The sequence below is a fragment of the Candidatus Bathyarchaeota archaeon genome (assembly GCA_026014805.1).
Classification (GTDB): Archaea; Thermoproteota; Bathyarchaeia; order Bathyarchaeales; family SOJC01; genus JAGLZW01.
The window spans coordinates 1-57,671 of the sequence record JAOZHR010000026.1; the positions used below are offsets into that span (position 1 = coordinate 1).

54 protein-coding genes and 2 tRNA genes are annotated in these 57,671 nt (G+C 43.1%); 34 read left to right on the forward strand and 22 right to left on the reverse strand.

Translation table 11 applies throughout. The features are described from left to right. Positions 1-307: 307 nt before the first annotated feature. The gene (locus NWE91_06815; protein MCW3986101.1) at positions 308-1,225 is read right to left on the reverse strand and encodes a helix-turn-helix domain-containing protein; all 918 of its coding nucleotides are present in this window, start codon (positions 1,223-1,225) and stop codon (positions 308-310) included. 244 nt (positions 1,226-1,469) lie between these two features. Between NWE91_06815 and NWE91_06820 the strand changes: the two genes are divergently transcribed. The 4 genes from NWE91_06820 to NWE91_06835 all read left to right on the forward strand — a co-directional run bounded on the left by NWE91_06820 (position 1,470) and on the right by NWE91_06835 (position 5,975). Then, positions 1,470-3,686: an AAA family ATPase gene (locus tag NWE91_06820; GenBank protein ID MCW3986102.1), complete on the forward strand. Its 2,217-nt coding sequence runs from the start codon at positions 1,470-1,472 to the stop codon at positions 3,684-3,686. 253 nt (positions 3,687-3,939) lie between these two features. Next, complete coding sequence (locus tag NWE91_06825; GenBank protein MCW3986103.1) at positions 3,940-4,593, forward strand: hypothetical protein; 654 nt, start codon at positions 3,940-3,942, stop codon at positions 4,591-4,593. A gap of 30 nt (positions 4,594-4,623) precedes the next feature. Then, entirely contained in the window at positions 4,624-5,172 is a 549-nt protein-coding gene (locus NWE91_06830; protein ID MCW3986104.1) for a hypothetical protein, read from the forward strand. Positions 5,173-5,291: 119 nt separating this feature from the next. Beyond that, on the forward strand, positions 5,292-5,975 hold the full coding sequence (locus NWE91_06835; GenBank protein MCW3986105.1) for a hypothetical protein: 684 nt from the start codon (positions 5,292-5,294) through the stop codon (positions 5,973-5,975). Positions 5,976-5,982: 7 nt separating this feature from the next. Here NWE91_06835 and NWE91_06840 read toward each other — a convergent pair whose 3' ends face one another. Further along, positions 5,983-7,701, reverse strand: coding sequence for a hypothetical protein (locus NWE91_06840; GenBank protein ID MCW3986106.1), 1,719 nt, complete (start codon positions 7,699-7,701; stop codon positions 5,983-5,985). Positions 7,702-7,734: 33 nt separating this feature from the next. Continuing rightward, entirely contained in the window at positions 7,735-8,760 is a 1,026-nt protein-coding gene (locus NWE91_06845) for a CbbQ/NirQ/NorQ/GpvN family protein (protein MCW3986107.1), read from the reverse strand. A 217-nt stretch (positions 8,761-8,977) separates the two neighbouring features. On the opposite strand from NWE91_06845, the gene NWE91_06850 reads away from it, so the two are divergent. Continuing rightward, positions 8,978-9,499 (forward strand): hypothetical protein, encoded by a 522-nt coding sequence (locus tag NWE91_06850; protein ID MCW3986108.1) that lies wholly within the window; start codon positions 8,978-8,980, stop codon positions 9,497-9,499. A 77-nt stretch (positions 9,500-9,576) separates the two neighbouring features. Here the strand turns inward: NWE91_06850 and NWE91_06855 are convergent, their stop codons facing one another. Next, positions 9,577-10,776, reverse strand: coding sequence for an MFS transporter (locus tag NWE91_06855; GenBank protein ID MCW3986109.1), 1,200 nt, complete (start codon positions 10,774-10,776; stop codon positions 9,577-9,579). A gap of 79 nt (positions 10,777-10,855) precedes the next feature. Next, the gene (locus NWE91_06860) at positions 10,856-11,575 is read right to left on the reverse strand and encodes a ZIP family metal transporter (GenBank protein MCW3986110.1); all 720 of its coding nucleotides are present in this window, start codon (positions 11,573-11,575) and stop codon (positions 10,856-10,858) included. 347 nt (positions 11,576-11,922) lie between these two features. Here NWE91_06860 and NWE91_06865 point away from each other — a divergent pair, with 347 nt between their 5' ends. From NWE91_06865 to NWE91_06885, 5 genes are all read left to right on the forward strand, one after another. Then, a complete protein-coding gene (locus tag NWE91_06865; protein ID MCW3986111.1) occupies positions 11,923-12,246 on the forward strand; it encodes a hypothetical protein in 324 nt (107 codons plus the stop codon). Positions 12,247-12,498: 252 nt separating this feature from the next. Continuing rightward, positions 12,499-12,984, forward strand: a complete 486-nt coding sequence (locus tag NWE91_06870; protein MCW3986112.1) for a hypothetical protein — start codon at positions 12,499-12,501, stop codon at positions 12,982-12,984. Between the two features lie 6 nt (positions 12,985-12,990). Continuing rightward, entirely contained in the window at positions 12,991-13,539 is a 549-nt protein-coding gene (locus NWE91_06875) for a hypothetical protein (protein MCW3986113.1), read from the forward strand. Positions 13,540-13,580: 41 nt separating this feature from the next. Beyond that, positions 13,581-15,053: a hypothetical protein gene (locus tag NWE91_06880; GenBank protein MCW3986114.1), complete on the forward strand. Its 1,473-nt coding sequence runs from the start codon at positions 13,581-13,583 to the stop codon at positions 15,051-15,053. A gap of 86 nt (positions 15,054-15,139) precedes the next feature. Next, entirely contained in the window at positions 15,140-15,526 is a 387-nt protein-coding gene (locus NWE91_06885; GenBank protein MCW3986115.1) for a hypothetical protein, read from the forward strand. Between the two features lie 247 nt (positions 15,527-15,773). Here NWE91_06885 and NWE91_06890 read toward each other — a convergent pair whose 3' ends face one another. Beyond that, complete coding sequence (locus NWE91_06890) at positions 15,774-17,195, reverse strand: dihydrolipoyl dehydrogenase (GenBank protein ID MCW3986116.1); 1,422 nt, start codon at positions 17,193-17,195, stop codon at positions 15,774-15,776. A gap of 309 nt (positions 17,196-17,504) precedes the next feature. Here NWE91_06890 and NWE91_06895 point away from each other — a divergent pair, with 309 nt between their 5' ends. The 4 genes from NWE91_06895 to NWE91_06910 all read left to right on the forward strand — a co-directional run bounded on the left by NWE91_06895 (position 17,505) and on the right by NWE91_06910 (position 19,713). Then, entirely contained in the window at positions 17,505-17,969 is a 465-nt protein-coding gene (locus tag NWE91_06895) for a CBS domain-containing protein (GenBank protein ID MCW3986117.1), read from the forward strand. 253 nt (positions 17,970-18,222) lie between these two features. Further along, positions 18,223-18,615: a winged helix-turn-helix domain-containing protein gene (locus NWE91_06900; GenBank protein ID MCW3986118.1), complete on the forward strand. Its 393-nt coding sequence runs from the start codon at positions 18,223-18,225 to the stop codon at positions 18,613-18,615. Between the two features lie 87 nt (positions 18,616-18,702). Beyond that, on the forward strand, positions 18,703-19,311 hold the full coding sequence (locus NWE91_06905) for a hypothetical protein (GenBank protein MCW3986119.1): 609 nt from the start codon (positions 18,703-18,705) through the stop codon (positions 19,309-19,311). 216 nt (positions 19,312-19,527) lie between these two features. Beyond that, positions 19,528-19,713 carry a hypothetical protein gene (locus tag NWE91_06910; GenBank protein MCW3986120.1) on the forward strand — a complete coding sequence of 62 codons (186 nt, stop codon included), beginning with the start codon at positions 19,528-19,530 and terminating at the stop codon, positions 19,711-19,713. A 205-nt stretch (positions 19,714-19,918) separates the two neighbouring features. On the opposite strand, the gene NWE91_06915 is transcribed toward NWE91_06910, so the two are convergent. The 7 genes from NWE91_06915 to NWE91_06945 all read right to left on the reverse strand — a co-directional run bounded on the left by NWE91_06915 (position 19,919) and on the right by NWE91_06945 (position 26,155). Then, positions 19,919-20,767: a methyltransferase domain-containing protein gene (locus NWE91_06915; protein MCW3986121.1), complete on the reverse strand. Its 849-nt coding sequence runs from the start codon at positions 20,765-20,767 to the stop codon at positions 19,919-19,921. A 135-nt stretch (positions 20,768-20,902) separates the two neighbouring features. Further along, positions 20,903-21,598, reverse strand: coding sequence for a hypothetical protein (locus tag NWE91_06920; GenBank protein ID MCW3986122.1), 696 nt, complete (start codon positions 21,596-21,598; stop codon positions 20,903-20,905). A 128-nt stretch (positions 21,599-21,726) separates the two neighbouring features. Then, a complete protein-coding gene (locus NWE91_06925) occupies positions 21,727-22,839 on the reverse strand; it encodes an aldo/keto reductase (GenBank protein MCW3986123.1) in 1,113 nt (370 codons plus the stop codon). A gap of 162 nt (positions 22,840-23,001) precedes the next feature. Beyond that, positions 23,002-23,076: transfer RNA gene (locus NWE91_06930), tRNA-Arg, on the reverse strand. 413 nt (positions 23,077-23,489) lie between these two features. Next, positions 23,490-24,059 (reverse strand): BsaWI family type II restriction enzyme, encoded by a 570-nt coding sequence (locus tag NWE91_06935; GenBank protein MCW3986124.1) that lies wholly within the window; start codon positions 24,057-24,059, stop codon positions 23,490-23,492. Between the two features lie 122 nt (positions 24,060-24,181). Further along, positions 24,182-25,429, reverse strand: coding sequence for a DNA methyltransferase (locus NWE91_06940; GenBank protein ID MCW3986125.1), 1,248 nt, complete (start codon positions 25,427-25,429; stop codon positions 24,182-24,184). 174 nt (positions 25,430-25,603) lie between these two features. Beyond that, complete coding sequence (locus tag NWE91_06945; GenBank protein MCW3986126.1) at positions 25,604-26,155, reverse strand: GNAT family N-acetyltransferase; 552 nt, start codon at positions 26,153-26,155, stop codon at positions 25,604-25,606. Between the two features lie 295 nt (positions 26,156-26,450). On the opposite strand from NWE91_06945, the gene NWE91_06950 reads away from it, so the two are divergent. Next, positions 26,451-26,873 (forward strand): NUDIX hydrolase, encoded by a 423-nt coding sequence (locus NWE91_06950; protein MCW3986127.1) that lies wholly within the window; start codon positions 26,451-26,453, stop codon positions 26,871-26,873. 48 nt (positions 26,874-26,921) lie between these two features. On the opposite strand, the gene NWE91_06955 is transcribed toward NWE91_06950, so the two are convergent. After that, positions 26,922-27,440 carry a GNAT family N-acetyltransferase gene (locus NWE91_06955; GenBank protein MCW3986128.1) on the reverse strand — a complete coding sequence of 173 codons (519 nt, stop codon included), beginning with the start codon at positions 27,438-27,440 and terminating at the stop codon, positions 26,922-26,924. A 242-nt stretch (positions 27,441-27,682) separates the two neighbouring features. On the opposite strand from NWE91_06955, the gene NWE91_06960 reads away from it, so the two are divergent. Continuing rightward, entirely contained in the window at positions 27,683-28,132 is a 450-nt protein-coding gene (locus NWE91_06960; GenBank protein ID MCW3986129.1) for an NUDIX hydrolase, read from the forward strand. A 395-nt stretch (positions 28,133-28,527) separates the two neighbouring features. Then, complete coding sequence (locus NWE91_06965) at positions 28,528-28,893, forward strand: cupin domain-containing protein (GenBank protein MCW3986130.1); 366 nt, start codon at positions 28,528-28,530, stop codon at positions 28,891-28,893. A 193-nt stretch (positions 28,894-29,086) separates the two neighbouring features. Here the strand turns inward: NWE91_06965 and NWE91_06970 are convergent, their stop codons facing one another. Continuing rightward, a complete protein-coding gene (locus NWE91_06970; protein ID MCW3986131.1) occupies positions 29,087-29,542 on the reverse strand; it encodes a GNAT family N-acetyltransferase in 456 nt (151 codons plus the stop codon). A 278-nt stretch (positions 29,543-29,820) separates the two neighbouring features. On the opposite strand from NWE91_06970, the gene NWE91_06975 reads away from it, so the two are divergent. The 4 genes from NWE91_06975 to NWE91_06990 all read left to right on the forward strand — a co-directional run bounded on the left by NWE91_06975 (position 29,821) and on the right by NWE91_06990 (position 34,301). Next, positions 29,821-30,675 (forward strand): hypothetical protein, encoded by an 855-nt coding sequence (locus NWE91_06975; protein MCW3986132.1) that lies wholly within the window; start codon positions 29,821-29,823, stop codon positions 30,673-30,675. A gap of 219 nt (positions 30,676-30,894) precedes the next feature. Next, a complete protein-coding gene (locus NWE91_06980; GenBank protein MCW3986133.1) occupies positions 30,895-31,764 on the forward strand; it encodes a TIM barrel protein in 870 nt (289 codons plus the stop codon). A gap of 52 nt (positions 31,765-31,816) precedes the next feature. Beyond that, a complete protein-coding gene (locus NWE91_06985; protein MCW3986134.1) occupies positions 31,817-33,064 on the forward strand; it encodes a molybdopterin molybdotransferase MoeA in 1,248 nt (415 codons plus the stop codon). Continuing rightward, the gene (locus NWE91_06990) at positions 33,057-34,301 is read left to right on the forward strand and encodes a molybdopterin molybdotransferase MoeA (protein MCW3986135.1); all 1,245 of its coding nucleotides are present in this window, start codon (positions 33,057-33,059) and stop codon (positions 34,299-34,301) included. The genes NWE91_06985 and NWE91_06990 overlap by 8 nt, the downstream gene beginning before the upstream one ends. 7 nt (positions 34,302-34,308) lie before the next feature. On the opposite strand, the gene NWE91_06995 is transcribed toward NWE91_06990, so the two are convergent. Next, positions 34,309-34,689 (reverse strand): hypothetical protein, encoded by a 381-nt coding sequence (locus NWE91_06995; GenBank protein ID MCW3986136.1) that lies wholly within the window; start codon positions 34,687-34,689, stop codon positions 34,309-34,311. 189 nt (positions 34,690-34,878) lie between these two features. Between NWE91_06995 and NWE91_07000 the strand changes: the two genes are divergently transcribed. After that, a complete protein-coding gene (locus tag NWE91_07000) occupies positions 34,879-35,070 on the forward strand; it encodes a hypothetical protein (protein MCW3986137.1) in 192 nt (63 codons plus the stop codon). 54 nt (positions 35,071-35,124) lie between these two features. Here the strand turns inward: NWE91_07000 and NWE91_07005 are convergent, their stop codons facing one another. After that, a complete protein-coding gene (locus tag NWE91_07005; GenBank protein ID MCW3986138.1) occupies positions 35,125-39,147 on the reverse strand; it encodes an ABC transporter substrate-binding protein in 4,023 nt (1,340 codons plus the stop codon). 416 nt (positions 39,148-39,563) lie between these two features. On the opposite strand from NWE91_07005, the gene NWE91_07010 reads away from it, so the two are divergent. Together NWE91_07010 and speB are read left to right on the forward strand one after the other, a co-directional pair. Further along, positions 39,564-39,983, forward strand: coding sequence for a hypothetical protein (locus NWE91_07010; GenBank protein ID MCW3986139.1), 420 nt, complete (start codon positions 39,564-39,566; stop codon positions 39,981-39,983). A gap of 80 nt (positions 39,984-40,063) precedes the next feature. Further along, positions 40,064-40,957 (forward strand): agmatinase, encoded by an 894-nt coding sequence (gene speB, locus NWE91_07015; GenBank protein ID MCW3986140.1) that lies wholly within the window; start codon positions 40,064-40,066, stop codon positions 40,955-40,957. Here the strand turns inward: speB and NWE91_07020 are convergent. Beyond that, positions 40,954-42,306 (reverse strand): methyltransferase domain-containing protein, encoded by a 1,353-nt coding sequence (locus tag NWE91_07020; protein MCW3986141.1) that lies wholly within the window; start codon positions 42,304-42,306, stop codon positions 40,954-40,956. The genes speB and NWE91_07020 overlap by 4 nt on opposite strands. A 77-nt stretch (positions 42,307-42,383) precedes the next feature. On the opposite strand from NWE91_07020, the gene NWE91_07025 reads away from it, so the two are divergent. Continuing rightward, positions 42,384-45,098, forward strand: coding sequence for a DNA-directed DNA polymerase I (locus NWE91_07025; GenBank protein ID MCW3986142.1), 2,715 nt, complete (start codon positions 42,384-42,386; stop codon positions 45,096-45,098). Positions 45,099-45,523: 425 nt separating this feature from the next. Continuing rightward, positions 45,524-45,862, forward strand: coding sequence for a restriction endonuclease (locus NWE91_07030; protein MCW3986143.1), 339 nt, complete (start codon positions 45,524-45,526; stop codon positions 45,860-45,862). Here NWE91_07030 and NWE91_07035 read toward each other — a convergent pair. Together NWE91_07035 and NWE91_07040 are read right to left on the reverse strand one after the other, a co-directional pair. Next, a complete protein-coding gene (locus NWE91_07035; GenBank protein ID MCW3986144.1) occupies positions 45,859-46,443 on the reverse strand; it encodes an adenylate kinase family protein in 585 nt (194 codons plus the stop codon). The genes NWE91_07030 and NWE91_07035 overlap by 4 nt on opposite strands. Before the next feature lie 94 nt (positions 46,444-46,537). Continuing rightward, positions 46,538-46,963: a DsrE/DsrF/DrsH-like family protein gene (locus NWE91_07040; protein MCW3986145.1), complete on the reverse strand. Its 426-nt coding sequence runs from the start codon at positions 46,961-46,963 to the stop codon at positions 46,538-46,540. Positions 46,964-47,367: 404 nt separating this feature from the next. Here NWE91_07040 and NWE91_07045 point away from each other — a divergent pair, with 404 nt between their 5' ends. From NWE91_07045 to NWE91_07070, 6 genes are all read left to right on the forward strand, one after another. Beyond that, the gene (locus NWE91_07045; protein ID MCW3986146.1) at positions 47,368-47,556 is read left to right on the forward strand and encodes a dockerin type I domain-containing protein; all 189 of its coding nucleotides are present in this window, start codon (positions 47,368-47,370) and stop codon (positions 47,554-47,556) included. 117 nt (positions 47,557-47,673) lie between these two features. After that, positions 47,674-51,054 carry a PKD domain-containing protein gene (locus NWE91_07050; protein ID MCW3986147.1) on the forward strand — a complete coding sequence of 1,127 codons (3,381 nt, stop codon included), beginning with the start codon at positions 47,674-47,676 and terminating at the stop codon, positions 51,052-51,054. 125 nt (positions 51,055-51,179) lie between these two features. Beyond that, on the forward strand, positions 51,180-52,094 hold the full coding sequence (locus NWE91_07055; GenBank protein MCW3986148.1) for a 4Fe-4S binding protein: 915 nt from the start codon (positions 51,180-51,182) through the stop codon (positions 52,092-52,094). 104 nt (positions 52,095-52,198) lie between these two features. Further along, positions 52,199-53,575 (forward strand): RuvB-like domain-containing protein, encoded by a 1,377-nt coding sequence (locus NWE91_07060; GenBank protein ID MCW3986149.1) that lies wholly within the window; start codon positions 52,199-52,201, stop codon positions 53,573-53,575. 92 nt (positions 53,576-53,667) lie between these two features. Further along, complete coding sequence (locus NWE91_07065) at positions 53,668-53,988, forward strand: hypothetical protein (GenBank protein MCW3986150.1); 321 nt, start codon at positions 53,668-53,670, stop codon at positions 53,986-53,988. 209 nt (positions 53,989-54,197) lie between these two features. Further along, positions 54,198-54,416, forward strand: a complete 219-nt coding sequence (locus NWE91_07070; GenBank protein ID MCW3986151.1) for a hypothetical protein — start codon at positions 54,198-54,200, stop codon at positions 54,414-54,416. 255 nt (positions 54,417-54,671) lie between these two features. On the opposite strand, the gene thiL is transcribed toward NWE91_07070, so the two are convergent. Next, positions 54,672-55,673: a thiamine-phosphate kinase gene (thiL, locus tag NWE91_07075; protein ID MCW3986152.1), complete on the reverse strand. Its 1,002-nt coding sequence runs from the start codon at positions 55,671-55,673 to the stop codon at positions 54,672-54,674. A 139-nt stretch (positions 55,674-55,812) separates the two neighbouring features. Between thiL and NWE91_07080 the strand changes: the two genes are divergently transcribed. Both NWE91_07080 and NWE91_07085 read left to right on the forward strand, forming a co-directional pair. Continuing rightward, the gene (locus NWE91_07080) at positions 55,813-56,757 is read left to right on the forward strand and encodes a GNAT family N-acetyltransferase (protein MCW3986153.1); all 945 of its coding nucleotides are present in this window, start codon (positions 55,813-55,815) and stop codon (positions 56,755-56,757) included. A 73-nt stretch (positions 56,758-56,830) separates the two neighbouring features. Then, positions 56,831-56,907 (forward strand) — tRNA-Thr (locus NWE91_07085). A gap of 169 nt (positions 56,908-57,076) precedes the next feature. Here NWE91_07085 and NWE91_07090 read toward each other — a convergent pair. Beyond that, positions 57,077-57,628 (reverse strand): tRNA (pseudouridine(54)-N(1))-methyltransferase TrmY, encoded by a 552-nt coding sequence (locus NWE91_07090; GenBank protein ID MCW3986154.1) that lies wholly within the window; start codon positions 57,626-57,628, stop codon positions 57,077-57,079. Positions 57,629-57,671: the final 43 nt, after the last annotated feature.

The following is a 57,671-nucleotide window of genomic DNA, read 5'->3' on the forward strand; positions in this document are numbered from 1 at the left end:
GCCCATATGTGTGTCTTTGTTATCTTTAGGTTCTCTGACTCAATCCTGGTTGTAGTGATGTTTATAGCATAGAAAGTAACGACGGTCGCCAGCAAAACAGAGACCACTAGAATAATCAGAGTGGTAACGACGGTGCTAAGTCCTTTCCTATTCTTTAAAACCTGCTTCATTATACTTTCTCCGGAAATCATTGATACAAAAATATGTCTCGGCGAAGTATGTTCATTTGTGTGTAACAGAAAAAGACGCAACGCAACGATAAAAATCGACGCTTATTCTTTCAAATACAGTGACAAAATGTGGTTTTCTAAGATGAAGAAACGATTTTCAAGGGCTCTTCAACCTTCCACAACTCCGAAAAAAGCTTTCCCAAAGCCTTAACGAAAGCCCCGTAATTCGTCCACAAAGCCGCAATTTTCGCCCGCTTCGCTTTTCCGCTATAATTTTCAGGATTTTTTCTAATCGTGAGGAGAAGCTGCTCTTGATCCACCAAAATGAACGTGGGAACATCTTTAACATCTGAAAGCGCATACCTCATATTCGTCAGCCTTATTTTTTCAATAAAAAAGCGGCTTTTGGGCGAATTACATGTCAGAAGTTTAACATCGAAGTTTTTCTTTGAAAGCTTTTCAAGTTTATCTATAAAACCTGAATGGTATAATCTTGCAAGGTCTTCTTCACAGGCAAGGACGTTGATTTCACGCTGCGCGTTTTGGATTATTTCGTTTGCCTTGAAATCAATCTGCTCTTCACCTTCAAGTATCTGGAAGACTTCCTTTCTGTTTTGTTTCACTTCAGGACGGGGAAGAGAGAGCCATATGTTGATTAAGTCTTTCTTCTTCCTTTCTAACCGCTGGATTCTCAGCTTCTTTGCCTCGATAAGAGCATCTATCGCCCGTTCAAAAGGTGTAGCGATGAACTTCAAAGGCTTCTCGAAAACTGATGATACTAAACCTCTTTTTTCCAAGTCTCGCAGTATTCTGTAGGTCTCTGTTCTGTGGAGAGTAAGTGCCTCAGAAATCTCACTTGCTTTTTGTTCTCTGAAACGAGCAAGATAAACATAAACTCTGATCTCGTTCTTAGACAGACCGAGCTTCTGAAACATATTCTCAATGAGTTCTATGGATCTAATTGGTCCCTTATCTTTTCTTACAAATTTCCATACCCCAGTGTTTTTGTCATAAAGTTTAGCAACTTTTTGGGGGCTTTCTACAATTGTTTCCATGAGCAAACCATCCTAAATATTCTAAATCTGAATCGAAGTAAGTTCGAGTTCTGAGTTCAACTTCTATTTTATACTTCTGAACTCACAATATGAATTAGAAATCAACAACACATCCAAAATCTGGCAGACATATTCTTGAAAGAGACATATGAATGAGTGGAAAATAAGCTGTATATTAAGATTAGAGATATAGTTTTCTGATGAGACCGCCTCGCATCATTATGAAAGTGCAGAAGGGAGAATAGTGGATTATTTCGGAGAAGAAATAGAAACGATCCGTGGAAAGAAATGGAACTGGAAAACCTTCAAATCTACCGAAGGCTATCCCGTCTCCGACAACCTTCTTGATTGGGTCATCGGACAAGAACGTGCTTTGAATGAGTGCTACTTATGCCTTGACGAATGGGTTCACAAACTCAAAAATCTTGAGAAAGAAAAATGGTATGACGCGTGGAAAGACCCTGACAAAGAAAAACCAAATGCCACGAAGGCGGCTCCCCCAGGTCCTTACTTACTTCTGCTAGGCGACCCGGGAACTGGAAAGTCTCTTATCGGCAGGGCACTTGCTGCCCATTTAACTGAGTTATATAAAAAGCATAAAATTCATCTTCAAGATGTTGTTTGTTGGCAAAACAATTTGATTCCCAGCGAACCAAAAATTTCTTGCCACCCTGCAGGTGAAGGAAAAAAAGTAATCTTTAAGCAAAAATTGAAAGAAACCAAAAAACTTTTTCTCCAAAAAGTGGGAATGAAAGCTCTGATTTATTTGATGATTACAGTGGCATCTATCTTCATGTTCGCGGGTTTTTACTATCTATTGCAACAGAAACTACAATGGGATGCCAATGTTGCTAACGCGTTTGGGTTACCAGTTCAAGAAGTGTATGGAGGTAACTTTGCCACGTACATACTGGACGCCTTCGTTGCCATAGGCACCACTACATTCCTGCCAGCCGGCATGATGCTCATGTTTCTGATACTAGTAGTTGCTTTAGGACGGTTTGGAATGATGGGAGGCGCAAAAGGTGTTGGGGGAGCTAAGGCTACTAAAGTGCCAAAACTCATAGTGGACAACACCAAGAGAGTTGCACCATTCATTGACGCAACAGGTCATGGTTCGGCACAGTTGTTCGGCAGCATCGCTTGGGACCCGCTGCAGACTGGCGGTTTAGGAACACCCGAACATCAAAGGGTGTCGGCAGGCGATGTCCACCGGGCACATACGGGCATCCTCTTCATTGACGAGATTAAAAACTTGAATCCGTCCCAGACAGTGACTTTGTTAACTGTACTGGAAGATGGACAGTTATCTATTACTTTGAGAAGCCGCTGGGACGAAGGAAATACCGCGGCGATGGCTGTAGCTACCGAACCGGTGCCATGCATGTGCTTTCTGGTAGGGGCTGGAAACTTTGACAGCATTGGACATGTACACCCTGCTCTTATGGACAGAATCTACGGCTACGGCAAGGTGGTTAGAATGAACAACGACATGCCCAACACTGTTGAAAATCGAAGGAAATGTGTTCAATTTATCGCTCAAGAAGTTTCACGTTTCCATCTAATACCTTTCAGCAGAGAAGCATGTGAAGAGATTATAGATGAAGGACGTAGAAGAAGCAACAAAAGAGACGGATTAACGACAAAATTTCGGCCAATGATATCTATAGTGAAAACTGCTGCGACCTTAGCTATTAGGGAAGATTGCATAGTTGTTGACAGAAAATATGTGAGGGAAGCTATAGAAAACCATTGCAAAACAATTCAGAAGCAGATCCTTGAACACCAAATAAGCGAAAGAGGCAAACTTCTTGACATTAAACCCGAAGGCGCAAGACTTGGCCGAATTTACGGTCTAGCAGTCGTTGCTGATCCATACAGCGGTGAAATGACGGGCAACGTATTGACCGTCAAAGGGTTTCTAGAGAAGCGTGACCATGGAAATAATAATCACCTGAAAGGATACTACAAAGTAACTGGAATCGCGAAAGGTGGCAAAGAACGGTTTATTACGGACAGCGTCGCAAAAGTCAGAAGTGTCATCTTACAAAAATATGGAGTAGACGTGGCTCAAGACTTTTTCACTCACATAGACTTTGCTCAATCTTACGGCGTTGACGGACCAAGCGCCGGCGTTACAATGACCATTCTACTCTGCTCCTTGATAGAAGGAAAATCAATCCGTCAAGACGTCGCCGTTACTGGCGAAATTAACGTCGGTGTGGATGGAGAAATACCCGTAACAGCTGTAGGCGGACTTCACGAGAAAATCAAGGCTGCCGAGGCATGGGGCTTCAGAAAGGTCATGATTCCAGCGAGAAACTATAAACATTCGATAGATCCCAGAGACTACGACATAGAGGTAGTTGCTGGCGAGACATTGAAAGACTACCTAAAAGAGTGTCTGGCCGATCACCAAAAGCCTTTCAACAATTTTAGAAAAATCGATTTTGGCAAATAAGGTGGACAACACCCACAGAATTTTTTGGGCATACTCATATTCTATTTTAATGAATGTACAAAAGAAGCAGTCTCTGCAAACACCCACATTTCACTATTGCTTTTATGATTTTTCTGAATCTAAAGAGAGTAAGCGGACTTCCTAGCGAATTATTGGCAAGGGCTCTTAGTGTGTAAGGCTTTGTCACATACAAATTCTCTTATTTTACGAAAACGTTGTAGAAAACTGTACACGTTCATAGGGTGATGATTGAATGGCAGAAGAACTGGAAGAGAAATCGAAAGAAAGCCAAAGTGAAAATGTTCCATGGCAGCCACTTCCTCAAGACGATGCTTATTTTCCATATACAAGCCAACCACAAAACGAAGCAGCAGCAGAGGTAGAAGAAAGCATGGACACAAAAGAAAAGCATAAAGAGATTAGGAGCAAGTTTAACGAGTTTATGAAAGCAATAAGTGAAGAGACTTCGCAGCTAACTGATTTCGTTTTGGAGGAGAAAAAACTGATAAAAGAACTCTGCAGTCTTTTAACTCAAATCCTGAAAAATCTTAAGATTTCCTTTAACATCCATCCAGATTGCATATCAAAGCTAAGGGGAGCCAGACAAATCAAATTTAACAAGGAAGGATACTTAACGATAATTAGAAACGACGATAACGTGGACTCGAAACTTCTGGAAGATTATCCCCCAGACACGATCTTGGCAGTCATGATGGTCATCATTCCAGAGCTTGAAAAGGCAATCAAAACCTACCGAAAGAACATAAGCCAGAGAGTTAACCTTCTAGAGAAAATCAAACACGAACTAAAAAATCTGCAAAAAGCGGTCTCGCCAGACGAGAAAGAACCCTCTGAAATGCTTCAAGATGAAGAATTAAGAAACCCTGTGATAGCAAGCGAGGGCTAGAAACTCTTAACTACGTTTTTGGTGTAGAAGTTGGGAAATGTTGTTACAGAGATACGCAGTTTCTATTCAATAAAAGAAATAAACGAATTTCTAGAAGAAGACATAGAGCAATATAAATTAATGGTAGAAGAATACAGCCAATGGCTTGGCTCTTTCCTGCGAGATTCAGAAGACGTGCAGGAAAACAAAGAATGGGCTAAAAAAATGGCGGCACTACAAAAGGCGAAACCGAAAGGAAAAGCTAAGACAACAAAAAAGAAGGGCAAATCAAAAAAGACAAAATCGTCAACTAATGGTTGGATTCAGTTCAGGGAAATCGTTCTCAGTGCATCTGAGCAGAGTGAAGCTGAGATTCTCTTTGAGGCTATAGAAGAAATCAATGGAAAAATAGGGCGACTAGAAAAGGTAAGGGACTCTATAATAGAGCTGGAAAAATCCAGACTTGGCAAAGGTATAATATACATAATTTACATTTGTAATGGTGTTCCAGAGAAAATCGTTCTCCGCCATAAGGAAGACCAGGAATTTGAAAAGAAGTTTCAATATATAGCTGATTTTTCTATCCTGAAAGAAACGTAGAAGGTTAAATTATCGAGCTGCTTTGTGTGTAGCAGAAATTTACACACAAAGTAAAAACTGTTGAGGGCCAATGGTGATTGTTTACTGAGTATCTATAAAATCCACTGAATAATGGGGTCTTGAATATTTGCCCGTCAAATAGTTCGCTAGCTGTTGCAGTCAGAGTAAAAATTCACAGTTTGCTAGGGGTTAGACTGGCGGAGAACGTCGGAAGTGGAGAGATAGTCAGCTTTGACGTCAATGCGCGAATGGAAGAGAGTGAGCGGCGAATTGGGCAGATTAGTGTGACTTTTGCCTTAAAAGTAGGGACTAAACCGAGCATAGTGAAGTATGAAGTGGACGGGGTAGCTATGCTTGAGGGTAAAGATGAAGAAATTAAAAAAATGCTAGAAGTAAATCCTGAGACGCAGATTCCCTTCGTGTTTCAAAGAGTGTACCAAAATGTCTTCATGTCTATGTATTTGTTAGCCACTTTGATTGATGCACCTTATCCCCCATCAAATTTGCTTCATTCGAGTCAACAGCCAATGCCTATAGCACAGATCAGTGCAAGTATTGCAGCCACTACAGCTACAGAAGAGAAAACTATGCAGACAGTAGTCGCGGCGCCAAGAGAAGAGAGGACTTTGCAGCAGCCCCCGACAAACACGGCACCGCAAGAAAGGACAGCTGCACAGCCGGCTATGGTGCCACGAGAAGAGACGACAACACCTATAAAAGAGCAAAAAGTTGGAGCTACTGCAGAAGCTCAACAAAGTAATTTAACGCAGCGGGATAGAGAGGAGCAAGCTCCAGAAACGTAAATTTCTTCTAGGTTTCGAGTGCAGCTGCTGAGGCTTTCATGTAAATTTTTGAGAATTTCTTTATGAGGTCTTTTTGGCTGTAGACAGCGCTACTTATTTTGAAGAAGTTCTTCATTCTTTCGCTTTCCAAGCCAACTCCTATTACTATTACGCCTTTCTTCTCTAGTGAGCTGATGCTCTTTGACAGTACACTTGATATGTTCGGATAACCGTATGGCCATCCATCAGAGAAAACTATCAAGAATCTTTGCTCGTCAAATCTACGCGCAAGGATTTCTCCTGCAACTTGAATAGCATCAGGCATGTACGTTAAGCCACTGAATTTTAGTCCCCCAATTCTTGCGCGTACTCTGCGAGAATACGCCTCTGAAGAATCCTTTAATATGTAGAAACGATCGCTGAAGGCAAAGAAAGACCAGGAATTTGGGTCCATCAGGAGTTCTTTTGTAGCTTCCGCAACGCATATAGCCAGTGCTCGACCAAGCTCGCCCTTAATTTTCATGCTTGCACTTGCGTCATAGAGAATTCCCCAAGCAAAACTTCTGCTCAAATATTCATTCTCCATGAAAACGTCTGTTCTCGGACTCCTGCTTGCAATCTTTTGGATAACTTCAGTGAGGTCTAATTGTCCTTGTTCTTTTCTAGGGTCTTCGTCTAGAGCGTCCATGGCAACTCTAAGACTGTCCAAGAGTCGTCGACTCCCCCCCTTAAGAAGAATTCTAGCCCTCAGATATTTAGTATAATCTTCATTTGGAAAACTGGCAGATTTGAATCTCGTCCCCAGTATGTATTTCTCGATTCTCGCCAGTATTTTCTGTTCTCGAGTTTTTTGATGCACCCACGAGTCGAAAGCTTGCAGAGCCTCTGCGTTTGTTTCTTTTTTCCAGTATGACTCAATTGGTCCTTTGGATAGATGTATTCCTCCTAAAGTTTCCAGAGATTTTTTGAAGATTTGTTCAATTTTAATCTCATATGGTATCTCGTGTTGAGAGAATACAGTGCATGGCCCAATTTGTTCAGTATGTGGTAGGGAAGGAGCTTCCAAGATAGGTCCATGGGATTCGAGAATCTGGGTTATGTCATTTGCAGTTTCGTTAAAAGCTTCGCTGATTTTAGCTTCTTTTCCAGCCAACGATACAGCAATTTTTTCTTCGAGCGAACTCAGTCTGGTAGTCAACTGGTTGACTGTGTCTTCTTCTTCTGGACAGAGTATCCCTTTTATAATGCCCATGTTAATCTTTGACAGCAAAGCTGCCATTATTCGAGTGGCTGAATTGAAGATTCTTTCAGCAGACTTCATTTTTATAAAGGCAAAAGAATTTGCGAAAGCCAAGTCGACGAGCTTGTCTTGATGCCTTGCTGAAATATAGGTTTTGACGTAAGCATCATGGACTAGAGTTTCGGAGAAAGATTCGACGAGTGTGCGTTTTGATGTTGATGCAACTGCATTTTCATCGTCAATTGGCAGTAAAGTATGAACAGTCAAATGGGAAACACAGGCTCTGAATAATCTTCCAACTTTGACTTTTCCAGAGTTTTCTTGAAATTCGTATCCTAAGAAAGATATGTGTCCATCTTTTGATATGGAAGGTGCGGGCAAAGCTATGTTGAAGCCGGCGTCATCCCAAGTGAGAGTTGGTTGCTGAAGTTTTGAGTCTAAGTTGATTCTTGTTTTCTTGTTATCTTTTTGAAGGGAGACGTCCCAGGCATAATCGAGGAACCCCATGTAGATTACCGCATGTTGGGATATAATTCTAAATCATTTTGGTTTAGGAAAAACTGATTCGATGACTCTTCTAATATCGTCTTGCACTTCAGTATTATCACTGGTCAATGCAATTATGGTTTCTTCAGCAGCTACATTAGGAGTGTTGCCGTCGTAAATGAGAGTAGCCCAGTTTATCAGATCACCTAGAGATGGTCCGTAAGGGACGTCTCCTGCCTTGTATTGTCTACGTAACTCGGCGCCAACTTGAACGATTTTATAAGCCACATCTTCGCTAATTTTAGAGCGTTTCAGAAGCATATTTACTTCGAGGGGTGAAATTTTGTCGCCAACGCTTGTATAGCCGAAGTTTATCCATACAGCCAAGCGTCTTCTCATAGCCGCGTTCAACGGTTTGGTTCCTGCAAACTCTGCTGAATAAGGGTTCATGCTGATGATTAAGTATCCATATTTGTGTCTGTCCACAACTTCGTTGTCTTTCTCGTTCAGCACAAGATGACCTCGAGTGTCAAGAACTGGATTAAGCCGTGTAGCAACATCTTGCTTCATCATGTTGGCCTCGTCGAGGTACATTATTCCCCCCGCTCTTAGCCATCTAGTAACCATTCCGTCGATCCAGTTCTCTTTTCCAAGGCCAATAAAGCGCCCAATTAAGTCATATGAAGATGTTTGAAGGCCGCAGTTGACTTCCCAAACTGGCAATCCGCAGAGTTCTGCCACTAGATAAACGATGTGAGTTTTTCCAGTTCCCGATGGTCCTATGAGAGAGCATTGTTTGAAGTAGTAGAGTGCACGGACGATGCGTTCCACGTAGCGTTGTCCACTGTCAATGTATTCAGGAGTGTTCTTAGGAATCATGTCAGCAAGATGAGCAAAGCTATAGTTGGGATGAAGGTCATATTTTTGGATTTCATATTTGTGGTAAAGGGGAGACTGGGACATGGAGCGTTCTCTGTTTATGGACACTGTTATTTTGTAGTTGCCCCGTCGAATAGAGGTAACTCTTTGAATTCGGCTAGTTTCCTCTGCCTTTCTTAGACCTTGGTGTCCATATCCCAAAACAGCTTCGCCTCAATGATATATAGAGATGGCGGACGGGATATAAATATTACGTACTACGACTTGCGATACGCTATTCTTATCTCAAACTTCGAACAACATACCTTGAACGCGTTCAGTTTGAGATCTCTTAAATAATTAGTGTATGTAAAGAGACGCAACATACAAGGGCTTTTAGCAATCTACCCGTGAGAAGCTAAGTAAGGAAATGCTCCTTATGAGTCAAGAAGGTAGTCCACCACAAGAAATAGCACAATTACCGTTCCAAGAAGAACAGAAGAAGACTAAGCAGGTTCAAATATCCCTTCAGGAACTCCTTGATTCACTAAAAAGTGTAAAAGATGATATTGGTCAAATCTGCGAATTAACTTCTGAAGAGAAAAGGCTCGTAGCGGTATTCTTCGAATCATTGTCAAAACTTATGCAACCACTCGCAGCAACGATGTCAATTTCCCCAACAGCGCTTCCGGAAGGAATAGGGAATGTGGTTCAGGCAAACATAGATCCCACTGGCCATCTCATAATTTTACATGGGGATGGGAAAATGGAATTAAAGGACTTGAGTGAAGAGGCGAATCGTGATCTTATGATCAGTGTTATCAAAGATGTGATGCCGAAGTTCAAGCAACTCTCTGATGCTTACAAGCAAAGAATCGAAGATAGGATTAGATTCCTATCATCGGTCACTAGGGAGCTGCAAAAGATATCTAAGGCGTTCTCAACAGCGACCGCTCAGTGATTTCACATGTAAACTTGATTTTCACAGATAGTTTGAGTTTCCTCTTCTCTCTATAGTGTACACTACGTAGCAAGACATTATTCTTTGAATGGTTTAATCTGGGCTAAGAAAGCGAGCAGTAGAGAGGCTGCAATAGTTATTAAAAAAGGCGTTTGCGGCGAGCTAGTATATAATATGCCACCTACATAAGGCGCTGAGATACTCACCACCTGAGTCGTTGTCTGAACAACTGAAATCCATCTAGCTCGCGAGTCAGGCGGAGCGATAGCCCCCACGGTAGCGCCAATAAAAGCCCACATGGGAAAAGATGCGCCACGTAGAAACATAGCAATCATAAGGGCAGCGAAGTTGTTCACTGAAATGAAGATGCTTAACGCACAGGCTACAAAAATCATCGAAAGAGAAATCGATGCTGTCTTTCCATATTTGTCACCGATTTTTCCCACAAGTAGCGACAAGGTGGACCCTCCAAAGTAAGTAAATGAACCTAAAATTCCGATCTGAACAGCATTGTATTTGTACACGTCTTCTAGAAACTGTGGCACCAAGGGAAATACGAGAGAAAGAAAGAATATTACAGCTGCAAAGAGTGCAGAAAGAAAGAATATTCTCCAACGATTGAAAGTTACTGTGCCAGGGGTGGTTGTTCCAGTCTCAACAGTAGACTCGGTCTTTCTTGGAAGTTGGCTACTAATTCGTGAAGTTGCAACCATAGTGATGAAGTAAAATATGGTTGAGAGAAAGAAAACCATCTGCATCCCAGCTGTCTCAGCCAAATAACCCGCTACCGCGGGTGCAAACGTGTAACCTATACCCCAGGCTGAAACAAGCAGTGTGAATGTTGATGCCATCTTGCTTTTCTGCGCACGTCCTACAATGTAAGCGCTTGAAGCTGGTCCTGAAAATAGGATTCCATAGAGAAACATTGCTGGGGGAAGTTGTGTCCAATTTGTTGCAAATGCAAATAAGAGCGGTACAGGCACCCATATTGCCCAAGCTAGTACTAAAATCTTCTTTCGATCGTATTTATCTGCCAGATAACCTCCAGGAATTATTGTGATTGCAGATGCTATTGTCAAGATGGAGTACAGAAAACCAACGTTTTCAGGTGTTGCACCCAAGTTTCTTATGAATAGGGGAAGAAGGTAGATGGTGAGTCCGTCGCCGAAGGCGGCGAAGATGTTTGAGATGAATAATATTTTTAGGTTTCTGTCTAAGGTGTGGAACGGGAAAGCTTGTTGAAGTAGACTCCTCGTTCGCTGGAATGTTTTTGCCATGGGGCTCTACCTTTCTCAACTGACAAGCGAAAGACTCTGAAAAGCTTTGCTACAGAGAATTCCCGTTTCGGAGAGCTCTTTAAACCTTTAAAAGCTGCATCGAAAAAATGCCCAACAGAAAAAATATTATTGAAATAATAGAATTCTTAGTGTTAGTTTCTTTGTGCAGTTCAGGGATAAGATCCGTCATCGCTATGTAAATAAAGCCACCCGCTGCAAAGGCAAGGATATAGCTTATGCTCGGGAGGTACGAAATAAAAAAGTAGGTAGCCAAAGCTCCAACTATAGCAAATATCGCACTTAGAAGATTGAAAAGAAGAGCTTTTGTCTTACTGAATCCTCCGTAGATAAGCACACCAAAGTCACCAAGTTCTTGGGGTATTTCATGCATTATAACCGCTACAGTAGTGATTATGCCAAGGGATTCAGCAGAGAGAAAGCTTGCAGCTATGATTATACCATCAATGAAGTTGTGAATCCCATCGCCCAAAAGGTTCAGGTAAGCGAAGGGATGAACTGGACATTCTCTTTCATGGCAGTGACGCCACAAGCTTCTTTCAAGGAGAAAGAATCCCACGATGCCAAGAACAACCGTGATGAAAATGCTTTCATCAAGTGTGGAAAAAGATTCCGGGATTAAATGAAAAAAAGCTCCTCCCAACAAAGTTCCAGAAGCAAGACTAATCAACACGAGAAGAGTTTTCTTCAGAATGTTATCTTTCACGGTTAAGAATAATATTCCAATCAGTGAAACGATGCTAACCAGAAACGTTGCAGTAAGAATCCATACAAGAATCATGCTGTCTCGCCTATTAGTGTTAATTCGTGAGCTAATAAAACATCTCTTTTACTATAGACTTCAAAGGAAAACTGTCAACGTATTTTTTATGTGATTATATGCATATAGTTTTGGGATATGTCAGAGTGTTTTAAAATTGGCTGTGCAGAGTGTTGAACTTAAAGAGGTTGGCAGAGCAGAGATACTAAGCTTAATGGATAACTCGATAGATTTGCACGCGCGCGCATGCGCGTACAGTGGTTTATAAGTGTGCAGCGCACGCGGCAGTGCAGTCGCATATTGATTCTGAATCCACAAGGCTAAAATTGGTATTGCTCTGAGAGAGATTTGAAGGAAGACGAAAGCGCATGACTGAAAGTCGCGGTCGGGAATCTCTGAAGAAGTTTGCGCAAGTTATCGAAAGCTTAGACTTGGATAGGCGGGCTGCAGCCGCTAAATGGCTTGAAGGTGTTATAGTCGCGCAAATCTTGACTACTGAAGAAAGGGGAGACGTAGTTAAAGCGGCGAATGAATATATTGCGACTGTTGAAGAAGAGGAAACTGTAGACGCAGTAAACGCGTTGATAGAATATCTTAAGCGCGTGCAAAGAAGTGCAAATCGCGCGTTAAAAAAGACGAGTAACAAGCATCCAGCTAAAAAGCGTATTTATGCCGACAATCCATTGCAGTAGGTCTAGAAAGACCAAACCAAACGCGCCAAAGAGTATGCAAATCGAAGGAGTTAGAAAGAGAATAGAGACGTATGCGCGCATGAATTGAAAAAACTTGGATTTTACTGTGTTCTCGAAAAGCTTTTTGTAATAAACTTCCTCATGATATGCTGAATAAAATGCAATTGTAACACTGATTCGTATTTTTAATTCATATGTCTTAAGTAGGAAATGCTTCGATTCTGATTTGGACACTGAATTCGAGGGCATCAAATGAGTTTCTCTTTGCTACCAGAGTTCTTCCTCTTCGTTGCTGTCGACGTTTTCGTAGCCATGAGTCTATTGACATGTCTTCTAGATGATTATTTCCCTAAGACAATACCTTACCTGTTTCAGGCCGCGGCAATAGTAGGCTATGCCCACCTTGTATTGAGCAGAGAGTTTATGACCTTGTCCGGAGGTCATATGCGATTCTGGTATAGTTTCCTCTACCTAGCCGTAGCCTTGGCCAGCGTTATTGCTCTCAATGTACATCTTGCAGCCATAAAGAAGCAATGGACTCTTGCAAAGATTTTTTCTGGCGCCGTGGTGTTTCCGACGTTTCTAATTTCAGGGTTCTTCGTTTTCAACTATGCGATGGAAATGGCAACAGTGTTTCTCTTTCAGATAGCTATGCTTTTCAGTGCAATAGTTCTCGGGCTTTCGATATCCGTGTTCGTGACTCCGCAAATCGTGAAAAAATATTGGAAAAGGAGGTGAGATCGAATGGGTCGAGTGTTTAACAAGTCTGTAAAGATGATGATTCTGACGCTGATATCTTTGCTCGTTATCTCTGCAAGCGCAGCCGTCTATTACTCGTTGGAAATGACATCAACTATCACCACTGCCGCAAACGATGTATACTTTGCGAAAGGTCCAGATAATTCCACTGCAGGAGTAAACCTCTTCAATGACAACAAGAGTGCAACGCTAACTCAGCTCATAGCTTATCCGAACATGACCATGACTTACGATGATGCAATCAGGGTGAGGAACAACCACACAAGTACGAACTACAACGTTAGGTTAACGCCTGTTTCGCTGTCTGGCAGTGCTGCATACTTTGTGTACATCAACTTTACGTTGCAGACCTCTACTACGATATCATTGAATTATACGTCAGATGGATCTAGCTGGACCACGCCTTCAGCAACCAGTTTCACACAGGTTATTGCAGACACAGAATATGCGATCGTTATTCAAACAATGGCAAACGCGACTGCGACATCTGGTCAAACTGCAACAATCGAGATGGCTATTGATATTGAGCAATAATCTCCCCTCTTTTTTTTTCTAATCCTTGGAGGAGAGTATCCGTGAGTAGGGTAAAGGTAAGTCTAGATCATAAAAGGATTCGACGTTTGGTTTGGTTAGTGTTAACTGTCTTGGCTTTGTTTGGTTACGCGCTGCAGAGTGCGGTGGGAAGCGCGTACTATTCTCTGTTGATGCAAGCTTATATGACGATTAGTTCCCCGCCTATTATTCTTCAAGAAGGTACGGCTGGCACAAGCACAATCTACACGAACTCGACCAGTGCAAAGGTCAGTGTATCGGGCTATGGCTACGATTTTGTTGACAACAATGACACTGATGTGGATTTAAGTGCAAACAAAGGGACTCATAGCAATTTTACAGCTCAGAAATACGGTCCAGACTTGATTAATGACACTCTAACGGAAGAAAATACGTTTAGTGGTAGTGATTCAATATGGCTTTATGTTAACGCCGATGATGAGAGCAAGACTGACTGGACAAGGGTCGGAACGAATCCTTATCTTGACGCCATTGATTATTCTACCAATTATGTCAATACGAGTTCCAAACTCGCAGAAGTTGGCGATTTCGGTTTTCCTAATTCAGGGAAGTCAACTGAAACAATTAATTCTGTTTACATTCAAATTTACGGTCAATGCGAGTCTGCAAACAAAGCAATAGACGTTTACATCTGGGATGGGTCAACATGGACATTAGTCGATACAGTTATATTTACAGTTTCTTGGTCATGGCAACAAATAGATATTTCAACAACTCTTAACACTTGGACAAAGATTGATGCTGCAAAAATGTACCTTAAAACACCCAACTTTGCAGCGTTATACGAGGTTGACAGTGCAAGACTTGAAATTGATTATACGTTAGGGCCAAGTTATGAATTAGACTTGGAGGTTCAATGGACATCCGTAGACTACACAAGAACATACGAGGAATTATGCATAAAAACTGGAACGTTCAGTGGCTCAGAAGACATTATGGTATATGCGTGGAACGTTTCTACGTCAGATTGGCATTTTCTTTACAATTTAACAACAAGTAGCTGGAATAATGTTTCAGTAACGGATTGGCTCAATAACGAAAATTTTACGGCAAGATTTCTGGGTGGAACAGAAAGCAGCGATACAAATCAAGACAGTTGGAACATAGATGCAAACCTTTTACACGTTTGGACAGAAAACTATGATTACGTCCTCAGAGTAAACAACACCGTTACAGATTCTTGGCAGATTAGGCTAAAGAAATACGCTGACTCCAACATTAACCGTTTGCAAAATTGCACCATCTACTTCCACAACTCGTCAGATGGCACTTCACGCCAAATCTACATCCAGAACGGAGCTTACATCAACCAAACTGGACCATGGTATGATCTAGGTGACTCGGAAACCATCTACATAGCCATGAAGGTAGAAGCAAACAGCACAGGAACATCATATGTTTATGTATTTCTTGAAATCCTTACCCCAAGCATTACGACATACGCTCAATACATCATAACATTCGAAATAACCTAAATGCTCACTACACTACAGATTTGCCCTAAGGATTTTACCATCATTAAACCTATAACCAACCAAGCCTCAAAAGAAAGGTGACAAAAATGCTTCCATACGACGCAGCCTTCTACGTGCCTTTCGCAGTAATTACCCTAACCTTAACACTATACTTCACACTTCTTATGAAACTCAAACCATCCACAGAAATAAAGCTGTCAAAATACATGAGAAAAATTACTCCCAAAGAAGCGCCTAAAAAAGCCCAAAAGGCCCTAAAACCTCAAAAACCTGCAACACCAACCAAACTCCCAACAGAGAATAAAGTCGAAGAGAAAGAATGCCCTCATTACGTGGGCTACCTAACAACATTGCTTAAAGGCAGTCCTTTTCCAGATGAATGCTTCGGATGCCGCAAAGTCATACAATGCCTAAGAATTGAACCTACGAAAGTCATTGAAAGCTTCTATTTGCAGGCAACCGAGGCAGAATAGAGTTTCGCACGCATAAATATTAATGGCTCATTTTTTGTGTATAATGCAATGGATCTGTGGGACGCCTAGACCCCCCCTCCCCTCCCCCCCTCCCTTTTTTTTGGGTCTGTTGCTGGCAAGGTTGGATTCGAACTCATGAACACAGTGAAGGTGTCTACTGCATAGTTTCCTTTTTTGATGATTAGTTTGCGAGCGCATGGTTGCTCATATAGAATTGATCTGAACTAGGTCAAATAAGTCAACATAGTCAATGGTGATGTTCAGTTAGGTGGTGATACTGCTCTTGTGTCATCAGAGAACCAAAGGCTCTCTCAACAACCTCACTCAAAGCAGGGTGAATGTGCATTCCATTGATTATTGGCTCCGCACCTTGTGCAGAGGTAAACATTAGGTTTATGATTTCCTGTATGAGAACAGATGCATAAGGCCCAATTATATGTGCCCCGAGGATCTTCATGGTATTCTTCTCCACTATAACTTTGACAAAGTAGTCTTTCATGTTCATGGCTTCTCCTTTGGCGGTGTCTTGATATCTATGAAATCCAATCAGTACGTTTTCCTTACCGTGCTTCTCAATTGCTTCTTTCTCTCCTAGTCCGACGCCTGCAATCTCAGGATGGGTGAAAACAGCGTGAGGCACTGCATGGTAATCGACCTGTACTGCTTCTTTCAGAACAGCATTATAGTAAACTACTCTTGCTTCGTAGTTTGCTACATGCTTAAAGGGATACTTGCCATTCGCGTCACCAAGAGCCCATACATTTGGCTGCGAAGTCTCCAAGTATTCATTAACAATAATCCATCCCTTCCTGTCTGCTTTCACGCCTCCCTTTTCGGGATGGAGCACGTCTGCGTTTGGTCCTCTTCCTGTTGCTATTAGCAACTCATCCGCAGTTATCACGACTCTCTCTTCGCTTTCCCTATTAACAGCAACGAGTCTTTTCTCGCCCGTAGATGTCTCTTCTGCCTCTCGAACCTCGTGGTTAGTAAGAACCCTCATGTGCTTTTGTAACTCTTTTTTGGCAAGTGTTGAAACTTCTGGTTCTTCTTTTGGCAGGAACTGGGGGTTTCTACCAATTATTGTGACTTCTGAGCCCATTGCTGAAAAGAAATGGCCATATTCAGCGGCTATATAGCCTCCCCCTACTATGGCAATGCTTTTAGGTAGTTGACTCATCTTGATGACTGTATCACTAGTATGATAGCTTACATTCTCCAACCCTTTTATTGGAGGTATTGTGGGTTTTGAACCAGTGCACAAGAATATCATCTTTGACTTTATAGTTTCATCACCAACCTTCAGCGTGTATGGCGCAACAAATTCGGCTACAGTGGGATAATAGTCAATATTTTCAGAACGCGAAAGCCCTTGTCGTATCATATTTATGTCCTTGTTTATGATGCCCCTCATCCTTTCCATGATCATCTTAAAATCTACTTTTCTAATGCCAACTTCTATTCCCAAATCACCCGCCCCATCAATCATTCTAACCAACTCAGCAGGATAAAGCAACAGCTTAGACGGGATACAACCCCGAGTCAAACATATACCGCCAGGTTCATCCTTATCTATAACAGCGATCTTCAACTTCGGATTTTCACGTATCATAGCGTTCACAATACTCATCGCGGAACCTGTACCCACCGAGATTAAATCGTATTCCCTCAAACTAGAATCTCCGCACTATTACATTCAAGGCAATACTAAAGCATTTTCAGCGCGTGCACAAACGCAAATGATCCCCATAGGAAAAAATTCAGGATATGCAGGGTGCATCAGTGGCAAGCGGGACGTGGTTCGAACCACATACCGGACACGGATTCCGGGAAATTTCCTCTGCTCCTTTTTTATTGTTTAGAACAAGACTCTTTAAGTATGAGCACGCCTGAAGTTTATTAGCAAATCCGATTTTGAATCAGAATCCCCACTTAAATAAATTTATAGTTTTGGTCATACCAATTTCAGAAGAGGATAATTATGAAAATCGAGAAATTAATGGTTAAGAACGTTATTACCCTGCAGGGAGACGTCTCAGCCTACGATGCTGTAAAACTCATGAATAAGAATAGAATAGGTTGTTTGGTGGTTTACAACGGTCAGGTTGCTGGGATTTTGACTGAGAGAGATATGCTTGAAAGAGTTTTAGAAGAATGCAGGAATCCGAAAGAAATTAAGGTTTCAGAAATAATGACAAAACAGGTCACCGTTGGAAGGCCAGACATGCAGCTTGTCGAAGCTACAGAACTTATGTTTGAGAAAAGGGTGAAGAAACTACCTATAGTAGAAGGAAACCGATTAGTAGGTCTGGTTACCTTGACCGACATAGCTCGTGTTGCAAAACTGGATGAAAAAACGATGGAACTAATTGAAACACGCGCACGCTTCCTAGAGGCTTTCATAAAAGGCTTTTGTATCGAACCCGCCTGCACATTTACTGTCTAAAAGATACGCACACTCTACTCCCTACTTTCCAAGACCCGAATGAGCAGGCCCACATGTTCTCTTGCGCGCGCCCCTCCTCATTCCTGAAAACAGGGTAGATTTTGAACTTATTTTTGCAAAAGAAGTTTTTGGTGGGGTAACTGGCTGATAGTCCCCGTTTAGAGCCTGGAATAATTTCTACACGATCTTGTTAAATATGCCTCCATTCAACTCTGGTCATAAGGTTGCACATGCATTTTGTTTTGGAAAATTTGTGTCAATTAACTCTGAAGAATCTACACGACTGACTGAGAACATTTGGCGAAAATGTCATAAATTGAATGTGAATATAGTAAGTGTGGTGAAAACGGTGTTCACTGAAGACGAAATACTGCGAGTTTCGAGCGTTTTGAGTGCGCTGGGCAACCCCACAAGGTTAAGAATAGTTGAGCTCATAAGCGAGACTAAAAGACCTTTACACATAAAGGCCGTTGCCGAAATCCTGAAAAAGGATTACGCCGCCATCTATCGTCACGTCAAGGTTTTACAAAGAAGCAGATTGTTAGAGGTCTATGAGGTGGGGCGTTCACGTGTGCTGTATCCGAAAAATTTGGACTTGATCAAACAGTTGGTTCAAGTTGCTAACAAAATGATACAAATAGAGTAATAAGAGTTGCGGTAAACACATAGTATTTTGCGCAAAATATAAATATAATTTAGCGCAAGAAGTATTTTCTTCGTAGATGATGTATCCTTGCAAAAGATAGGCACTCGAGAGATTGCTGTGGTCAGTGTGCTAGGCGCTCTTTCTGCATTATGTGAGATAATACCGGGACCGCCGTTCGACGTTCCATTCCCACTTCTACCTAAGATTTCTTGGGACATTACAGGGTTACCCATGATGGTCAGTTTGCTTCTTTATGGCCCCTTGTGCGCCATATACACATGCCTTGTAGGATGTTCAATTATATTTCTTCGCGGAAACGTTTATGGAGGCGTCTTTAAGGTCCTTGCGGAGCTGGCGACCTTACTGGCATTTGCGTTGCTTAAAAGAGGTGTTGTTGCTAACTCGCTCGCTGCAGTTGCCTCAAGGGTCGTTGCAATGACTATAGCTAATTATTACTTGCTTCAACTCTTCTATGGAATGCCAGAGCCACTTGTGGTCAGCCTTCTAGTCCCAGTAGGGTTGTTTAACATGACGCAAGCTCTAATCAACATTATTCCTGCATACATTATCTATTTAAGGGTGAGAAGGGGATGGTGGCCTAGCCGGGCGCATGACAACATGAAAAACGAAAGCCGCAAGCTCAATAATCGTAACATGTTCATTGTTCATAGCGATTGTAGCGACCAGCACTCATGAAAATCCAAAACCCCAAAATATGATTCTTCCTCCAAAATGTGGACCAAGACAGCTTTGAATCCTCGTTTAAACCCTGGTAGCTGGCGGGGTGGGATTCGAACCCAACCAACCAACCAACCAACGAAAAGCAGAACAGAACATGCTTTCAGAAGGCATTTTGTCAGTATTTGATCGGATAGCAAAGAACTATAAGGCAATGCGGCAGAATAGGCGATTATGAAAACCGATAATCTCGTTGCAGGGTTAATAGTTCTAGCTTTCGCTGCGATTCTGTTTGCTGATGCTATCCTGACTACCGTAGACCCAGCCAGTGAGTTGTTTTCGCCCAATGACGTTAAAGGTATAGTAGGCTTCGCCTTGATATGGATCGCTGTATTCTATTTCAAAAAAGCAAAGGAATAGAACCAGAAATTTCCTTTCTTTTTTCCTCACTTCTCTTAACCAAATGAAGGTTGGATATCCATCTATTTCTACTTAGACCCTGATTAGTTGCTTCATCAACTGTTAGGGTGGAATTCTGACCCACCCAACCAACCAACCAACCAACCAAAATCTAATGTATTAGAGCGCATGTTTTTCTGTGCTTTCTCTAAACTTAAGCTGATATTCAAAGCTTGAGAGCTTTTCTTCCAATCGCAAGCAATACGGAGGGATGAGCATTACCAAACTTTCTGTTCCTTTCTTTCAATTCTTCGCCTATCTTCTGAAGTCTGATGCGAGCTTTTGGATCTGCAACTTCCTTTAATCTTTTAAGATTGTCATTAATCTCTTTGATAGAACCATCAATTTCCTCTTCACTTTTTGGGTCGTCACATCTAAACTTTTTTTCACAGAAAAGACACTCCACTGGATGTGTAGATTCGAATATCTTAACCCGTTCAAGCTCTAAATTGCCAATAACTTCTTCAATTCTGTGCTTAGTGAAAGTCGTTTTATGAGTCTCACCTAACAAAGAATCGATTTGTGCTTCCCAAGCATGTTGTAGTATGTTTGCTTTCTGTGCTCCAGTCTGTTTTCCATCGCAGAATTCTTCTTGAATAATGAAGTTTCCACCTGGCTTCAATACACGACGCATCTCAGCTAACACCTTCTCTATTCTATCAAGATGATGCAACGAATAAGCCATGCATACCATGTCAAAAGAATTATCGTCAAACTCTAACGATTCCGCATTCATCTCCATTAGTTTGACGGGCTGGTCTCTAAACCGTTTCTCAGCGGACTCCAGATCCTTCTTTGAAATGTCAATCCCAACAAAACAGTCATAGTCCTTCAACGCTTTCATCAAAGTATCAATAAAATCACCAGAACCAGTTGCAATATCCAGAACTTTTCCACCAGAAATCAACCCTAACTTGACCCGAATTTTAACTGCACCTGATGCTGCCAATTTTTTTGGCAAATTCTCCAAATCAGTACTCACCTTCCAGCCAGTCTGGTTGTCCTGCAAGCTCATAAGTTTTCTTATAGTATAGGCGTTAACACTTTTGTAGCTTACAGGACAAATGTAGTATGTTGATTTTGGTTGGTTGGGTGGGATTCGAACCCAGCACCAAGTGGAGATATCACCTGAACATTCCCTTTTTTTCTTCTACAGTCCCAAGCTTGTTTCAAGAATCAGCCATATTCCAACACTGGAGATCACGATGCCAGCAAGAATTTCCATGTGCTTTTCTATTCTTTCCAGCCTTGTGATATATTGAATTGCTTTGAGTGCAATCGAGGTTAGAACCACCATCATTCCAATTGTAGCGATGGCGTAGGAAAGCATGACCAGTAAGGTCGTGGTTGCTCCGTAAGGAACTGCAGCAATCAATACAGGGATTAGCGTGAAACAAGGTGCTATTCCCACTATCGCAGTAACCCAAGCACCCCAGCCAATTTTGTTTTTTCCAAGTCTTCCTGCTTTAGGTTTATGGAGACCATGCTCATGAAGGTGCTCGGGCTGGTCAGACCCATGGGAATGCGAATGTCCACCTATTTTTCGTTTCCAAGATAGAAGTGCGTATGCAAGTCCGAAGGCAATAAGTAGAAATCCTGAAATCTGCTGTGCTGAATTAGCAATGAACTGGGACATTGTAACACTCACAAGCAAGGCTACAATACCTATGCCCATGGAAACAGAAATGTGTAGAATTCCCGCAACTATTGTGACTCCAACCATTCGCTTCATGGTCCAGTTATTAGCACGCCCAATCATTGCTAATGGAATTTCATGATCCGGAACCAGTGTGTGTAAAATAGCTGCTACAGCTGCTGAAATCATGAGAATTACTGTTGTACTCATCTATATCCCAAGCTTTCCAGTTCTAATTGACTCAAAATCCTGAGCGTTCTATAAGAACATTCTCATGGAAATAAACCCACATACAGTAGAGATATCACCCGCAAATCCCTCTTTTTTCTGCAACTGAACTATTCTGTCCAGTAAACCCATCCGTTTGATACCTTGGATTTTTTCAAGACTCCCCTTTTCACTCTTCTAGCGAGAGAATTAGTAATATTGTCCTCTTTGCCCTTAGTCGAGAGACCTTTAGACTCTAAGGCTTTGACCACATGCTCTAGCGTTCTCTTATTGGGATGTTTAAAGAATCCCTCACGAATTAGTCCCTCAAGCGCCTGACACGCCTGACCGCCCCAGGTTTGAGGTCCCTTGCGCTGTGCCGCGCGCGGGAAAATCTGCTGGACATCAAACTCATCAACCATAGCGCTCATTTCTATATCAGATGGTCGCTTCTCAAAACGATTGGCAGCATCCAACACCTTGGGCAGAAGCTGCATATCACCCGCTGTGATCAAAAAGCTGTCCGGGAAACCCAATGACCAATGCACCGACTTATCAATGGCATCTTGAGTCTCTAACGGTTCATAGAAATACGTATTGTAAGTCTTGGAACGGCCTCCACATGGCCACCGAGCAATGGATTTCATGGTTTGTACTGCAACGTTGCGCTTACGGCACAACCCAACTAACTCATTGAAGTCCGCTGCATAACGGGGATTCTGCATCAGCAAATAGTTGTATGGCAATAAGACTGTATCGAAATCAAAACGCTCCAAGCTGCGTTTGTGCATTGCTGGCACTTTGTTACCGTGACCTGTTACGCCCAGAAACCGCACCAAACCTTTGTCACGCGCTTCAATAAAGGCCTCCAAGGCGCCCTCAGGCCCCATCACTTTTCCCCAACCTGCCGGATTGGTCAAACCATGCAACTGCCAGAGATCGATGTAGTCGACGCGTAGCCGTTCCAACGATCGCTTCAGATCGTCCAAGGCACCTTGGCGTGAGCGTCTGCGGGTTTTGGTGGCAACGAAGAAATCATTTCGATGCTTGACCAACCAGGGCCCGATGACCTTCTCTGCGTTGCCGTACATGGGCGCTGTGTCAATATGATTCACTCCGTATTCCTGCAACAGCGCCAATGCGCTATCCGCTTCTGCCTGCCTTGCCTTGTTGAGCGCCCAGGAGCCGAAGATGGCGCGCGTGCTTTGATGTCCTGTACGTCCGAATTCCTGTCTCGGAATCATCTCAATATCCCTCCGTTTTACTCAAGCTGCATTAGCTCAGTTGGTATCGCCACAGCCCTTATAATGTGTACCGGGGCGGTCGCATCTTTGCCAGCAGCAGCTTCTCCACATCCTTGGCATCGGATTCGCTGGTCACTGGAATAAACAGCCAACGCATGCAAGCGGGCGGGGTGGGATTCGAACCCACGACCACAGGCTTAGGGGGCCTGCGCCCTATCCGAACTAGGCTACCCGCCCCTAACTTAGTTTCGTTAGAGAAGTCACAGACTTTAAGATTTTGGTCAAGTTTAGATTGATCAAATTGGTCAATTTCTAGACCCAACAGTGAATAAACATAGCTTGGATCCTGTCTATGATACTTGAAGACTGGTTTACCATTCATATAGTCAATGTAATGTTTCACACAGTAGTAATTCTTTCCAATGTGCTGAAGATAACCTTATACTCCGCATATTTGGCATTTTATTTTCAAAGTCTGCACCTTTGCTTAAAGGAGCTCCTGGGGTCAATATCGAGCTTAAAAGGACCTTTGAAGAATTATTTGTACTGGTTATGTTAGCAGTAAAATGCTATGAACCGCAGAACTTCATTGGACCCGTGATAAGGTGTATCTAAGACGCTTGGATTTGAACTGACAAGCATTTCTACATTTAGAAACTTGCCAGCAATTTCCTCAAGTCTGGAATGAACTTATCGAACATCTTCACTTTGTTACTTTCTTCAACTGGTGTTTCACTCATAATATGTGCTCCATCAGTGTCAATTTCAACGATTGCTCTACCCTTCTTTGCTGGTTGCCGAATAGAGAGAGTGCGATCTTCATCTGGAGTAACAAAAAATACTCTTATGTGCTTGGTTATATCGTCATCTGACAGTTTGATCTTCCAATATCCCGTCTGAGCTATTCTTTCACGAAGAGTTATTTTGCCGGAGATGACCGCAACCACTCTGCAAGATTTGGGCTGATAGATAATAAGATCAACGTCTGGAAGGTGTGAACCAAACTCGCCATAGTCAATCAATAGATTCCGTTTCACTCTGTTGAGTTCTGTGGGAAGATTTCTGCTCAAGGTTTTTTCAAGCCGATAACCGCCTACTATTCTTAATCCGAGATCTTCAACTTCTTTTCTAATTATGTACAAGACCAAATTTTCGTAGTTTTTCCCTTTGAAAGCTCTCCATGATTGTTCATGATCACCGCTTGGCGTAGGGCTTTTCAACCAATCTTTATAATGAATCTTCTTAGCCTCGTTCAACAATTTAGATATATATTGATACGTATCGTCACCGTAGATCTTTCTTTTTTTCCTCGTATAACTTGATCAAGTCTCTGATATTCACCTCATCCTCTCCTCTTGTAATGAGTCCATTCGACTTTACGAGAACCTTCTGCACAAGGTTGCTTTTTAGAAGATTTTCTCATAATCAATAGATACTTAAAACCTCGCAAAAAGAAATTGAATCTTCTCGCACGATTATACCACAAACCTGTATGTGAGGACTGCCCTCTTCTCGCTACACAGATAATGTCAACAGGTTCGAAGTACTTACATAAGTACTCATATATCTTAAGGCCTACCGGTGTAAACTTCTTCTTAACCCATTGATCTCCTATTAACCAGCCCAATATCTTTCCCTCTTTCAGTAGCCCATGCGATTCAACCATTACTTTCTCAAGTTCCTCATAAAACTCCTCTTTCTCACTGGAGATATCGCCAATACAGCCTGGATGTTCGTTGTATCTGATGTTGTCTCCATAAGGTGAGTCTATGAAGACCATATCAGCAGAGTTTCCCTTCAGAGGTATCTTTCTTGCGTCACTCTGTATCATGTCAAATCGCCCAGGTGGAGGTGAAATATCCAATCCGACAACTCTTCTTTTCTCCTCTTCACAGACATCAATTGTCGTTCCACTACCACACATAGGATCTACGACCAGATCGCCGGGTTCAGTGTATCTCCAGACGAGATTGTAGATTATCAAGGCTGGAGTGACACCAGGATATTTGTTGTCTCCTTTAGTAGTTAGACCATAATTTTGTCTAGGAAAATCCCAGAATGTTGTTGCTTCGATAAGAGGGATTTCCTCTTCAATATCTACTTCGTCAATCCTTTCTTTGATTTTTTCTTTCTGCCTTGCAATTAAGTGGAATGATTTCTTTCGCTCCAGCTTTAGATCGTTATTTAATAATAGAGGACTTGGCACGAAAAGATCTAGAGTCTCTATCAATCTCTTGCCAAGTATCGGTGTGTTTCTCCGTATTTTGAGTTTGTTCAAAATCTTTCTTGCATTTTCTATTGCCTTTCTTTCCCCAAGTGTCTCTACTCTAACTTGGTAGGGGTATTTTCCCTTCCAAGCATCAGGCTGAATATTCAATCCTCCATCTGAAACAGCCTGAAATGCACCATACATAACATCCGTATCCAAATTGCTCAAAAAAAGAATATCTCCTTTCCTGATCCTAATTACTATAGGTGCATAAACCTTATGTGCCCCAAAAAGTTGCCTTTGAAAGCATTCAGCCTCTGTCTTCTCAGTACAGGCAAAAATGAATCCACGAATTAGTTGTTCTTTACCTGTTTCCTTCATTACTACTCGACCTAGTCTCGCCGAGGGTATTTTTACTATGTGGGAGCAGATATATTAGTGTAAATCCCTCAATTTGCCTATTTCAGTCCGAAAAAGGAAACGCTACAATCTCCTCTTTTTAGAACACCCTAGAAAGATATTACATTCATTACATCTATACTATGTCAGACTTTGCTAAAGAAAGATTGCCATTCTGTAGTCGTCTCTGAATTGCCCATTGACATAATCTTCTTTCTCGAGCTTCGCTTCTATCTTGAATCCACACTTTTCATATACATGTATTGCTCTACCGTTCTCAGTATCAACACGAAGATATATCTTCTTCAACCTCTTCTCTTGAGCTATTTCAAGGAGATGCATTATCATGTTAGTCCCCAGACCTTGGTTTTGGTAGTCATCATGTACAGTTAACCCAAGCTCTGCTTTATGTCTGACAGCTTCTTGAAAATGAAAGGATAAAGATGCTGAACCAATAAGCCGCTCCTTACCATCTTCTTGGATTAGAGCAAGTATTGGCAAGTGCTTGTTGTAGTCAATATCGTTGGTCCAGCCTTCAATCCTCTCTCTCGTGAATGGGTGAATGAGATTTTCTAGGCTTTCCTTTGAAAGAGTGGAGAACATTTCCCACAACATTTCAGTGTCACTAGATAGTTCAGGTCTTAGGAACACTTCAACTCCACTCTTTAGGACAACGTTTTTTGTCCATTCACTGGGATAGTTGGACATCAGCTTCACCTTTCTACTCTAGAAACAAGTTTCAACCTTAAAATCTTCTGTACACTAGGGCCGTTAATAGTGCTGCGGTTATAAACCAAATTAGGTATAGAAGTTTCTTTCGGAAATGATATTAGTTTCCAAGGTGTATTGTATTTGGTGGAAGAAGTGAGAAGAATAGCTTCTATTGTTGTGTGGACTTTGCCTTTTTCTGTGCATTGAGACTAGAAGAATTGTCAGCATGAATATCGAAATCGCTTAAATGTGAATTCATACTTACATCGCCCTTACGGAGGAGAAAATAAGGTTGGAGACAGTAGAAGTATCATCTGCCGGAGGAGTAGTTTTTAAGGTCATTGATAAGAAACTTCGAGTTGCCTTGATTTCTATTGGGAATCTTTGGTTTTTGCCTAAGGGCTTGATTGAACCAGGTGAAACTGTTGAGGAGACAGCTCTAAGAGAAGTTAAGGAAGAAACTGGTTTAGAAGGTGAAATTGTTGAGAAGATTGGCAAAATAAGTTACGATTTCATTAGAGACAAGCACTATTTCAAAACGGTTCATTTCTACCTTCTGAGACATATTGGAGGGTCTGTACGCAATCATGATTCTGAAGTAGATAGAGTAAAATGGTTTCCTATTTCGGCAGCTCTTCTACTCTTAACTTACCGATTGGAAAAAAACATCTTAGAAAAGGCAGAACAGATGCTGAAAAGGAGAGACCAGATTTAGACTTTTCTCTTTCTTCTATGTGCTGATGCTCTACTAGACGTGTTAATTCTAATGCTGTTTTGTTAGTATCTTCGGTTCTTTCCATTCTTCCCTGAGGATACTGTAAAGATGATGGTCTCTATAATTTCCTTTAGCATACCATGATTTTCGCATAGTTCCTTCTTTCAAAAAGCCAGCTTTTTCTAAAGCCCTTTGGGAAGCCACGTTTTGGGTATTTGTTGATGTTTGGATTCTAACAACGTCTTTTTTGAGAAATAGATAGTCTACCATCAGTTGGATGACTTCTGTTCCATAACCTTTTCCTCTTTCCCCTAGAACTAAGGCAAAGCCTATTTCCATCATTCTACCTCGCATCCAAGCGGTAATGTGTCCAATCTTAGCTTCATCCTTCTTCTCAATTATGAAGAAGACCGTGTCTTCAAGCATGACCTTCTCAAGTTCTGCTTGGGAAATTTTTAATACGTCTTGGTATTCACCCATGTACTCTGAACTGCTCCACCATTGTGCAACTAAAGAAACATCCTCTTTCTCAGCTCTTCTCAAATTTACATTCTTGCCTTCAAGCAATCTTAGCACCCTTCACTTTGTCTTCTTGTTTAGTTTTATCCCTTGTGAGAGAAATTACAGTTTAGAACTCACTAAGCGTATTTGTGACTTTGCTTTTTCTGTGAAGAGACAACTGAAAATACTTATCTTTACGAATTTGACATTATTGTTTCTTCTGAGCACTGTAATCGACGGAAGAGTTGCCATCATAAATAATCGAAAATCCTATTTATATCCGATTTATCTTGTAAGAGTTGATTGAAATGGGAAACCAGCGCATCATGGTTCGCACAAGAGCCATTATTTTTGATGAAAACGGCAAGGTGCTTGTTCAGCATCATTCAAGTTCCAAACCTGATTTCTACAGACTACCAGGTGGAGGCGTCAAATTTAAGGAAAAGATAGAAGACTGCCTAATCCGCGAGATAAAGGAAGAAACTGGATTAGATGCGAAAGTTGATCGTCTTCTCTGGGTTCGTGACTTTTTAGATCAATTTCCCTATCACTCCATCGAAATGTTTTTCTTAGCAACCATAATAGGAGGCAGATTCAAGCCAACTCCAGAGGCTGAAAACATCGAATTACTGTTTATGACTCTTGAAGAGCTAGAAGAAGTGGTATTCTATCCCAAAGCATTTATTCCGAAATTGAAACTTCTTCGAGATGACAGAAATTGGACTGAAGAAAACCCATACATCAGATCAGCAAACTGATGTTACCTAGACTTTGCTCCTCTTTTCCATACACCATGGCTGCTGGCAATGTCATTCTTTAACTTTAACAAGTTTTCCTTCTTGAACAACATAGACATGTTCCCATTGAGGAGGTCTTATTGTGGTAGAGCCGCAAGAGTTATATCGCAATACGACGCGCGCATTTCAATTTGATAGTCTACCATGATTTCCGCGCTATCGGCTGTGCCACCACTCCTTCTAAAATGAGTGGTTGACCGATGGTCTCGAGAAGTTCATTGGGAATCCTTCCCTACGCATTGTAAAAAAGCCCCGGTTTGTCCCAAAAGTCCCGGCGGGAACTGGCGAGACGCGTGACCGCACAAGCTTTAATACCTCTCCCCGCCTTTACCATGCTTCTCAAGGATAGGAGTACCTTGGACAGGGCAAAGAGCAAACAAGCTTATGGGTTTCCCACAGTCATAACAGACTTACCAGAGGCAGACATGCCATTCCAAGGCGTCAAAGCATGGATCCTGCAAAGCGAAAAACACCAACTGATCTTCTTCGAAATGCAACCCACAACACTAGTGCCAGAGCACAGCCACAGCTATCCCCAATGGGGCATGGTAATCGAAGGAGAGATGAAACTAACCATCAACGGCAAAACAAAAACCATCAAGAAAGGCGAAGACTATCTCATCCCCGCCAAAACTAAACACCAAGCAAAATTCCTAACTAAGACAAGAGTAATCGACTTCTTTTCTGAAAAAAACAGATACAAAACCAAGACCGCCAGATAACAGTTCAGCTATGAAAATGCTCCAAATGCGCGTGCAACCATGTTGGATAAGTCATTGTTCCAATAGAGTGCATGCATAATTGTGGGGTTGCCCTAGCCTGGCAGGAGGTCTGAGGTTCCGAAAGATGTGGAATCTTCAGTAACTAGCTTCTAGAGGTTAGTAACGTTTAGCATACCGTAGGCATCTCTCAACATCAGTCCTCTTCTCCCAACATCTTCTTCATTCTCAACGCGCCTTCTCCATCTTCATAAAATCGTCTTACAACCTTGGATGGGAGAAATCCTAAACGTTTCCAGAAACCTAACCCTTCACGATTCGTGATACGAACTTCTAGTTCAACATACTTAGCCCCATAGGCTTTTAGTTTCTCAAAAGTGAAGTTGGCAAGGGCGGTACCAATCCTCTTATGCCTACAAGAAGGAGCAACTGCAATTGAAGCCACATGTCCCTTATGACGAAAGCCGCAGGTAATCATGTAGCCCACAATCCGCTCGTTTGTCTCTGCGACGATGAATAGTTCAGGGAATCTCTGAGACAAGCTCAAAAAGGTCTCTTTTGAAAATGCTTCCAAGCCGAAAGAACATTGTTCTATCTCCAATATCGAACCGAGATCAGCAGAGGTAAACAATCTTAACTTAAGACCTTTCATGCAGACAAGCTTCATAAGGAGATTATGAGAACCATTAATTATCTATGTTGCATGCATTTCCTAGCTTCCGTTCAAAACTAAATGTGCGCGCGGCTCACTGACATATTTGAACTTGTGAAGATAGCTGAAGGTACGGAGAAAAATGCAGCCCTTAGAACTTGCGCGCTCAGAAAGTAGAGAGTTTTGGAGGATACTTAGACAAATTAGAAAATGGCAAAGTTGATATTTAGCCCCACCTTACTACAAACAAATTTACCCCATAGCAAGTGATAAAGCAAATGGTCACCCAACCCCGAAAACGCCTCATATTCAACTGGACCACCCCTAGAAATCTTCTAGCCATCCTCCTCTTCATCATACTCGCCATCTTAATACAATACATCATCATCGCACTCGCCAGCCCCATGGGCACTGAAGACCCAACAGCGATCGCCCTGCCAATCTTCAACATCACCTTAAGTTTTCTATACCACCTCCTCCCCTCAGCAGTCATAATCACTCTCACTGCAAGCTTTACGCACCTCACAATCCATACCGCCACCATACCAGCAAAAACTCAAACCTTTAAAAAACCACACAGACAAAAAATCCGCCAAAAGCCGACCAGCCTAAAACCCTTACGAAAATTCTACAAAAAACTTCGAAGAGCAACGAGAAAAATTAAGAACAAAATCCTAAAAACCCCAACCATCGCATACATCGAACGCAGAGTAATCCTAGCAAGAGCCATCATAAAAAGCGCCATAACCATCACAGCTACTTTCATCATCATAATCCTCCTCGTCACCATTGCAGCTTACCCAAAATTCATCCCAACCGCCACCTCCAACTTCTATCAATGGAACGCCGCCTTCCTTAGCTTCGTCACCTCAACCATAAGAGCCTCCGAAGCCATTGCGAACACAATCCCACCTATAGGTGCCATGGCAACAACGATACACAACGCGTTAATCGCTGCCGCTCCTGCATTCCGCAACACTCTCGAAGAGACGGCTTCCGCCATAACAAACGGCCTTGTCTCCATCAGCTCAACTGAAAAATACCTTATAATCCAGAACACTGCCGCGTGGACTGTTGCCATCATAACACTCCTATACGGTCAATACATCAAGATCCGCCGCTACAGACGGTAGTGTAGGAATTATGTATCATTACTAGAAAAGATTTATAACTAAAGTAGTAGGCGCAGCGCGCGCCCTTCCACTTTTTTTTCTTCAAGATGGACTGGATAGTGATAACTAAAATTGATACTATCATGAATAGTTGTATTCACTCGACCTAGAATCCGAATGACACAAAAGAAGGAAGTTGGTAATGATATATAATTCCGAGATTACAGACGGTAAACAAACATGCCAGACAGACCAAGATTTGGCACTGCAGGAATCCCATACTGGTTTAAAGAATTAAAAACACCAATTAGCGAACTCCCTCGTTTTCTACAAGAGGAAGAACTGGATGCTCTAGAATACGAAGCTGTACGATGGGGAAGAAAACCCCAGATAAAACAAGAAGCAGCAGAAAAGCTAGGAAAAAACGCTGAAAAACACGACATCTGGCTGACAATCCATGGCTCCTACTACATAAACCTCCTCAGCAACAAAGAAACACTCGAAGCAAGCAAAAAACGCCTAATCGCCTGTGCCATCGCCGCTCAATGGATGAAAGCCCACACAATCGTCTTTCACCCAGGCTACTACAGCCAAAAGCAATCTCACAAAGAAGACCTGCAAAACTGCATAAAAACACTCAGAGAAATCACACAAGCCATGCAGTCAATGAATATAAAAGCAAACCTCGGACCCGAAACCTCAGGGAAACTCGCTCAGCTTGGAAGCCTAGAAGAAATCATAACCATGTGCGAAAATATAGAACAAACACAACCCGTTATCGACTGGGCACACCTCCATGCAAGGCAAAGGGGCAATCTTCGAACCACTAACAATTTCCAACAAGTAATCGAAAAAATCGAAAATCGCCTTGGCACCAAAGTAGCCAGAAACCTTCACTGCCACTTTTCACAAGTTGAATACACTTTCCGAGGAGAAAGACGCCACCATCCCTTGGACGCCCCGGGGTACGGACCAAAATTTGGGCTACTAGCAGAAGTTATAGCCAACCTTGACCTAAAACCAGTAATTATCTGTGAAACTCCACTTCTCGACGAAGACGCCAAAAAAATGCGCGACATCCTACACCAAAAACTGCAATCCCTCACTTAGGTACGATAAGTTTTTCTATAATGCCCCTCTTGCAATGAAGTGGTGCGCCTAGTTGGCACGACTTGAGGGTTTCCAAGATCTCAAACCTGTCAAAGAAGCTTTGAACGAATTCTTTAAGGTGCTTCAACCAAAAAGACTAGACACCCTCCTTATTCCTGTAGAAGAAGCGATGGGACGAGTCACCGCCAAAAGCATCATCGCAGAGAGAAACTTGCCCCCTTTTGACCGCTCAGCAATGGATGGGTACGCGCTAAAAGCAAAGGACACTTTTGAAGCTTCACAATTCCAACCCAAAACTCTACGTCTCGTCAAAAAGGAAACTGTAGAAAAAGGAGAAGCAAAGGAAATATGGACAGGGAACCCCTTTCCGAAAGGTGCAGACACAGTTATAATGCTGGAACACACAAGAAAGGCAGATGGAAAAATTGAAGTTCTCATTTCTTTGACGCCCGGCGCGAATGTTTCCAAGAAAGGCGAAGACCTGAAAAAAGGCGACCCTGCGGTAGAGGACGGAGTAGAGCTAAAACCGCATCATCTGGGCTTGCTAGCCGCGTCAGGGTTAAAAGAAATTGAAGTTGTGAGAAAGCCGAGGGCCGCAATACTGCCAACGGGCAACGAACTTGTCGCATTGGGAGACAAGTTGGAGCCGAACCGAATTATTGAGGTTAACAGCATAATCTTATCAGGGATGTGCACTGAACTTGGGGTGAAGGCGTTCAGTCTCGGCATCGCAACCGACAACGAGAACGAGATTAAAGATAAAGTTTGTGAGGGCTTAGCGAAGGCAGACATGGTAATTACAACCGGCGGAACAAGCGTTGGCATTCATGATGTTGTCCCAAAAGTAATTGAACAAATAGAACGTCACAGCGTCGTTGCTCACGGGATAGCCATGCGCCCAAGCATGCCTACTGCACTTGCTGTTGTACATGGAAAGCCAGTGATAATCTTATCTGGAAATCCCGTGGCAGCAGTAGTAGGATTTGAAGTTTTTGCTCGTCCACTTATACAAAAACTACTAGGAATAAGGAGTGACACAAGAGTGAAGTTAAAAGCTAAACTGACGCGGAGAGTCGCGGGAATTTTAGGCCGACGTGTTTTCCTAAGAGTGAAAGTAGTAGGAACGGACGGTAAGTTTCTAGCCGAGCCGATTCGTGTTAAAGGCTCAAGTATCATAACAACGATGACGAAAGCAAATGGTTACGTTGTTATCCCTGAAGATAGAGAAGGCTTGAGAGAAAATGAACTAGTCACTGTCCATCTTTTCGATACCATAAAGGAGGAAGTAGAAAATGTTTAAGAAACTAATTAGCCTAGACGAAGCAAAGAAAAGAATCAAAGAAGCGCTTTGTCCAAAGCCTATTGGAATCGAAGAGATTCCTCTATTGAAAGCTGTTGGACGTGTATTAGCTGAAGATATTACTTCGCCTATCGACGTTCCGCCATTTCGTCGCTCAACAGTAGACGGATACGCAGTCAAAGCTGAAGACACGTTCAACGTTAATGAGGAAAAACCATCAGTGCTGAGATTGAAAGGAAGCGTCACTGTAGGCGAAATCTCGAGCTTAACTGTAGAAAAAGGCAGCACTTTAGAAATTATGACTGGTGCGCCGTTACCTGCTAATTCCGATGCAGTCGTCATGGTGGAAAACACCACAGAAAAAAACGGAAAAATATTTGTCTTCAAACCGGCGGCGAAGGGCGAAAACATAATGGGGATAGGTTCTGACATTCACAGAAATGAGACCGTACTAAAGTGTAGGAATGTCCTGTCCTCTCGCGAGTTAGGAGTATTAGCGGCATTAGGGTTTACACGCGTAAAGGTGTTTAAGCAACCTAAAGTTGCGATTATTTCCACAGGAGCGGAAATAGTTGAGCCTGGGAAGCCTTTGCCACCCGGAAAAATCTACGACATAAATACCTATACGTTAACCGCAGCAATCTCAGAAAGCGGTGGAGAACCAATTGGCTTTGGAGTTGTTCAAGACGATGAAGAATCGCTGAAAGCGACGCTAAGGAAGGCAATGAACGCAGCGGACATCGTTATAACCTCGGGAGGAGTTTCTGTTGGGCCAAAAGACTTTATCCCAAAAATTATAGATGACTTCGGGAAACCCGGGTTAGTGGTTCACGGCGTAGCCACTAAGCCTGGAAAGCCCCTTGCAGTCGCAATTGTCGGTAACAAGCCCATTTTTTCGCTTCCAGGCCATCCTACATCTTCGCTTCTGATGTTTCATCTGCTTATTCGACCAATACTTTTCAAGATTGCTGGAAAGAAGATGGAACCACATATCACCATAAAGGCAGTTATTAGAGAAAAGCTGTTTTCAGCGCGAGGGCGGCGAACTTTCATCACTGTTACTCTCTCTCGTGACGATGCTGGTCGATGGTTAGCTTCTCCAGTTCCAACCGGGCAGTCAGGCGCCATTACAACGTTGGCAAAGGCAGATGGATACGTGGAATTAAAGGAAACTCAACAATTTGTGGAGGCTGGAAAAGAAGTCAAAGTTTTCTTGTTCAAAACTTTGGAGAATTGAAGTCTTTCTATTTTAGATTCTTTCTTTTTGCAGCAACATATACGGTTACTATCCATGTGAGTATCAAGTATACTGTCCACGCTATAATAGCCAGTAGATTGCTCAAATCTGCGTTTGCTGTGTAGTTTGCAATTGAAATGTTAAGCATGAAGGCGATATTAGTTGTGGCGATAAAGAACAGGCTGACAACGAGCCATAAAGACCAGCGTTGCAGTCGATACAGTCCAAAGGCAGCAATCAAGCTTAGAACCGCCAAAAAAGTTATGTGCAAAAGGCGTAGGTCATATACTCCTAGGATAATAAGGTTTGCAACACTTGCTACCAAGTAGAAAAGGGCAGAAAAGAACATACCTTTGTACTCTATTTCTAATCTCGACCGCAAACCCATGCTGAAGCCTTCTTTTAGACTATCGCTATACACAATTAAGTAATAAATCTATTTCGGCATTGTTTTTCGCTATTACTACACTGTCTACTTGGGTTTTCGGAAAAGTTTGCAGTTATCCATGTCAGTGACATATTCGAAGCCGGCTTCAACTAGTTTATACGCTTCTTTTAGTGTCTTTGCAGTTCTAACGTGGAACTGATAGATTGGGCTGACATGATTTTCGTGATGGAGGAGCATCATAAAGAAGCACTGAAACAGATTGATGCTAGGGGTGACGCGAAGATCGTCGTGTTGGGCATCGAGGATAACTATTTGAAGGGTAATCCGGAACTGACAATAATTCTAAAGGAAAAATTATCAAAATATTTCAGCAAGATTTAACATACGGAGTTGTACAAAAAGAGCAAAAAAAGGGGAAAATGGTTTGTTAGGCGGTTACCAGCTTTCTCCATAGTTGTTCGCTGCAGCTACTATGTCGAATATGTCTATGTCTCCATCATCATCTATGTCACAGTTGGGATCATACAGCGGATCTGGCTTTGAGACGCCATAAATGCCAGCCATTTGAACAATGTCATAGATATCTACGTCGCGGTCTCCATCAACATCACCTGCTAGGGTTACGAAGACCCAGCCGTAGACCATCGAGTCGTCTGCCGTGGCGCTTATGGTGTAGTTGCCTTTTGCCTCGCCTGTAGTGTTCCACGTGAAGGTGACAATCGTGGAGGTTCCGGCTGTTAGAGTTACATTCTGTATGTCTACGATTATTTCGTCTCCGAGGAGAATTGCATTCTGATCAGCGTAAACGGTGACGTTGAAGGTTTTGGTGAAGTTGCCTTGGTTGTGAACTGTCACGTTAAAAGTTGACGTGGTTCCTTGCCCTATAACAGTTTTTGAGGATGAGACATTTTCTAATATCGCGTCAGGGGTTGCATGTTGGATACTTATTTCACGCGTGCTTAGGGTGATTTCAAAGTAGACAGAGTAGTGAGTACCATTGGTGGTGATGATGGGGAATGGTGGATAAGTAAGCCTAGTACCATCGACGAATACTTTGATTTCTGTTGTGTTTAGCTCTACTGGAATGGTGGTGTTGATATATACTATTCGCCCTTCGGGCCCTGTAGCCTTGAATCGCAAGGTGTTCCGGGTAGCTATGACTTGAGTAAGAGTGGTGTCGCTCTCTACAGCTAGGTCGTACTCTTGGCCTTTTGCTTTAACGACGATCGTGTATTCGACGGGCTCTACTGTAACTGTGTCATCTATCAAAATGTTGTCCCACAGGCTTCTTTCGTAATCAACGGGGCCTGCATATGCGCTTATGGTGTAGCTTCCTTTGAATCCTGTTGTATCCCACGTTAGGATTATGGTAGTGCCTTCTCCACTTGACAATGTGACTTCAGTCGTGGCTACTTCAGTCTCGTTAGCGCGAACGCCAACATCAAAGGTCTCAGTGTAGTCTCCTTGGTTTTCTACGGTTACGCTAATGGGCACTAGTGTCCCTGATGTTACCTGTGTTTGGAGAGACGTGACATCGACGAGAGTGACATTGTGATACTCAGGGATCGATGATCTTGCGGCCATCACTACGGCGACGTCAAATTCGTCAATGAAACCGCCAAAAGGGAACAAATCAGCTCCCGGCAACCAGTTAGAGTCAGGAATTCCTATTCCCTGGCTGCCGTAAGCAGTCGCTACCAACATGACATCGAATATATCGACCTTGAGCTCACCATTAGGCTTTCTGACAAAGTCAATCTCGCCCAGTACTGGAGTTTCCATCCAGTAGAATGGGTTTTTCTTCAGTGTCAAGCTGCCACCTATTCCACTTGTGAATGCAGTTGCATACCACGCGCCAGCTCCTTCGAAAGCGTCCGTCCATGGTAAGTTGCCAGGTGTAAATCCTTTTGCATCTTCCGCGCTCCAGTAGTTTATGACAAGAGTTCCAGTGCGAGTTGTATTCACCCATACATCAGCATGTCCCAGAGGACCTTCGCGTTCTATATGCCATTCTGAGCCTCGAGTTAGCGACACGCCGCCGACGGATATATCGACAACCCAGTATACTTTGTGGCTTAGACCCAGAAAACCAGCGGGGCCAGTCCAGCTCCCGCTCCAAGCACGGCTTGTGTTGCTCAAAGTACCCTTTCCAAGCAGGTTAAATGACTTGAAGGGTGGGGTAGCGTAGTAAGCGTTCCAATAGCTGTAGGAGTTGAAATAGATTTCAATAGTATGGGAGCCAATAATGTTGAGGTGGTGAACGTCTTCAACGTCTGTATAGAACCAGCCGTCTCCAAGTTGGAAGTCGAACCAGATGCTGACATAAGCGTTAGTTGCGTCAACATTTTCTAGCTGGTTACCAGTCACGGGTTCCACGAAATAACCATCGGTTCTAAACGTGTATGTGACTTTTGTCTTGTTCTCGCCGCCATCATCCCATATACCAACAAGCCGCTCCGTGACGAAGCCGTCTTGGTCGGCTGAAAGGTCATATGGGGGTACATCGACGCCGCCGTACAGGTTCATCCTGTCAAGGTTTTGCCAGTCGTAGTACCAGCTTGAGTAAAATATGTTCATGGCTGTAGGTGCACCGCAGAGTCCCAATCTGATGGGTTCACCAGTAGGCTTAGGTCTGCCGTTGACTACGTCGTAGCGGTAGGCGTTCATGAAAGTATAGCCGTTTACTGGGCCGACACCTGCCATGTTGACGACGCCTAACAGCTTGTTACTCCAACCCCAGAAGGAACGGCTGCTCCATAACGGAACAGTCACAGCTAGTTCAGTCATGTAGCCAAGGGCAAGCTTTGTGGCGGCAATGGCATCTTCATAGCTGGTGGCATATCTGCAATCTTCAAGAAGTGTGTCGAGGTAAGGATGAGTGCCATTGCCCGTCACGTAGTTCTGTCCGTAGGGAAACGCGAAGTCGGAGTGGTATAGACCGTGAAGAGCTTTTGGTGGGAACCTTCCCACTCTATGTGAGCCGGTGTAAAGGTGGTAGTCGTGTTGACTGAACACCTTGTCGTATATGCTGTTGAAGTCACCTTCTGTTAGGTGCACGGGTATACCATGTTTCTTCATGTTGCTGGCAATCAGCTGACCGACATTGAATGTTCTGGAGTCGTCGGTCCTCACTACAACTTCTAATGGATCCAAGTCTTGTCCAGCCTTAGAATGACCAGCTGGATAGGTTCGAATGTACTCGGCTGAGCCTGGAAAAGCAGCGTCGTAGTATGGGTTCAGCGTCGTGCCCTGTAGGAATCCCTCTGCATCCAAAGCGGCAGCCGCTACAACAGGGTCATACTCGTACGGATAGTAGGGATACCACATCGACGCGTTTCCCCAACCCTTGTATGGCGCTGCAATCATCTGGTCAATTCTTTCAGCGAATCCACCACAAATCTCGTCTACAACCCATTCCTTGTCGGTCAACCATGCTAAGGCTTGCCTAAAGCCTGTGTAGTTTGTAGGTGAACGTACCCCTGGGTACATAGCGATAGTATAGTTGTTGTTAAGGTCGAATTGATAGAATCCTTGGTCAGCGACTGGAGCCAACACAATGTTTGGATCATTTATGGCATCGATATACAAGTCTTTTCCAGGGTGCGCATCCTCAGCGTTATAGTCTATTGTGACATAAGATGCAGCGGTGTAGTTTATCCACCATTCAGAACCTGCAGGCCAGTTCCAAGAGCCTAGGAAGTAGCCCAAAGCCCACCAGCCTTCAAGCTCCCATGCAAAGTCAGGATCAAACCACCACTCGCACGGCGGTGGCTGAGCGTAGCCACAGTTGCGACCAAAGCGGGCTGTTCCATTGTTCATGTCCACGAAAACGCTTTCGATACCACTAGCAACATATTTGATCCATGGCCATCCATTTAGGGAGTTGTTGACGCCGTCTTTCCAGTGTTCGTTGACTATTGGCACGTCCACCGGATTAAGCAGCTCTACCAGATTTTCGTTAGCGTGGACAATGTAATCCACACCTTCAGTAAGGGTGTAGGTGTAATTGTCCGGCGTGGAAGGTAGGCAAGTCACGTTGATTTGGTTCACTGAGACAAATGGGTAAGCTAGAGAGAAGTTGCCTGTCCAGTAAGGGACGCCGAACCCGTTGTATGGATCGTCTGTTCCGACATATTTACCTTGTAAATTGTTGTTTTCTAGGTTTTCTGGTCCAAAACTAGCTATCCATATGTTATCATCAATTGGGTTAGTGGGAACCGGATCTATGTAACGTGCAATGTCACATCCAACGATGTCAATCTCTCCAGCTTTTAATGCCTCGTAGGCTTGCTCCACATCAGCATAGTAGCGAATGATGAGGTCGTCAGTTCTAGGTCCTTTCGCCGCTGTTACCGAAAAAATTGAATGATTAGACATATTCAGTAGAGCCATAGAAAGTAGAAGAATAATGGTCAATCTACTCGTAACCGATAGAATTTTTCCTTTGGTTCCTTTCATTTCGCTTATCTCCTTTCTCGGTCACTTTCTGCTCTACATCTTGAGCTAAGCAGTTTCCCGCTTCCTCGACTTTTGTCAAGGCTTAAATGTTAAAGGGGGAATCACAAGAATATCTCCCTTGTAGAGAGGGTGTTTCTTTTAATGATGTATTTATAATTTCTGGAACTTTCTTCTATGAGCCTTTTTTTATTGTCTTTATATTGTTTGCAACGTTTTTCACAATACTCTTCTGCGGGCGCATTATGAAAGCACTTTAGAAGGGAATTTTTAGGTCGGTTCTGCAAGCAAAAAAGGGGGAAGTTGCGGGAGATATCTCCACTCTAAGTGGGAATAAATCTATTTCCTCATTGTGCACGCTCATAAAATTGAATAGTCAGTTTTGCCTATTTCAAGTTATGGCAGAGCCTAGATCTTATGTGAAACCTCCCAAAAGCCAGATGCCGCTGATTCAAGGCTTTAAAGACTATGTAGAGAAACATTTTGGAAGTTTTAGCTTTGGCGAATTACGTTATGTGCTCCCTGGAACTCCAATTTACGACTCGATAGTTGAGATGGAGCGTACCCTTGGAAAGCTTCAAGAAGGGGAGGAGTTGGGGGGTTGCTGTGGAAGATTGCCAACGGGTGAGGCAATCATCTATTTGGTCAACAAACATAAACGAGGACACAAGCTACCTTCTTACGGTTTACTGTATGAGATGATTCATCTAGCGAAGCTTGACTTAAGCGCAGGGGAAGTTGAGAAAGAAACATCTAAACATTTCAATTCAGCCCTAGAGCATGCACGCATTTTTGCTTATAACACCACACATAAACACAAGAAATCTTATCCAAAATGAAAACTAACACATGCTTTCTCCCGTTAACCCAGCAAAAACATTTAGGATTAGTAGACTCGATAGGAATAGCGGATGAGAACATGAGTAACTTCGAACTTTACGTTTCACACTCTCCCATCTTCAGTGGATGCCAAACACCATTTGAGCAAGCTGATTACATAGTCGTCGGTGTTCCATTTGACGTAACCAGCACGTACAGAACAGGCGCAAGGTTCGCACCTCTCGCCATACGAGAAGCATCACTAAATATCGAAACCTACAGCTTCCGCTCAAACCTTGACGCAGAAGACTTGAGGATCAACGACTTGGGCGACCTCCACATCAGCAACAATGTAGAAAAAACCTTGAAACGCCTCGAAGACACCGTAAGAGATTTGGTAGAATCCAAGAAAACGCCTATACTCATTGGTGGAGAGCACACCCTCACCTTAGGCGCAATGCGCGGTGTAAGTGGCAGAAACACAGCGGTGATAAGCCTTGACGCCCATTTAGATCTACGCGACAAGTATATGGACTTAACCACAAGTCACACAACCTTTATGCGAAGGCTCAACGAACAGGTAAAACCAGACAAGATTGTAGAAGTGGGCACGAGAGCTGTCTGTAAAGAAGAATTGAGTTACGCAAGGGACGCTGGAATACAATACTTTACAACGAAACAGATATGGGAAAACGGGTTGGAAACAACGGTCAAAGCCATAAAAAAAGCTGTGGAAAACTGTAAAAGAACCTATTTGACAATAGACATGGACGTGCTTGACCCCGCCTTTGCACCAGCAGTGCAAAACCCAGAGCCAGATGGACTATCTATCCACGCTCTCTTAGACCTCATTTGCAGCTTCTGCGACAGCTGTACAGTTGGTATAGATTTGGTAGAAGTGACACCGCCTTACGATAATGGGGTTACAGCAATTCAAGCCGCGAAAATACTTTTTGAAGCCCTCTGCCAAACTGAAAGAGCACGGAAACGCTAACCGTATTTTGCAAGTTTTGCGATGAAAAAACCATTACATTCATGAATATGTGGATACAGGCGTTGGCTACTGGTTTGACCTCGAAGTCCTGGTAATCCTATTCGAGGTTTGGTTTCTGCCAGCGTGAACTCGGGGTTCAACTTTAAAAATCGCTCAATCAAAATCTCGTTTTCTTCAACAGTTATGCTGCACGTTGAGTAGACTAGGCTACCGCCTTCCTTCACGAGATTAGCGCAATTGTTTAGCATTTTCCACTGAATTGCCGCCATATTCTTTATTGACCGTTTAGAAAGCCGCCACTTAGCCGAGGGTGTCCGACTGAACGCTCCAGTGCTGGTACAAGGCGGATCCAAAACAACAAGGTCAGCCTTAACATCGTGGATAGGCAAGGGATTACACGCATCCCAAACAGCGGGCTGGGCGTTCTTTACTCCCATCCTCTTGATTCCACGCTCCCAAACTTTCATTCTCCGCTTGGAATAATCTACTGAGTAAATCATGCCTTGATTTTCCATTAACTGAGCTAGATATGTGGTTTTTGCGCCAGGTGCAGCACAGACATCCAACAAGGTCATACCAGCTTCGGGGGCAGCCACCTCTGCAGCCAGGCAACTTGCCTTGTCTTGAATATAGAATAGACCGTCGCTAAAGCTGGCGGTTCTCACTAGAGGCTTTTTCTTCTTAACAACCTTATACGTGTGTAGCAATCCCTGCACTCTTTCTAGAGTTATTCCTTCGGCACCTATTTTTTTCAGCAACTCTTCTTCGTCCGGCATCTTTAGAGTGTTGACACGAATGTAGATGGGCGTGCTCGAAATTGTGCTCTCGAAATATCGCAATGCTTCGTGGCGACCAAACAATTTGAAACAGTATTTCACAAACCAATACGGCTGAAATGTTTGCAGAGACACCTTTTCCGCATCGTTTAAGCCTTTCAAAACCTCTTTTGGCTCCAAACTAAGCAAGGGGCCCAAAACCTCCTCAGCGCTCTTTAGCCTTCGCCACCCTAGAATAGAACGACCGACCTTAGCTATGTTTGCTGCTTTTTCGTAACTGGCACTTCCTTTAATTTTTATTTCGTATGCGTAGAGACGCAAAAAGGCACGGACGCCAAGAGGAAAATCGTTAATGGAGTTTGGTTTTAAGATGGTGTTGATCATTTGATCGATAAAGTTTTGTCTTCTAACAGTTTCAAGCACCAGTTTGTGCGCTAGACCTATTACGCTTTGATCTTGAACACCTAGCTGTTTTGACGCCTTGGTTAGTGCGAGTCTTCCACTTGACCTTCTTAATTCAACCCAGCATAAGGCTTCAACAGCTAATGCCCAAGCATCACGCAGCAACTTCACACACACACAGCAATTTGATGCAACAGACGATTTATTAAAACCTTGAGATGCATATACAGTGCATGAGACCGGAAACGATGGCGAAACAAAAGGGACTAGAAGAATTCTTGCAACCCGTCCCTACAGCTTTAGAAGAGAAGAGAGAAGAATCAACCAGGCAGACAGTAGCGCCTAAAGAAGAGAAAACGGCGACAGAAACGGTTCTGAAAAAAAAGGATCCTAATCAACTTCCACCTTCATACTTCGTTTCCGCCTCTTACGACGGCAAAAGGGGTGCCGGCTGCATCAAGCTGTATGAACCAAAGACTGAAAGCATCTACCTTTGGCACGACACTACTGGGCATAAACCATACCTTCTCACAAACCTGTCCCCTTACGAATTAGACCAGCTGGAAGGCGTAAAGAATCATCCAGGTTTCGACCACTTTGATACAGTGGAGAAGTTTAACGCACTTCTCGACAAGACTGTAACGCTGACGAAAGTGGTGGCGAAAGATCCGCTAGCGATTGGAGGTAGACCGAGAGGATGCTTGCGCGAGATTATCCCCGAAGAACACGCGAAAATCGCAGAGCCTGAGCAGTCTGAGGCAAAAGTTTGGGAGGCGGCGATTAAGTATTATCAATGCTACATCTACGACCGCAACTTAGTGCCAGGCATGCCTTACACCGTTGAAAACCGAGAACTCGTACCTGCAAAGATGGATGCTGCAGAAAGCGCCGTGAAAAAAATTAAAGCTCTATTTGGTGGCGAAACAGCAGAGGAGAGGGAACATATTGAGCGGTGGGCACGCCTGCTGGAGTATCCAGCGCCATCATTCAGACGGGTCGCTTTAGACATCGAAGTTTTCTCACCTGTGGCTACACGTGTACCTGACCCTCGCGAAGCGCCATATGAAGTTATCTGCGCTTCTATGATAACTACGGATGGCAATGACCAAGTTTTGTTGTTGAAAAGAAAAGACGTGAGAGAAGGTGTGGAAAAACTGCCTTCCGCCACAAAAGTGGAGTTTTTTGAACGTGAAGAGGATTTGCTCCGGGCTATTTTCAAGATCTTGTGGGATTATCCCTTTGTCATTACTTTCAACGGCGATGACTTTGATTTGCGGTATTTGGCGCACAGAGCGGAGAAGTTAGGTATGTCGAGAAATGAAGTTCCTATTGAGGTGCGTCGTCGCGTCTGTTTGCTGAAGAACGGTGTCCACATTGATTTGTACAAGTTTTTCTACAACCGTTCCATCCAGATTTACGCTTTCAGCAACAAGTATCGCGACGTAAGGCTTGATGATGTAGGTAAGGCTCTGGTTGGCTTATCGAAAATTGGGTTGGACAAGCATTTCGCTGATTTAAGCTATTTTGAATTAGCGCGTTATTGTCTGCGAGATGCAGAGATTACTTTCAAGTTAACGAGCTTTAACGGCGACCTCACGATGCAGTTGATTTTGGTGCTTGCCCGAATCAGCAAGATGCCTATGGAAGACGTTAGCAGGCAAGGAGTGTCCCGTTGGATTAGGAACTTCATGTATTTTGAACATCGTAGGCGAGGTATGCTAATTCCTAACACAGAGGATATTCTGGCTTTGAAAGGAAAGACGGCTACAACCGCCATTATCAAGGGCAAAAAATACAAAGGTGCAATTGTGGTTGAACCGGTACCCGGAGTTCATTTTAACGTGGCAGTGATGGATTTTCCAAGTCTATACCCATCTATTATTAAGGTTTGGAATTTAGGCTACCAAACAATACTTTGTCCTCATGAAGAATGTAAAGAAAACATTGTGCCTGATACTCCACATTGGGTTTGTCGCAAGAAAAAGGCTTTGGAGAGCTTGCTCATCGGTTCGTTGAGAGATTTAAGGGTGATGTGGTATAAACCAAAGGCGAAGGACAAAACGTTGTCAGCCGATGTTCGGAACTGGTACAATGTTATTCAGAGAGCTTTGAAAGTTATTTTGAATGCAAGTTATGGCGTGTTTGGTGCAGAGTCCTTTGACTTGTACTGTCCGCCCGTTGCGGAGGCAACTGCTGCAATTGGGCGGCATTCTATAACGGTGATAGTTGATAAGGCGAGAGGGCTAGGCATTGAGGTTCTTTATGGTGACACGGATAGTGTATTCTTGAAGAATCCTTCCAAGGCACAAATCAGGGAGCTAGCGGAATGGTCTGAGAAGGAGTTGACGATGGGATTGGACGTTGACAAGGTTTATCGCTATGCCGTTTTTAGTTCTCGCAAAAAGAATTATTTAGGTGTTCTTGAGGATGGCAGTGTCGATGTTAAGGGTTTGACAGGAAAAAAGAAGCACATTCCCACATTTATCAAAGATGCTTTTAACGAGATGAAAGGAAGGCTTGGGAAGGTCGGGTCTTCCGCCGAATTTGAAGCGGCTAAGAGGGACATTAAGAAAATCGTTTTGGACCGTTATTCAAGGCTAAAAAGAAGGAAATGGACCCATTTAGATGATTTGGCGTTTCATATGGTGCTTGGAGATGCACCTGAACGTTATGTAAAGACTACACCTCAACACGTGATGGCAGCGAGAATTCTAAAGGATAAAGAAATCGAGATGAAAGCTGGGGACCGTATAAGTTTTATAAAGATAAAACCTAGGGAAATCGTTGTTAGAGGAAAAAAACAATTAGTTAGTGTAATGCCGCTACAGTTTGCAGCAGATAGCGAAGTTGACGTGGACAAATACGTTGCCTATTTACAATCCACCTTTGACCAAGTATTAGATGCGCTAGGATTGGAATTCGACGAAATTATCGGACTGACTAAACTCGAAAGATTTATGTAACATCTATATGCTCAAAAATGACCAAAGATATTAGATCTATTGGAGACATATTTTGGGTCAGACAAAATCTAAGAGAGCTTAGGAGCACCGCACACACCGAAAGCCACACTCGTATTTGAAACTTGTTAGGCTCATGTATAGACGACCCAGTCAAATTAAGAACCTGCTCAGCGCTTCCTCCGCTTTAGATACTGCACCAACTCAGATGCCTCTCTAGCCGTCTCCACAGTCCTCAGCCGCCTTGCCTTAACCAACCACACCCTAACCCCGCAATAGGGGCACCTCCGACTCTTCTTCTCACCATTAGCCACCAACAAATTTCCACAACTACAACAAACCACAATCAAATACATAGACGAAACCTGCGAAAACTTTTTCCACACAAATAAGTATTTAACACATAACCATAAAAAGACCAAGGTGAAATGAGCATTAATACAATCACCCTCAACGAACTCGCGGCAAAATACCTCCGCAAAAAAGGCTACAAAATAGAACAAAACATCATACTAGAAGGCGCATCCGGCGTATCTCACAAATTCAACCTCCTAATAACCAAATCAAACGAAAAACGCGTAGTCCAAATACTCAACTGGAAACGCACAGTCGGCGTCAACATAGTCATAAACTTCGACAAAGCATCAGAAGACGTCGGCGTTAAAAAACCCATAGTAATCTCAGAAAAATTCAGCAGCCACGCAAAAGCCTACGCAAACCGAAAAGGTGTAACACTTTTAACCAAACAAAAACTAAACAAATACTAAAACGAAGCTAGGAACTCGTCAAGGCGCCCCTCCAACTCCAACTTTGTTAACCAATCTACAACGCCAACACCACATCTCCTACGCCCATCAACAACGCAAATTATTTCATCAACTACCTCCTCAACCGTTTTATCTGAAACATCAACTTCACAAACCTTTTCTTCGCCATAGGCCTTCACAGCGTCAAATAGGCAAACATCCAAAATTTCAGCTGCAACATTCTCAGCAACCTTACTCTCCTTAAAACCTCGTTCCTTCAAAACCTCCCATAACTTGTCGGGGTTACGTCTCAAAACAAAAGCCAAGAAAGCATCATCAACCCCTATTACATCCATAGCAAAATGACCATCAACAATAATATAGCCTACAGATTGCTGAATAATCTCGCTGACTCGCCTAGAAAGCTCCTTTAAATCAACAATCAAAGTCCCACGTTTCTCATCCAAGCCACAGCTCAAACTTTCCTTCCTGACTAGACCACTCAAGTTGACGTGTATACCGCTTAGGCGAGAGGCTAACATACTAGAAACAGAAGACTTGCCAACGCCAGGCGTACCAACGACTACCAAAACGCGTTTCATCTTATTCTCCAAGTACACATAAAATGTCGCTTCTGACTAAAATGCTCCACGCTCAAATAAGAAGCAGAGAAGGAAAATGTTTCCTAGTACCGTGTCATATGAACAGCGTTATATCTGCTTCGGCAGCAATTTCAAGAAAGGTTGCAGCACCGGCAATTTCGTCTACTTCAGAAATCAAGTCTTCCCTCTTTACTCCAAACATTTCCATACTTGGACTGCAAGCATATATCTTAAACAAACCAGATTGCTTCAAACGCTTGAGCATTTCATAAGGCGTAGGATACTTCATCCTCTCCAAGTTCCTCCTCATTTTCTCCTCTAAATGCTTATACGTTGCCGGCAAACACGCTTTTTCCATGGCTCCTTTCACAAGCATGTTCAAACCCCAGAAAGTAAAGTACAAATGTGCCTCCATATCCATTGCTACAGCTGTAGACGCCAAGATAAAAGTGCAATAAAGCTTATCTAAAGTACCAGCTTGAACAACGATAGCTAATCTTTTCCTGTCGCTTTTGTCCATAACAAGACCCCTTTTTATATTTCGCACATTTAGAGAGTAAACTATAAGACGGTATTAAACTCTCCGAAATAATACAAAATCACTTCTCGAAAATAGGGAAACGGAGAAAAACTCAAAAGTCCAACAACAAAACTGTAATAGGGCAAACCTACAGCTTACATCTCAACGTTACAGTTGAGAATCTCGGCAATACTTTAGAAGTCTTTAACATAACAGCCTACGCTAATGCAAAAGCTATTCAAACGAAAAACATCACTTTGGCAAGTGAAAGCTTCACAACCATTAACTTCACTTGGGACACAACAGGCTGGATGAAAGGCAACTATACAATCAGCGCAAACGCAACTGTAGTACAAGGTTAGACAAACACAACGGACAACACTTTAGTTGATGGTTGGGTCTTTGTGACTATTCTTGGCGACGTTAATGGAGATCGAGACGTGGACATCTTTGACATCGTTCTCATGGCGGGGATCTATGGCATGACAGAGAAAGACCAACAATTCATAGCGAACTGTGACATCGATGGCGACGGAGACATAGACATTTTCGACGTGGTTATTGCAGCAGGGAATTACGGACAAAATTGGTAATACAGTCGCATCACGTATTCCGCGTCTGAGAATTGACTGTCCTCATTCACCAACAAATAGAACCTTCTTTCAGAAATGATAATAGTGTTTAAGGCATATTGTATTTGGGGAGAAAGTGTGAAAGGAGTAGTTTCGTCGCTCATACTGACTTTGCTGATTTGCAATGCCATGTTGGCAATTGGTTTTCAATCGAATAAGGCTTCTGAGGCTGTTTATGTCAACGCTGAGAGAAGGGCTGACTCATTTAGGAACCCAACGCAACGCGATAGAGACACGTACACCTTTGTGGACAAAACTCACGATCCAGTTTGGATTGAAAGAGACAATCTACACGCGACCCGAGGAATTTGGAATAGAGATGAGCAGCAGGAAGCCCAGAAAAAATGTTGGGTAAACTACTTCGACAACACCGAAAATGGGAGTTGGGTATTCACCGGTGACAGCCCTTACTTGCATAATGACACAGACGGTTACATAACGTCCATGGGAGCGGGCAACTGCTCATGGTTCCAATTCCAAGATACAAGCCTGACAACCCTGCAAACTGTGTATCTAATGATTGAATGGAAAACTCGCCACATAATGTCCACCGAAGAAACCAAGCTTTACTTGGACAATGGTACATCCTATGTAGATTTAGGGTCTTTCAATCTAACCTTGGAGTACAGGTGGACGAAAATCAACATAACCAGCACACTAGATACAATTTCAAAAGTCAACGATGCGAAACTGAAAATTGTATCGCTTTCTGCTGGTTTTTATCTTGTTGCTGTGCGTAGAGCATACTTGAGAATCTATAACGGTCCAGTCCCACTGCAGACGGGCACAGCGACGTATGGTAAAGTAGGTGGTCAAGTAATGTTGTCTGTGAAATGGACCGACCCTGACGGATTGAGCGGTTACGCTTTGTACCATAACGCAAGCGGAAACTGGATTGCCCAAACAGGCGCCTTAGAAGGAATAGAAGCTTGGAGTAATCACACGATAACACTGCAAAATGATGCGGCTTCTGTTTTGGGTTACAGATTTTGGGCGAACGACACAGACAACAATTGGGAACCGGCGGAGGTTTTGTTTGTTTACCCTGTGAAGAACTTCAGTCCTGACCTACTGCAATATTTAGAGGACATTAGCGGTTCGCCAATAGCACATAGTTATGGCAGAAAAGATTTTTATGACAGCGTAACTGGAAGATTCTGGAAGTTCTATAGCGACGGAACAAACATCAAGTACTCATCAACCGAAGATGGACAAACGTGGAACTCTTCGCAAACAATAAGGATCGGCGATAGTGGCTTTCAGTTTTACGTTCATGGCTTCAACGGAACAATACACTATTTATACAACTCTGAAAGGACAAGCGACAACATATATTATCGAAGGGGAGTCTTAAATTCTAATGGCGCAATAACTTGGAGCGCGTCAGAACAAGTTGCGGTTGATGCTGGTACATCACAAAGATTTTATGCTTGCTCGGTCGTTACAGACACGGACGGTTATCCATACCTTGTTTTCGGCAATCGAACAGACCCAAATTCAAAGACACTAAACTTAGTCAAAAGTAACCATAACAATGGAACTTGGCAGACGGCAAGCGGGTTTCCAAAGCAAATCAACGAAAACCCAGACGACGATTTAGTATCTGGAGTTGCCTTAAGCTTGCCGGATAACAAAATCTACATAATTTACTGTAGTGCAGGAAACGAGGAGCCACCTATGGGAAGACTATGGCAAAACCCTACTTTAGGACCTTTAGAAAACGCCTCAGACTACACAATGTCAAGCAATTACCATTTCAGCGCTGTCTCCGACAGTTATGGACACGTCCACATTGTTTATCGGAGAACAAACAATAGGGTTGAATATAGTTTCCGCAACTACACAACAGAAGCGTGGGAGACTAAAGACGAGTTTGTTACGTCTCACCTAACAAGCGAATCTCTAAGCAGTGCTGTTTATTCGTGGCCAGTGATATGTTGGAACCCAGATTTAGAAGAAATCTACGTGCATTGGTGGACATTGGAAGACAAGAGTGCTTGGCTAAAGATAAGGAACTCTACTGCATGGGAGCAGAGACGAAGAATCATAAGGTTAAACAGAAATATCACATTGATTGACGGCGATGTTATAGTACCACAATCGCATCAAAACAAAATTTTACTCAATTTCGTAGGACAGAACGTGGTAGACGAACAAAAGGCGATTTGGGCTTACTTATACACCAACAAACCTCCCATGGCAAGTTTTACTGAATCCGCAGAAACAGTCTACACCGGGGAAATCATCGCCTTTAATGCGAGCGAGAGTTTTGACCCGGATGGAACAATTGTTTATTACTTCTGGAACTTCGGTGACGAAACAAACGCTACCGGAGTAATTACGGAACACGCGTATGCTGACGACGGCAACTACACAGTCACTTTGACCGTTACTGATGACGATGAAGAAACTGACTCTGCCCTCGCCATTAAGACTGTCTTAAACCGTCCTCCTCTTGCCTTGTTCACCGAGTCTGCTGAAACTGTTTACACCGACGAATTTATCACTTTCAACGCGACTGAGAGCTATGACCCTGACGGTGTTATAGTTTCATATCTCTGGAATTTCGGCGATGGCAGCAACGCTACAGAAGCCGTGATAGAACACGCTTATGCTGACAACGCCAACTACACAGTAACACTTAGGGTAACGGATGACGATGAAGCAACAACCACAGTTGCTTCAACTAAAATAGTTCTGAATAGACCTCCAGTCGCCATTTTCACGGAATCAGCTGAGAGTGTGCTCACGGGCGAGATTATCCATTTTAATGCCTCAGACAGTTACGATCCAGATGGTTTCATTGCTCTCTACTTTTGGGGTTTTGGTGACGACGCCAATGCTACTGGAGTAACAGTTGACCTTGCTTACATTGATATTGGTAATTACACAGTTACCTTGACGGTTACTGATAATGATGGAACAACACACGTGGCAATGTCAACTAAAATAGTTTTACGCCGCGATATAGCTGTCTTGACTGTTGTACCCTGCAAGACAATAGTTGGAATAGGATTTAACATCAGCATAGACCTTACGATTGAAAATCAAGGCAACTTCACAGAGAACTTCAACGTAACTGTTTACGCCAACTCCATCGTAATTGGAATACTACAAGTAACATTAAACGCGGGAAACAACCAAACCTTAGCATTCACGTGGGACACAACAGGCCTTGTTTACAGCAACTACACTATAAGCGCCACGGCAGACACCGTTCCAGGCGAAATCGACACGACTGACAACACAATGGTTGATGGCTGGGTCCTTGTAACTATTCCTGGCGATGTTGATGGAGACCGAGACGTAGACATCTACGATATCGTCCGTATGGCTGGCATCTATGGCGTATCAAAACCAAACCCACAATACGACCCCAACTGCGACATAGACGGCGACGGAGACATAGATATTTTTGATATAGTGGCTGCATCTGGAAACTACGGAGAAAGTTGGTAGCTATGATATCACGCTTTCCCTTTTGCCCTCGAGCACATGGTAATGATAGAAGACTCTTTCGCAAGCTTTATCTGTGACCTAAACTCACGTTCTAAAAACATGAAAACAAGGGGCACTTCTAGAATTTGACAAACATAAAGCGCAAAGTTTTTCGCATACGAACTTTGAGAATAATCAGTCAGTTTGCCTTCATTATACTTCTCAATGCTGCCTTATTCGGCTTCGAACCCTTACTGCTTCTCCTGCCAATTCTACAAAGCTTAGGAAACCCGCTAAAAACTGTGGGAGATGCCTTTGCAGCGATGCAGTACATGCTTTGGGAACCCGCTTTTCCATGGCTTCCTCTTGCCTCCTTTCTTATAGTCGCAGTGCTCTTGGGTAGAACGCTATGTAGCTGGGCTTGCCCATTTGGCTTTATTCAAGACATACTTGGCTTTGTAAAAAGAAAACACATGGAAATTTCACCTAGGACGCATCAAGACATGATTTACTTCAAATATATAATTCTTGGAGCAGTTTTGTTTATTAGCATAACAGTATCAGTCACCTCAGTGATGGGAATAGGTGGAAGCTACAAAGATGCTCTGGGAGTTTTTGCCCAAGCACCCTTTAACGCGTTGAGCCCCCATGACACGTTGTTTGCAACGCTACCCACCGTAGCGCTCAAAGCATTTCATGCAGAGCCACCGTTCCAAGACATCTTGGGGGGGATAGGCGCTCTTTCGCCATTGTTTTGGACTCGCTTGTTCATATTGGCGATTGTTTTGGCTTTAGCAGTCTATACTCCCAGGAGTTGGTGTCGATACTTCTGTCCAGTAGGAGCCATGATGGCTTTGCTAAATCGTTTCAGTTTTCTAGGGTTAAAAAGAGATGTAGTACACTGCACAAAGGAAAGTTGCCGCAGCTGCGTGGAAGCATGCCCCATGAAAGTTCCGATTCTCGATTTGCCATGGGAAAAGTTCACCCATCCCGAATGCACATACTGCCTTGAATGCGTAGATGCATGCGAAACAAAAGCATTAAAACCAAAATTCCCCTAAAAAACGTTGCTAGCTCGGTTAAATCATATTTTTGTAGAATTAAAAACTTATATACGAGTTTGTTTTTGATGCCTTTGTTAAATTTCACTCTAAGGTGACATGTTTTGACTTCAATAAAAGAAGTGCCGACAGATAAAATAACTCGTTTTGAACGCGTGGGAGCCCATACCCACATCAAAGGTCTAGGATTGGACAAGAAGGGTAACGCCATAAAAATTAAAGATGGAATGGTTGGTCAAGAAAGAGCACGTGAAGCCGCAGGGTTAGTTGTTAGAATGATCAAAGATGGTAAACTAAGCGGCAAAACAATCATACTGGCTGGCCCTCCGGGAACAGGCAAGACAGCCATCGCCATAGCGATTTCCAAAGAACTTGGTAAAAATGTTCCTTTTATTCAGATGAGCGGTAGCGAAGTCTATAGTAGCGAACGCAAAAAAACTGAAGTTTTGATGGAAGCCATACGCAAGTGCATTGGTGTTGAAATTCACGAAATGAGAAAAGTGTACGAAGGCGAAATTGTCGACATCAACATTTCAACCGCACCACATCCTTACAATCCCTATCAGAAAGTTCCAGAGAGCGTCCGCTTAACATTGAAAACGACAGATGAAGAGAAATCCATCGAAGCAGGTGCTTCAATAACCCAGCAGTTGATTCAACAAAACATCTCAGAAGGCCATGTTGTCCAAATTGATGCAGAGAGTGGACGAGTAGCCAGTTTAGGATTAAGCGTGGACAGTGCAAAAGGCAAAACTTACGATGTCGACACCAGACAGAAAGTTCCGAGACCCGCTGGCGAAGTTTTAAAAGAGAAAGAGTTTGTCTACACACCAACGCTTACGAATTTGGACGAACTCAACGCTAGAAGTCGTTCAGGCGGCTTGTTTTCTACGTTTTTCGCAGGCGCTGAATCGAAGGAAATAGATTCAGAAATTCGTGTAGCTGTTGATCAACAGGTGAAAGATTGGGTGGACAAGGGCAAAGCGTTCATTCACCCTGGTGTGCTCTTCATTGACGATTCCCATCTGTTGGATTTGGAAGCGTTTAGCTTTCTCGGTAGAGCTATGGAAAGTGAACTTGTTCCGATAATAATACTTGCCACAAATAGGGGAATGGCACGCATTCGCGGGACGGACGTTAAAAGCCCACTTGGATTTCCGATAGATCTCATCGACCGAGCTGTGATCATTGGAACACAGCAGTACGACCCAGAGAGCATTCAAGGAATCCTTCGAATAATATGCGGAGAAGAGAAGATAGAGATGGAAGACGATGCAATTCGGAAACTTACAGAAGTTGGGTCGAAGAGCTCGCTTCGATACGCTGCGGGGCTTCTAAGTTTGGCAGCTCAAAGCGCCAAAACTGCAAGTCGAGATAGAGTAACTGTCGAAGATATAGATAGGGTTGACAAGCTGTTCATGGACATTGGAAAGGCAGCAGAGTATTTGAAGCGATATGAAGAGAAGATGATGACACATTAAAAAGAGGCAGCGGACTGAAGAAGAAATCTTGATTAGGGAGAAACAAGACTTTAATTCAGGCGTTCCTTTTTCATAAAGAGGATGTTGAAAGTATGGCTGAAAGAAAACAAAGAAAGAATCTACCCGACCTTTTGGACTTGGACAAACCTGAACACTTCATATTAACGGAACCTAAACCAATAGAAATCGCTTCAGCCTATTCCATCTCCGTCAAGTACGACAAGAACGGCAGACCATTAATATATGTCAAGAAATATGGCGATGTTGACACAAAAGGGCTAAGGAGAGAGATTGAACGAAATTATCCCGGTGCTTCCATTCAAGGTTTGGAAAAACCACAATTGATTGAAATAGAGGATAAGCAGAAGAAAAATCCTAGGAAACCTCGCGTTAAACACAGCAAAAAAAGATAGGACATATTTTTAGAAGAGTTCTCGCCCGAAATTCGGCGTCCTGACGTGAGATTAAGGCTTAGTGCGTCAATCCTTTTTATAGTTTTCACTTTTACAAACGTAAAGCGACGTTTCGAAGAGTCTAACATGTCAAAGACAAAGAATGGATAATTCACGTTTACTGCGACATTTTTAATAAACTCGCATCATAATTATTTGATGTGAAATCGATGTCTAAAAAGAAAGAAGCGGCACTCCATCCACCGCCACCACCAAAAAGACCTGAAAGAAAAGAAAATCTGCGATGGCCTTCACCAACTCCTTTACCCAATTTTCCAACAGAAAATGCAGGACGCATATTGAAGCAAATTCTGAACCGACTGGACGCTATCGAAAAACGCCTAGAAAACATTGAAAAAATAATGACGAAAAGTCAGCAAGCCACCTGAAATATCAAGAAGCGTTCTCTAAGAGACAGTTTCTAGGCTGCAAAATATGCCTCGAGTCTTCCAACATAGTTGCTTTTCTTTACGACTTGGTCGATTAGCAATCTCACAAAACGGGCATTCTGCGTATCCACTAACGCGCTCGAAAAACTTGGTAGAATCATTGCCAAAGTTAGCTGCACAATGCGTGCCCCTCATAATGGCTTGTCTGGTTCGTCTCTAGAGAGGAGACTTCCAACGTCACAAGGTTGAGTCAACCTAGTCGCTTCTATTATACTTGAAATGTTCGTACCCTCGCGCCTCTATTTTGATCAGCTTGCCCCCGTGCTTGACAAGTAATGTTTTTTTTGCTGTGGTTTTTCCGATCTTCAAGAGGGTACCTCCTTGTTGCACAACCGCTTCTTTAGTTCTTCTCCAATGTTCTGGTTTAATGGTGACAATCAACTCGTATTCTTCGCCGCCGTAGAAACCCAACTCCATAGGGTCAAGGCTATGCAGCTTAGCAAATCGGTACGTTTCCTGAGCGATGGGTGGGGCATCGACTACGAACCCAACGTTGCTGGCGCTGCTGATTTCGTGGAGACTCCATGCTAATCCGTCGCTTGAATCTATAGACGCTGTAGTCGCACCTGTTTTCGCTAAAGCCAAGCCTTCTTTGAGCCGTGCGTAAGGCATTAAAACAGCGTCCACAAGCTTCTTCTTGATCTTCTGTGGTGCGGCGAGTTTTTCTTTCAATATTTTAAGACCAGAGGATGTTAAACCGAACAAACCTGTTGTCGCTACAATATCTTCGGGGTGTGCGCCACTTCGCAAGATGAGAGCTCTTTTTTTTGCCAATCCGAAAGCTGCAACGCTGATTATAAGATCATGTGTTTCGCTTGTGTCCCCGCCTAAAACATAAGCGTCATATTCTCTTACGCCTGCATTCAATCCTTTTCCAATCTGCTCGATGTCTTGCTTTGTTAGATTTCGCGGGATGCCTAAAGACACGAGGAGTCCTAAAGGTTTTACGCCTTTTGCAGCAAGGTCGCTGACGTTCATGACGACTGCCTTGCGGGCTGCCTGCCAATAACTCATACAGGGCGGGACGTCGGTTTTGCCTACAAGCATGTCCGTTTTCAGAACTACAAGATTATCATCGCCGTATTCGATGGCTGATACGTCGTCGCCGAAAGGCACTGACATGATTGGAGCTTTGTCTAAATGCTTCCATATGGTTTCGATTATTTTACGTTCACCAAGCCTATCTGCTGTGTTCAATTTGACACCCTTCTCTTGTAGAGGAATTGTTGTAGCTTGGCTTAAATATCACCTTTTTTGACTGCTCCCCCCTTTTGGATAGGGAAATGATTAAATTTATGAATGTTGTTTTGCTGTAGGAAATTCGGGGGAAAATGATTTGTTGAAAATTAGGCGTTTCGTTCAAGGAAGAGATGAAAAAGACTGGGTTAGAGTATGGAATGCAGCGCACAAGGAATATGACGATATGAGGCAAATGACGGTGGACGAATTTAGGATTGCTGAAAAAGCACCTAATTTTGATCCTGAAGGGAGATTTATTGCAGAACTGAATGAGCAGCCAGTTGGAATTATTCATGCCCATGTTGACAAAAAAAGAAGGGAAAAGAAGGGGTTCATGAGATCTTTTGGCATTATTCCTGAGTTTCGAGGTAAAAGCATAGAAGAAAAACTTGCGGAAACTGCTCTGAAGGAGTTAAAGAGTCGGGGGATGATGATTGTTCAAGGGTGGGCTGCCGATAGCAGGGAAGATAGGATTCGCCTTTGGGAGAACCTGGGGTTTAAACTGGTTCGTAAGTTTAGCTTAATGAAAGGAGACTTGGATGAGATTCCTTCAGGTATTGGAGAAAACGAGGAAGTGGTGCTGACAACGGTTAGAAAAGATTCGGACGAGGATTTGAAAATGCTTAATTGGCTTGGTAACGAATGCTTCAAGGAACACTTCAACTATAGACCTGGCACTGTTGAAGAGACGATTTATTTTCTGCGAAAAGATCCGTTTTTCAGGGTTCAAGAATGGTTCTTCGTTAGTCTGGGTGAGGAACACGTGGGGTATATCGGAGTAGGTGTTGATGAGAAGTATAATGTTGAGAGGAATGTTAAGTGTGGGTGGATCATGGATATCGGTGTGTTGAAGCCTGACAGAATACGAGGGATTGGAACTAGATTGATGTTGCAGGGTATGGGGACGCTGAAGGATAAGGGTATGACTATGGCGATGTTGGGCGTAGACGATTGGAATGTGACGAAGGCGATGAAATTATATGAGAAGGTTGGCTTCAAAGTGACCAAGAAGGATCTGACTTACGAAAGAAACCTTGAATAGCCAAATTCTTCTTTTTTCTACTAGAATCTCCGAATATTTAAAATGCTGTTTTGCTCAGTCATTTAACACAGATGCCTCGGTGGCTCAGCATGGTAGAGCAACGGTTTCGTAAACCGTCGGCCGCGGGATCGAAGCCCGCCCGAGGCTCCAAGAGCTATAATGCCGTTCGTACTAATTTCAGAGTCTTCCAGCCTCCTTATTCCTCTACCCAGACGAATTCGGTCATTCCAATGCGCCCCGACCATTTTATGGAAGTCAAATAGAAGAAAAGATTTGGGAACTTCTGCCTTTTAGAAGGCGCTCCGACATTGTTTCGATTCTAAAGTATGTTTTGTAGATCGGCAAGATAGTTAATAACGTCGACGCAGGTTGCTGCAAGATATGGTCTTTTGCCTAGAGAGATTTTCCTACCGAAACGCAGAATATATTTTTCGTCTTTCTTCGGCAGCCCCACCTGATCGCCCAAAACAAACACAGGATCCTCCCCAAACTCCACATTCCAAATGTCTTCACCTTTCTCCTCAAGAACAAATACGTTCCGCTTTTTCCTCACAAGCCCTTGCAAACTCTCCTTCTCAACACTTATTCCCTGATGTGAGTCACCAGACAAAACCTTTCTAAGGATTTCCTCCCAAGTCCGCTCGTCGGTTCTCACATCCCGAACAATGTGTCCATCCACAGTTAAGCAAAGTGGAGGACAAGGTGGTCCACCCAAGATAACATGAAAGACAACGTTACGCCTTATGGCGCCAGAAGTAAACAAACCCAAAAGCAGACATTGATAAACAACGTCTAACCTACCAGCCTCCCTCAAGCTTTCGAAATTACCATCGGTTTTGCCCCGACGAGAATACAAGATAAACTCTCTCATACACTCAATAATGACACATTTGAGGGATTTCTAACTTTCCGTT

What these genes read in the sequence shown, in the direction of transcription:
- NWE91_07005 (MCW3986138.1), bottom strand. Translation starts at nt 39,147, where the DNA reads ATGAAAGGAACCAAAGGAAAAATTCTATCGGTTACGAGTAGATTGACC.
- NWE91_06860 (MCW3986110.1), bottom strand. Translation starts at nt 11,575, where the DNA reads ATGATTCTTGTATGGATTCTTACTGCAACGTTTCTGGTTAGCATCGTT.
- NWE91_07035 (MCW3986144.1), bottom strand. Translation starts at nt 46,443, where the DNA reads ATGAAACGCGTTTTGGTAGTCGTTGGTACGCCTGGCGTTGGCAAGTCT.
- NWE91_06945 (MCW3986126.1), bottom strand. Translation starts at nt 26,155, where the DNA reads ATGTCCAACTATCCCAGTGAATGGACAAAAAACGTTGTCCTAAAGAGT.
- NWE91_06815 (MCW3986101.1), bottom strand. Translation starts at nt 1,225, where the DNA reads ATGGAAACAATTGTAGAAAGCCCCCAAAAAGTTGCTAAACTTTATGAC.
- NWE91_06865 (MCW3986111.1), top strand. Translation starts at nt 11,923, where the DNA reads ATGACTGAAAGTCGCGGTCGGGAATCTCTGAAGAAGTTTGCGCAAGTT.
- NWE91_07070 (MCW3986151.1), top strand. Translation starts at nt 54,198, where the DNA reads ATGTCTAAAAAGAAAGAAGCGGCACTCCATCCACCGCCACCACCAAAA.
- NWE91_06980 (MCW3986133.1), top strand. Translation starts at nt 30,895, where the DNA reads ATGCCAGACAGACCAAGATTTGGCACTGCAGGAATCCCATACTGGTTT.
- NWE91_06960 (MCW3986129.1), top strand. Translation starts at nt 27,683, where the DNA reads ATGGGAAACCAGCGCATCATGGTTCGCACAAGAGCCATTATTTTTGAT.
- NWE91_06910 (MCW3986120.1), top strand. Translation starts at nt 19,528, where the DNA reads ATGAAAACCGATAATCTCGTTGCAGGGTTAATAGTTCTAGCTTTCGCT.
- NWE91_06825 (MCW3986103.1), top strand. Translation starts at nt 3,940, where the DNA reads ATGGCAGAAGAACTGGAAGAGAAATCGAAAGAAAGCCAAAGTGAAAAT.
- NWE91_07030 (MCW3986143.1), top strand. Translation starts at nt 45,524, where the DNA reads ATGAGCATTAATACAATCACCCTCAACGAACTCGCGGCAAAATACCTC.
- NWE91_06995 (MCW3986136.1), bottom strand. Translation starts at nt 34,689, where the DNA reads ATGGGTTTGCGGTCGAGATTAGAAATAGAGTACAAAGGTATGTTCTTT.
- NWE91_06990 (MCW3986135.1), top strand. Translation starts at nt 33,057, where the DNA reads ATGTTTAAGAAACTAATTAGCCTAGACGAAGCAAAGAAAAGAATCAAA.
- NWE91_06855 (MCW3986109.1), bottom strand. Translation starts at nt 10,776, where the DNA reads ATGGCAAAAACATTCCAGCGAACGAGGAGTCTACTTCAACAAGCTTTC.
- NWE91_06870 (MCW3986112.1), top strand. Translation starts at nt 12,499, where the DNA reads ATGAGTTTCTCTTTGCTACCAGAGTTCTTCCTCTTCGTTGCTGTCGAC.
- NWE91_06915 (MCW3986121.1), bottom strand. Translation starts at nt 20,767, where the DNA reads ATGAGCTTGCAGGACAACCAGACTGGCTGGAAGGTGAGTACTGATTTG.
- NWE91_07090 (MCW3986154.1), bottom strand. Translation starts at nt 57,628, where the DNA reads ATGAGAGAGTTTATCTTGTATTCTCGTCGGGGCAAAACCGATGGTAAT.
- NWE91_06970 (MCW3986131.1), bottom strand. Translation starts at nt 29,542, where the DNA reads ATGAAAGGTCTTAAGTTAAGATTGTTTACCTCTGCTGATCTCGGTTCG.
- NWE91_06885 (MCW3986115.1), top strand. Translation starts at nt 15,140, where the DNA reads ATGCTTCCATACGACGCAGCCTTCTACGTGCCTTTCGCAGTAATTACC.
- NWE91_06850 (MCW3986108.1), top strand. Translation starts at nt 8,978, where the DNA reads ATGAGTCAAGAAGGTAGTCCACCACAAGAAATAGCACAATTACCGTTC.
- NWE91_06925 (MCW3986123.1), bottom strand. Translation starts at nt 22,839, where the DNA reads ATGATTCCGAGACAGGAATTCGGACGTACAGGACATCAAAGCACGCGC.
- NWE91_06920 (MCW3986122.1), bottom strand. Translation starts at nt 21,598, where the DNA reads ATGAGTACAACAGTAATTCTCATGATTTCAGCAGCTGTAGCAGCTATT.
- NWE91_07025 (MCW3986142.1), top strand. Translation starts at nt 42,384, where the DNA reads ATGGCGAAACAAAAGGGACTAGAAGAATTCTTGCAACCCGTCCCTACA.
- NWE91_06875 (MCW3986113.1), top strand. Translation starts at nt 12,991, where the DNA reads ATGGGTCGAGTGTTTAACAAGTCTGTAAAGATGATGATTCTGACGCTG.
- NWE91_06975 (MCW3986132.1), top strand. Translation starts at nt 29,821, where the DNA reads ATGGTCACCCAACCCCGAAAACGCCTCATATTCAACTGGACCACCCCT.
- NWE91_06840 (MCW3986106.1), bottom strand. Translation starts at nt 7,701, where the DNA reads ATGGGGTTCCTCGATTATGCCTGGGACGTCTCCCTTCAAAAAGATAAC.
- speB (MCW3986140.1), top strand. Translation starts at nt 40,064, where the DNA reads ATGAGTAACTTCGAACTTTACGTTTCACACTCTCCCATCTTCAGTGGA.
- NWE91_06895 (MCW3986117.1), top strand. Translation starts at nt 17,505, where the DNA reads ATGAAAATCGAGAAATTAATGGTTAAGAACGTTATTACCCTGCAGGGA.
- NWE91_06940 (MCW3986125.1), bottom strand. Translation starts at nt 25,429, where the DNA reads ATGAAGGAAACAGGTAAAGAACAACTAATTCGTGGATTCATTTTTGCC.
- NWE91_07065 (MCW3986150.1), top strand. Translation starts at nt 53,668, where the DNA reads ATGGCTGAAAGAAAACAAAGAAAGAATCTACCCGACCTTTTGGACTTG.
- NWE91_07040 (MCW3986145.1), bottom strand. Translation starts at nt 46,963, where the DNA reads ATGGACAAAAGCGACAGGAAAAGATTAGCTATCGTTGTTCAAGCTGGT.